The 51,297-nt window shown below is 39.4% G+C and carries 46 protein-coding genes; 38 read left to right on the top strand and 8 right to left on the bottom strand.

Annotation, left to right across the window (positions count from 1 at the left end):
- A partial coding sequence (locus BMY21_RS15090; RefSeq protein WP_143064247.1) for an IS3 family transposase occupies positions 1–301 on the top strand: 301 nt, incomplete at its 5' end.
- 54 nt (positions 302–355) lie between these two features.
- On the opposite strand, the gene BMY21_RS15085 is transcribed toward BMY21_RS15090, so the two are convergent.
- On the bottom strand, positions 356–784 hold the full coding sequence (locus BMY21_RS15085) for a hypothetical protein (protein ID WP_074645641.1): 429 nt from the start codon (positions 782–784) through the stop codon (positions 356–358).
- A 141-nt stretch (positions 785–925) separates the two neighbouring features.
- Between BMY21_RS15085 and tpiA the strand changes: the two genes are divergently transcribed.
- From tpiA to BMY21_RS14990, 19 genes are all read left to right on the top strand, one after another.
- Positions 926–1,675 carry a triose-phosphate isomerase gene (gene tpiA / locus BMY21_RS15080; RefSeq protein ID WP_022931260.1) on the top strand — a complete coding sequence of 250 codons (750 nt, stop codon included), beginning with the start codon at positions 926–928 and terminating at the stop codon, positions 1,673–1,675.
- Between the two features lie 230 nt (positions 1,676–1,905).
- Positions 1,906–3,456: a WD40 repeat domain-containing protein gene (locus BMY21_RS15075; RefSeq protein WP_074645638.1), complete on the top strand. Its 1,551-nt coding sequence runs from the start codon at positions 1,906–1,908 to the stop codon at positions 3,454–3,456.
- Positions 3,453–3,905, top strand: coding sequence for a hypothetical protein (locus tag BMY21_RS15070; protein WP_074645636.1), 453 nt, complete (start codon positions 3,453–3,455; stop codon positions 3,903–3,905). The genes BMY21_RS15075 and BMY21_RS15070 overlap by 4 nt, the downstream gene beginning before the upstream one ends.
- 17 nt (positions 3,906–3,922) lie before the next feature.
- Positions 3,923–5,914: a hypothetical protein gene (locus BMY21_RS15065; RefSeq protein ID WP_074645634.1), complete on the top strand. Its 1,992-nt coding sequence runs from the start codon at positions 3,923–3,925 to the stop codon at positions 5,912–5,914.
- A gap of 138 nt (positions 5,915–6,052) precedes the next feature.
- Positions 6,053–6,385 (top strand): preprotein translocase subunit SecG, encoded by a 333-nt coding sequence (gene secG / locus BMY21_RS15060; RefSeq protein ID WP_074645631.1) that lies wholly within the window; start codon positions 6,053–6,055, stop codon positions 6,383–6,385.
- A 10-nt stretch (positions 6,386–6,395) separates the two neighbouring features.
- Complete coding sequence (locus BMY21_RS15055; protein ID WP_074645629.1) at positions 6,396–6,866, top strand: PTS sugar transporter subunit IIA; 471 nt, start codon at positions 6,396–6,398, stop codon at positions 6,864–6,866.
- A gap of 39 nt (positions 6,867–6,905) precedes the next feature.
- A complete protein-coding gene (locus tag BMY21_RS15050) occupies positions 6,906–7,220 on the top strand; it encodes a hypothetical protein (RefSeq protein ID WP_074645627.1) in 315 nt (104 codons plus the stop codon).
- 25 nt (positions 7,221–7,245) lie between these two features.
- Positions 7,246–8,289, top strand: coding sequence for a V0D/AC39 family V-type ATPase subunit (locus BMY21_RS15045; RefSeq protein WP_074645625.1), 1,044 nt, complete (start codon positions 7,246–7,248; stop codon positions 8,287–8,289).
- Positions 8,282–10,279, top strand: a complete 1,998-nt coding sequence (locus tag BMY21_RS15040) for a V-type ATP synthase subunit I (protein ID WP_074645623.1) — start codon at positions 8,282–8,284, stop codon at positions 10,277–10,279. Before BMY21_RS15045 ends, BMY21_RS15040 begins: the two co-directional genes overlap by 8 nt.
- A gap of 15 nt (positions 10,280–10,294) precedes the next feature.
- Positions 10,295–10,603, top strand: a complete 309-nt coding sequence (locus BMY21_RS15035; RefSeq protein WP_074645621.1) for an ATP synthase subunit C — start codon at positions 10,295–10,297, stop codon at positions 10,601–10,603.
- A 15-nt stretch (positions 10,604–10,618) separates the two neighbouring features.
- A complete protein-coding gene (locus tag BMY21_RS15030; RefSeq protein WP_074645619.1) occupies positions 10,619–10,951 on the top strand; it encodes a V-type ATP synthase subunit F in 333 nt (110 codons plus the stop codon).
- Between the two features lies 1 nt (position 10,952).
- On the top strand, positions 10,953–11,573 hold the full coding sequence (locus BMY21_RS15025; protein WP_074645618.1) for a hypothetical protein: 621 nt from the start codon (positions 10,953–10,955) through the stop codon (positions 11,571–11,573).
- Entirely contained in the window at positions 11,570–13,330 is a 1,761-nt protein-coding gene (locus tag BMY21_RS15020) for a V-type ATP synthase subunit A (RefSeq protein ID WP_074645616.1), read from the top strand. The genes BMY21_RS15025 and BMY21_RS15020 overlap by 4 nt, the downstream gene beginning before the upstream one ends.
- An 84-nt stretch (positions 13,331–13,414) precedes the next feature.
- A complete protein-coding gene (locus BMY21_RS15015; protein ID WP_074645614.1) occupies positions 13,415–14,794 on the top strand; it encodes a V-type ATP synthase subunit B in 1,380 nt (459 codons plus the stop codon).
- Positions 14,794–15,417, top strand: a complete 624-nt coding sequence (locus BMY21_RS15010; protein WP_074645613.1) for a V-type ATP synthase subunit D — start codon at positions 14,794–14,796, stop codon at positions 15,415–15,417. Before BMY21_RS15015 ends, BMY21_RS15010 begins: the two co-directional genes overlap by 1 nt.
- Positions 15,418–15,440: 23 nt before the next feature.
- A complete protein-coding gene (locus tag BMY21_RS15005; RefSeq protein WP_074645611.1) occupies positions 15,441–15,938 on the top strand; it encodes a universal stress protein in 498 nt (165 codons plus the stop codon).
- A 9-nt stretch (positions 15,939–15,947) separates the two neighbouring features.
- Positions 15,948–16,703 (top strand): J domain-containing protein, encoded by a 756-nt coding sequence (locus tag BMY21_RS15000; protein WP_074645609.1) that lies wholly within the window; start codon positions 15,948–15,950, stop codon positions 16,701–16,703.
- 98 nt (positions 16,704–16,801) lie between these two features.
- Complete coding sequence (map, locus tag BMY21_RS14995; protein ID WP_074645607.1) at positions 16,802–17,560, top strand: type I methionyl aminopeptidase; 759 nt, start codon at positions 16,802–16,804, stop codon at positions 17,558–17,560.
- 110 nt (positions 17,561–17,670) lie between these two features.
- Positions 17,671–19,119, top strand: coding sequence for a Do family serine endopeptidase (locus BMY21_RS14990; RefSeq protein ID WP_074645605.1), 1,449 nt, complete (start codon positions 17,671–17,673; stop codon positions 19,117–19,119).
- A 36-nt stretch (positions 19,120–19,155) separates the two neighbouring features.
- On the opposite strand, the gene creD is transcribed toward BMY21_RS14990, so the two are convergent.
- The 3 genes from creD to BMY21_RS14975 form a co-directional block, all read right to left on the bottom strand.
- On the bottom strand, positions 19,156–20,502 hold the full coding sequence (gene creD / locus BMY21_RS14985; protein ID WP_074645604.1) for a cell envelope integrity protein CreD: 1,347 nt from the start codon (positions 20,500–20,502) through the stop codon (positions 19,156–19,158).
- 87 nt (positions 20,503–20,589) lie between these two features.
- Entirely contained in the window at positions 20,590–22,245 is a 1,656-nt protein-coding gene (locus BMY21_RS14980; RefSeq protein WP_074645602.1) for a sensor histidine kinase, read from the bottom strand.
- Complete coding sequence (locus BMY21_RS14975; RefSeq protein WP_074645601.1) at positions 22,242–22,940, bottom strand: response regulator transcription factor; 699 nt, start codon at positions 22,938–22,940, stop codon at positions 22,242–22,244. The genes BMY21_RS14980 and BMY21_RS14975 overlap by 4 nt, the downstream gene beginning before the upstream one ends.
- Positions 22,941–22,986: 46 nt before the next feature.
- Between BMY21_RS14975 and BMY21_RS14970 the strand changes: the two genes are divergently transcribed.
- The 3 genes from BMY21_RS14970 to BMY21_RS14960 are packed head-to-tail and all read left to right on the top strand — an operon-like array spanning position 22,987 to position 29,522.
- Complete coding sequence (locus BMY21_RS14970; protein ID WP_074645599.1) at positions 22,987–26,973, top strand: phosphoribosylformylglycinamidine synthase; 3,987 nt, start codon at positions 22,987–22,989, stop codon at positions 26,971–26,973.
- A 3-nt stretch (positions 26,974–26,976) separates the two neighbouring features.
- The gene (locus BMY21_RS14965) at positions 26,977–28,260 is read left to right on the top strand and encodes a hemolysin family protein (protein WP_074645597.1); all 1,284 of its coding nucleotides are present in this window, start codon (positions 26,977–26,979) and stop codon (positions 28,258–28,260) included.
- Complete coding sequence (locus tag BMY21_RS14960; protein WP_074645595.1) at positions 28,257–29,522, top strand: hemolysin family protein; 1,266 nt, start codon at positions 28,257–28,259, stop codon at positions 29,520–29,522. The genes BMY21_RS14965 and BMY21_RS14960 overlap by 4 nt, the downstream gene beginning before the upstream one ends.
- Here BMY21_RS14960 and BMY21_RS14955 read toward each other — a convergent pair.
- Together BMY21_RS14955 and BMY21_RS14950 are read right to left on the bottom strand one after the other, a co-directional pair.
- Entirely contained in the window at positions 29,500–30,477 is a 978-nt protein-coding gene (locus BMY21_RS14955) for an omptin family outer membrane protease (RefSeq protein WP_074645593.1), read from the bottom strand. The genes BMY21_RS14960 and BMY21_RS14955 overlap by 23 nt on opposite strands.
- Positions 30,474–31,223: an RluA family pseudouridine synthase gene (locus tag BMY21_RS14950; protein ID WP_074645591.1), complete on the bottom strand. Its 750-nt coding sequence runs from the start codon at positions 31,221–31,223 to the stop codon at positions 30,474–30,476. Before BMY21_RS14950 ends, BMY21_RS14955 begins: the two co-directional genes overlap by 4 nt.
- 228 nt (positions 31,224–31,451) lie before the next feature.
- On the opposite strand from BMY21_RS14950, the gene BMY21_RS14945 reads away from it, so the two are divergent.
- The 3 genes from BMY21_RS14945 (at position 31,452) to pflB (ending at position 36,065) form a co-directional block, all read left to right on the top strand.
- Positions 31,452–32,876: an MBL fold metallo-hydrolase RNA specificity domain-containing protein gene (locus tag BMY21_RS14945; protein ID WP_074645589.1), complete on the top strand. Its 1,425-nt coding sequence runs from the start codon at positions 31,452–31,454 to the stop codon at positions 32,874–32,876.
- Between the two features lie 84 nt (positions 32,877–32,960).
- The gene (locus tag BMY21_RS14940; RefSeq protein WP_074645587.1) at positions 32,961–33,548 is read left to right on the top strand and encodes a hypothetical protein; all 588 of its coding nucleotides are present in this window, start codon (positions 32,961–32,963) and stop codon (positions 33,546–33,548) included.
- A gap of 219 nt (positions 33,549–33,767) precedes the next feature.
- Positions 33,768–36,065: a formate C-acetyltransferase gene (gene pflB / locus BMY21_RS14935; RefSeq protein WP_074645586.1), complete on the top strand. Its 2,298-nt coding sequence runs from the start codon at positions 33,768–33,770 to the stop codon at positions 36,063–36,065.
- Between the two features lie 158 nt (positions 36,066–36,223).
- Here the strand turns inward: pflB and BMY21_RS14930 are convergent, their stop codons facing one another.
- Positions 36,224–37,534, bottom strand: coding sequence for a glycoside hydrolase family 5 protein (locus BMY21_RS14930; RefSeq protein WP_074645584.1), 1,311 nt, complete (start codon positions 37,532–37,534; stop codon positions 36,224–36,226).
- A gap of 255 nt (positions 37,535–37,789) precedes the next feature.
- On the opposite strand from BMY21_RS14930, the gene BMY21_RS14925 reads away from it, so the two are divergent.
- The 8 genes from BMY21_RS14925 (at position 37,790) to gatB (ending at position 44,914) form a co-directional block, all read left to right on the top strand.
- On the top strand, positions 37,790–38,635 hold the full coding sequence (locus BMY21_RS14925; protein ID WP_074645582.1) for a transporter substrate-binding domain-containing protein: 846 nt from the start codon (positions 37,790–37,792) through the stop codon (positions 38,633–38,635).
- A 24-nt stretch (positions 38,636–38,659) separates the two neighbouring features.
- Positions 38,660–39,370 (top strand): amino acid ABC transporter permease, encoded by a 711-nt coding sequence (locus BMY21_RS14920; RefSeq protein WP_074645580.1) that lies wholly within the window; start codon positions 38,660–38,662, stop codon positions 39,368–39,370.
- Positions 39,360–40,094: an amino acid ABC transporter permease gene (locus tag BMY21_RS14915; RefSeq protein ID WP_074645578.1), complete on the top strand. Its 735-nt coding sequence runs from the start codon at positions 39,360–39,362 to the stop codon at positions 40,092–40,094. Before BMY21_RS14920 ends, BMY21_RS14915 begins: the two co-directional genes overlap by 11 nt.
- Entirely contained in the window at positions 40,088–40,825 is a 738-nt protein-coding gene (locus BMY21_RS14910; protein ID WP_074645577.1) for an amino acid ABC transporter ATP-binding protein, read from the top strand. Before BMY21_RS14915 ends, BMY21_RS14910 begins: the two co-directional genes overlap by 7 nt.
- A 41-nt stretch (positions 40,826–40,866) precedes the next feature.
- Positions 40,867–41,769, top strand: coding sequence for an RluA family pseudouridine synthase (locus tag BMY21_RS14905; protein WP_083379901.1), 903 nt, complete (start codon positions 40,867–40,869; stop codon positions 41,767–41,769).
- A gap of 55 nt (positions 41,770–41,824) precedes the next feature.
- Complete coding sequence (gene pflA, locus BMY21_RS14900; RefSeq protein WP_074645574.1) at positions 41,825–42,571, top strand: pyruvate formate-lyase-activating protein; 747 nt, start codon at positions 41,825–41,827, stop codon at positions 42,569–42,571.
- 12 nt (positions 42,572–42,583) lie between these two features.
- A complete protein-coding gene (locus BMY21_RS14895; protein WP_074645572.1) occupies positions 42,584–42,988 on the top strand; it encodes a C-GCAxxG-C-C family protein in 405 nt (134 codons plus the stop codon).
- 390 nt (positions 42,989–43,378) lie between these two features.
- Positions 43,379–44,914, top strand: a complete 1,536-nt coding sequence (gene gatB, locus BMY21_RS14890; protein WP_074645570.1) for an Asp-tRNA(Asn)/Glu-tRNA(Gln) amidotransferase subunit GatB — start codon at positions 43,379–43,381, stop codon at positions 44,912–44,914.
- Positions 44,915–44,950: 36 nt separating this feature from the next.
- Here gatB and BMY21_RS14885 read toward each other — a convergent pair whose 3' ends face one another.
- A complete protein-coding gene (locus BMY21_RS14885; RefSeq protein WP_074645568.1) occupies positions 44,951–47,209 on the bottom strand; it encodes a GGDEF domain-containing protein in 2,259 nt (752 codons plus the stop codon).
- A 332-nt stretch (positions 47,210–47,541) separates the two neighbouring features.
- Between BMY21_RS14885 and BMY21_RS14880 the strand changes: the two genes are divergently transcribed.
- From BMY21_RS14880 to BMY21_RS15620, 4 genes are all read left to right on the top strand, one after another.
- Positions 47,542–48,885 (top strand): ABC transporter substrate-binding protein, encoded by a 1,344-nt coding sequence (locus tag BMY21_RS14880; protein WP_074645566.1) that lies wholly within the window; start codon positions 47,542–47,544, stop codon positions 48,883–48,885.
- A gap of 131 nt (positions 48,886–49,016) precedes the next feature.
- Positions 49,017–50,015, top strand: a complete 999-nt coding sequence (locus tag BMY21_RS14875) for a carbohydrate ABC transporter permease (protein ID WP_074645565.1) — start codon at positions 49,017–49,019, stop codon at positions 50,013–50,015.
- Complete coding sequence (locus BMY21_RS14870) at positions 50,008–50,850, top strand: carbohydrate ABC transporter permease (protein WP_074645563.1); 843 nt, start codon at positions 50,008–50,010, stop codon at positions 50,848–50,850. The genes BMY21_RS14875 and BMY21_RS14870 overlap by 8 nt, the downstream gene beginning before the upstream one ends.
- A 103-nt stretch (positions 50,851–50,953) precedes the next feature.
- On the top strand, positions 50,954–51,297 hold a 344-nt coding region (locus BMY21_RS15620), incomplete at its 3' end, for a helix-turn-helix domain-containing protein (RefSeq protein ID WP_143064254.1).

Here is a 51,297-nt window from a genome sequence, read left to right as displayed (position 1 = left end):
TCATTCTGACCAAGGCTGGCAGTATCAACATATTTATTATAGAACGGCTCTGACTAAACATGGGATTATACAATCTATGTCTCGTAAAGGAAACTGCTATGACAACTGCATTATGGAAACATTTTTTGGTCGAATAAAGAATGAATTATATTATGGTCATGAAAGGGATTTTAAATCTTTTGAAGAGTTTTCTGTAGCAATCGCAGAATATATAGATTATTATAACAACAAGCGAATACAGGTTAAAACAAAATGGATGCCTCCTGTAAAATACAGGGAAGCATCCATTCGTTCCGCCTAGTTCATAATATGTGTCCAGAATTTTGGGTACATATCATTTTGACCGGGGATTCTTTTATGCCAGTGCGGCAAACAGTATATCTACTGAAAACATAAGGGCTGTACCTAGTACAACTCGTAAGGCAGGTCTAAAACGGCCTGCTTTTTTTATTTCACTTTCAGATTTCTGTGATTTTTTCCATGCGAAATAACATATAATTCCCCAGACTGCAGTAACAACAACAGACATTGTTGTTCCTACTGTTGCAATTTCGTGAAGCATAACTGCTGTATCTTCTGGAGTTTTAAGTGCAGTAAGGAATGGCGGATAGAAAGTAACTTCGCCATGATAAATGTGTTCTGCGGCGAGAATTACACTTCCTCCATAAAGCATCTGCTGAAGAACTGAGATACGGTTTTTCCATTCAGGTTTATCTTTTAATGCAGTGTGTTTGATTACACTTGTTACAATTGCTTCTGCTAAAGGCGCGGTAAAACAAGCCATATAAGCCTCCTTATATTTAATATATAACTAATTCATTATATCATATATCTGATAGTAACGCTATCACTTTTTTTTTCACCATTGAAACTCCCTGTCAAATTTACTAAAATGCATTTATATAGAAGTCTATAAGGAGTTTTTATGGCACGTACACATTATATCGCTGGAAACTGGAAAATGAACACAACTAAGGCTGAGGCGGTTGCTCTCGCAAAAGACCTTGTTGAACAGTTGAAGGGTAAAACAAACAAATATATGATTGGTGTTCCTTTTGTATACCTTGATGCAGTAGCTCAGGTTGTAAAGGGATCAAACATCATTCTCGCAGCTCAGGACTGTGCTGCTACAGATAACGGAGCTCACACAGGTGAAGTTTCTTGCGCTATGCTCAAGGATATCGGATGTCAGTGTGTAATCCTCGGACACTCAGAGCGCCGCCACGAAATTGGTGAGTCTGATGAACTTATCAACAAGAAGGTTCGCAAGGCTCTTGCAAGTGGTCTCGAAGTTGACCTTTGTATCGGAGAACTTTTGAGCGAACGCGAAGCTGGTGAAGCAGAGCAGGTTTGTGCATTCCAGCTTTCTGCAGGTCTTGCTGGTGTAACAGAAGAACAGATGAAGAACGTAACAATCGCTTACGAACCAGTTTGGGCTATCGGTACTGGTAAAACAGCTACTCCAGATGACGCTCAGGCTATCCACAAGTTTATCCGCGGTTACATTGCAAAACTCTACAACCAGAAGGTTGCTGATGAAGTAATCATCCAGTACGGTGGATCTATGAAAGCTTCTAACGCTCCAGAGCTCCTCGCACAGCCAGATATCGACGGTGGTCTTATCGGTGGTGCAAGCTTGAAGGCTGAAACTTTTGTACCTATCTGCGTACTCTAATTATATTTCGAAAAATACTAAAGGTCGGCAAGCACAGTTTGCCTCTGATCCTTTTTTTTTCGATAATCCTATAAAGAGCTGCTGGTGCAGCTCTTTTTTTTAACGGATTTACTATTATAGTCTTGTGAAAAATTCATCGTTTTTTATGCGTTGTTACTGACTACAAGCATTTATTTTCGTGATAAATTTCTGACTTAGATTATTCTTTTTAATTTTTGTCGGATTGAGTTATGAAGAAAATATATCTTGCAGTTACATTTATTTTTCTTTCTTTTTTTAAATTTCCGGCTATTTTTGCACAACAGTTTCCAGTTCGTGACGGGCGAATTGTTCAGATTTCTGAGGATTCCTCAGGCTCCCTTCTTTCAGTTAGTGATAACAGCAGTATAATTGTTTATGACTTGTCAGATTATTCACAGATTTGCGAATTATATGATGAAAAAGTTTCAAAAATGTCATTTTATGAAGAAGGTGATAGTAAATACTTTGCCGTAATGACAAAAGACGGCCAGTATATAGTAAGAAAGTTCTATTATTCTGACGGTCAGTGGCATTATGAAGATGGCGAGCCTTATTTTTATGCTGACTGTGCAGATAAAACCGGTAAAAAATCCTTGACAGCAGTTTCTTTCAGTAACAATTCAGATTATGTAGCGGCTTCATTTAATGACAATACAGTTCAGGTTCATTTCCGTCTGCGTGTTACTGCCGGCTCAATTTCTCATTCAATTACAACCCATAAAGCACCTGTTTTCGGACTTGAATTCAGCAGGAACGGTGAATATCTTGCAACTGTCTCAACAGATGGAATCGCTTATATCTGGAACAGTTATACCAGCTCTCTTATTACCAGAATTACTGGTGTTTATGCACGAGCCCGGGTCCCAGTCTGTTTTACAGAAGATTCAGTATACATAGTCAGTCTTGAAGGAAGAAATACCTTCCGTATTTCAGATTTCTCTGGTAATACTCTTTATTCTATTTTAGCAGGCCGCCCAATTACAGCAATTAAGCCTCTAAAAGATCCCGACCTTATAGCTGTCAGAAATGATAAGAATGAAGTAATGGTTTACAGCATTTCTTCCAGAAGACCTGTTTCTGTTACATCTGTTTCTTCTGACTCAGAATTTACAAGTTTTGAATTTTCACTAAGGACTGATGTAATGTATGCAGGTTTTGCAGATGGAAAAGTGACTTTATTAGAACCTCATCCATACATGGATGATACATCTATGCTTGTAACTGATTCAACAATGACTGGGACTGGGAATGTTTATGCAAATCGATTCCAGAGTTTTTCAATTTCTGCTGGTGCAAATTATCTGAATAAACCGTATTTGATTTCTGCGAATTTAAGAGGGGAGTATTTATATTCTGATGCTATTGCACCTTTCTTTATTGGAGGGGGGATGTTTTGCAGTGTTGGTTTTCCCGGAAAAGATTTTCCTGCAAGTTATAAGATTGGTGAGCAGCAGATAAATCCTCCTGAATTATTATCTGCTGGAGCTTATGTTCCTGTCGGATATGTATTTTCTCCATGGGATAATGATGTTTATATCCTTACAAATTTCAAAGCAGGAATGAAAATTGCTGCTCTGGCTATGATTACAAGTAATGGATCTGTATTGGATACTCCATATTATGCATTTTTCATGAGTATTGGGGCAGGAATGCAGATCAAAGGTTTTGTGTTTGATATTAACTGTGAATACGATACAGTCGGAAAAGTAAGTCCTTCAATATATGCAGGCTGTATATTTAAATGGGGAGCAAAAAAATGAAAAAAACTTTGAAAATATTTCTGATAATCTGTTCTCTGTTTTATTTTGCAGCTTGTAATAACTCTTATGACAGTATGATTGATAGTTTTAATCGAAAGTATTTCCTTCCTGAGCAGATGAGTGCTGAAGCTTATTCTGTAAAAGATCCTGATTTTAATCCTGCAGAAATGTTACTGGCTGCATATACGATTCCAGAAGGTATGTATTTAAGTCTTGAAGCTCCTGAAGGGGGCGACTCATATTCATGGGTTTATATAAAAGATGATGGTACTCCGTATAATCCGCCATTAAGTGAAGAAAGATTCTTATATTACGAAACTCCAGGACCTTTTAAGGTTCGGGAAGAGAATGACCTGGTACTTACTGTGACAGTTACAGATGATAAAGGTAATGTTACAGAGTATATAGATAAATCTGTCATAATAATACAAAAGTCAGCTAAGGACTGACATTGGAGGAGAAAAAAATGAAGAAACTGATGAAATGTTTCTTACTGGCTGCTTCAGCTGTAATGTTGTTAGCAGGTTGTTCAGGCCTCAACACAAATAATGCAACTGTTGATGCCGAAGGTTATTCAAATGATGTATGTCGTTTGAGTATTAGTGTAAAAACTGGGAAAGAAGAGGTTCCTTCATTTTCTATTAAGAAAAATGGTTCAAGAACTATTAGTCCAGTGACTTTAGAGGGTGATACAACAACAATTAAAACGTATGTTTTAAAAGGCGTATCTGAGACTACAGGTGCTCAGCTTGGTACAAATGGTTCAGGAATCGAACTTGATGATACTCTTAAAGCAAGTATTCCATATGGTTCATGGGAACTTACTTTGGAAGCAAGAGATGCAGAAAATAAACTGCTTTTGCAGGGAAAAAGTTATGTTGTGTTAAGATCTGCACAGTCTTCTGTAAGTTTTACATTGAAAACAGATGGCGTTGATACAGTTGGTAGTGTATCCCTTGGAGGAACTTATAGTGACGCACAGAAAATTGCAAAGTCATATAAAGCTGGCCTTTATGATCGAACTACTGGAGAATTAAAATATCCAAAGACTGATGATACTGTAGCTGAAACAAAAACTAATACAACTGCTGCTCTTAGTTTTGCATTCACAGCTTCAACTGTAGCGCCTGGCCGCTATTCTTTCCAGATCAGATTCTATGATGATGTAGCAACAAAGCAGGCAGATGCTAAACAGGTTGGTTACTGGGAAGATACAGTAGTAGTTGCACCTGGGCGATTGACAAGTAAAACTGATATTACCTGTGGTGAAATTATTAACCAGAAACCTGCATCACCAGATAAACTTCGTGCATATTTGAAAACAGGTTCTGAAGATGAAGATGGATATACAGTAATTCTTACCTGGTCTGATAATTCAAGCAATGAAGAAAACTTTGTGCTTACAGTAACTGAATATGATGATGAAACTGATACAACAGGTCATACATATAAAGTTCTTGGCGTAGAAGCTGCTGATCCTGCTGTTGCAACAGATAAACGCGAAGTTTTCTATGAAAGTGATATGTATGCCGGTGGATCTCTGCGTGCTTCTTCTAAGACTGCAAGTGTTAAGCTTCCATTCGGAAAGATTTTTGATTTTGCAATCCAGACTCAAAACTTTGTAGGATTGTCTGACTTTGATACAGATGAAGAGGGTGTAAATCCTTGTCCTCGTAATGGAGCAGAAACTGTAGCAACTGGTGAAACTGCTGCTCCTACTGGTGCAACATTTATTACAAATGAAGATTCAAAGAAGATAAACCGTTTTGTAATTGATTATTTCCTTAACGGCGGTTTATTGTCACTTAAAAAGAATACAACTTTTGTACCTTATGATGGAGAAGATTATATTGTATATGATGATATTTATTCATATGCAAATGATGCTGCAAAGAAATTGGATACAGTTCTTAAAGCAAAGCTTCCTATCTCATCTGAGACAAATAAACTTGTAAAAAATGATTATCCGTTTAGTGCATGGAAGAAAGCTAACGGTAGTGCAATTGCAGATGATGATGTAATCACTTTTGCCGGAATTGATGTTATTGCTGATTTTGATGTATCAACAACAATTATAAAGACAATTGATGATAAATACTTTGAAATTACAGCTTCTGCTTATTATGGAACAGGAACAGAAGATGTTAAGAATACAAAAGTTAATGTTTCATCAAATGAGAAATTTAAGATTACAGCAGCTATTGATAATACAGTAAGTCAGCATCCAGATGATACTGCAAGAATCGACTGGATAAAGGTAATTATCAAATCTCCAAAGGGTAATACTGAAGTAAGTTCAGGAAAATGCAAATTTGCAGCTGGTGAAGAAGTTAAGTATGAATGGAATGTTTCAAATTCTGATTCAGGAATCTATCCGGTAATGGTTGAAGCACATCTTGCCGGAGAGAAAGAAAATAAGACTTATAATCTTACATTCACCCTTAATCTTGAAAGATAATCCTTATAAAGGCTAAAAAAAGAGGTTGTCTTACGGCGACCTCTTTTTTTAATGGGGATTTAACAATTGACGAACACCCCGGTTTTCACTAAAATATAATACACTTTATTTGATTAAAAATTTTTGGAGAAATAAATTATGGGTACAATTGGTGTTGTTCTTCTGGTATTTTTTGTAATCGTTTGTCTTTTGCTGGTTTTGCTTGTTTCAATTCAGGACGACGGTGAAAACGGAATGGGACTTCTTGGCGGTCGTGGAACTGCTGCATTCGGTTCTCATTCTGGAAGTGTTCTTACCAAAACAACTTTCGTATTGGTTTTCTTGTTCTTTGCTCTTTCTTTGGGCCTTGCTCTTGTAAACAAAAAGCCAAAGCTTGATAAGGAGCTCGTTCCTACATCAGTTGAAGCTACTGATACTGCTTCTGAATCTGCAGCAAGCGATTGGTGGACTGAATCAGAAGCTGCTGAATAAGAGGCGTTGAATGCTCAGCAGTTTCATCACTCCTTCTTCAATTAAGGTTGCTCTGGAAAGTTCAGAAAAAGAAGAATCTTTTGCAGAGCTTCTGGAAGTTCTGGTTGCTAAGCATCCTGAATTAAACAGAAAGGAAGCAATGAATGCCCTTATTACAAGGGAAGAGAAGATGAGTACTGCTGTATTTCCTTACGTTGCGGTTCCCCATGCATTATGCAGTTCTGCGGGGGACACTCTGGTTGCGATAGGAATCAGCCGTCAGGGAATCGAATTTGAATCTCCTGAACCAGAGACTAATCCTGAACATCCTGTAGTAAATGTTATTTTTGAAATTCTTTTTGAAGAAAAAGATACACAAACACATCTGGATGTGCTTCGTGATATACTTCAATTAGTTAGTAATCCAGATTTTGTAAAAAATGTTTTACAGGCAAAAACTTCGCAGGAAGTTTATGAACTTATAGAGTCTATGGAAATGTAGTTTCAATAAGTCCAACTACCGTTTTAGGAGGCGTGTAATATGGCTGAAAACAATACTGAAATTGATGCCATCAATCATCTGCTTGAAGTAGAAAAAAATGCGTCGATGCTTATAAATGACGCAGCAATGGAAGCAGAGAGACGCCTCTCACAAGCCCGCGCAAAATATAATTCAGAATACAAAGCCCGTTATGATGAAGTGGCTTCAAAACTTGAATCTGAATATCAGAATAATCATAAACAAATCGAAGATAAATATAATAAAGATATAGAGACTTATAAGGAGTCTTTCGCTGCAAAACCTCAAAATTCCGAGGCTTTTTCATCGCTGCTGGACAAGCTTATTTTTTCATAAGCAGGTCTGATTCGGGAGTACCGTTATGGATAAGAGTGGTGCAGATGCCTTTGTTTTTGCTAAAGCCAACGGAATCTTAGGAAAATCTTTTACTGCAAAACGTGCATATCAGCTTTTCAATGCTAAAAGCCTTGGAGAGTTGTGGACACTTCTTTTTAAAACACAGCCTCCGCTTGTTCCAGAAGTTTTGCTTTCTCAGCAGATTGAAGAGAAAGCTTTTTCTGATTTTATTACAAGTTATATTAAATTTATTGATGCCTACGATAAGCCTGAACCAGTCCTTATAAATCAGCTTTTGCTTTTTGAAGGTGAAAATCTTAAGGAAATAGGTGCTTCTCTTTGTAAAGGTGAGCAGAATTGTCCAAAGCTCATAGATTTAGGAAAATATTCTTCTTTGAATAGTAAAGCATGGCCTGATATAAAAAAAATCACAAAAGGAACAGTTTTTTCATGGTATAATAAAATACCAGCAATTCATGAACAGCAGAAACTTGAATTCAAAATTGATATTCAGGTATGCCGGCATTTGTGGGATTCTGCTCAGAGTGAAAAAGGAGAGGCAAGCGAGGCACTGCTGGATATTTATCGTCAGGAATTCATCATTAAGAATATTGTCTGGGTATTACGCTTAAGACTTTTCTACAATATGAAGAATAAAGATATTATCAGCAATCTGATTTATGTTACAGATAAGCCAGGTCATTCAGACCCGGTCGCAGCTCCTGCCCTTAAAATCTTGGACTGGCCGCTTGATGAATATGAACCTTGGAGTAACTGGAAATATGCGTCACTTGTAAATCCTCATGTGGATGGACAGGTATGGCAGATAGATCCAATCTGGATTGAACGCCGTAACCGCATGGAAATCAACAGAAAAGCAAGTAAGCTTTTTTACCAGTTCCCTAATGATCCATGCTCGATTATCGGCTGGTATAAAATGAAGAATTTTGAATTAAGCTGTATACGTACAGCTGTTGAAAGTATAAGATTAAATGTGAATCCCGAAGAGGCTATGGATGCAGTCGGTCTTTACGATGCAGGTCAGCCGCAAGGAGGAGTGAATGGCTAGAACAGCAGAGATGAAGCTTCTTGAGCTTATGGTTCTTAAGAATGATATTTCATCTGTAATCGAATACATAGGTAAAAAAGAAAATTTCCAGTTTCAGACAAAGTTGAAAGATTCTTCTTCAGGTGAATCTGCTAACGAAGAAACTTTGAATATTGATTCTCAGTTTTATGAGAGCCTTACTAAGGCATATACAGAGCTTGGTTATGAAGGAGAATTTAAGGGAATAAAAGATTGCAGCGCTCCTCGTGATGAAGACCGTAAAAAGGCTGCAGATTTAATTGCTGCTTTTACAGACCTTAAAACAAGAATCGCAGAAGCTACAGATGAAGCTCATAAAGTAAACGATGCTTATAAAGAGGCTCAGGCTTTTTCAAATCTTAAGGTTTCTTATTCTGAACTTGAACACCTTTCATTCTTGTCTTTGAGAATTGGTCGTATTCCGGAAAATCAGTATGAAGATTTGAAGGATCGTCTTGAAGGTTCTGCTGTTGTTATTAAACTTGGAAATGATTCTTCTCATGTTCTCGTTGCTTCTTCTAAGAAGGGCCGTTTTGCTCTGGATGCAGAGCTTAAGAATCATAACTTTGTAGAGCTGGAAGTTCCTTCTGATTTTAAGGGAGTGCCCGAGTCTGCTCTTAAAGGTCTTGAAGAAAAGAAGGCTGAAGCAGATAAGGCTCTTGAAGAACTGATTACTGAAAAAGCAAATTTCGCAGAAACTCATAAAGCTCAGTTAGAGCATCTTCTCGGCTGTTTTACAATTGCAGTTCAGATTGAAGCAATTACATCACGCCTTGAATCTACCGAGCTCGTATACCGAATCACCGGCTGGATTCCATCTGCCGAGACTGAAAATTATATGAAAGGCCTCGACGAACTCACCGAGGGCCGTATAGCAATCCGAGCCTATGAACCTTTTGAAGTACCTAGCGTAATGTCGGGTAAGGAGCAGGTTCCTGTAAAGCTCCAGCACGGAAAGTTTGTAAAGAGTTTTGAGAGAATGATTTTCTCTTATGGTTCTCCAATTTATGGAGCAATAGACCCGACTCCATTTGTTGCAGTGTTCTTTACAATCCTCTTTGGAATTATGTTCGGTGACTGTGGTCAGGGCCTTGTTTTCCTTATTGCCGGAATCCTGATGGCTTTGAATGTTATTAAAGTGGGAGGCTGGAATAAGTTTGCTCCGATTTTTATGGCCATCGGTATTTCAAGTTCGATTATGGGACTTTTGACAGGCGAGTTCTTCGGAACTGAAACTGTTCTTGAACCTTTTGCAGAGTGGGTAACAGGTCTGTTTGGTACTCCTCGTGCTCCAATTTTAAAGCTCATGCCTTCAGCAGATCCTAAATCAATTTATGTAATGTTTGGTGTGTTTGGTGTTGCTGTTGCAATTGGTTTTGTAATCAATACCTGTGGACTTTTACTGAATATCATCAATAATATTTCCCGCAAGTGTTTTGCAGAGGCCTTCCTTGGTAAAAACGGACTTGCTGGTGCAGTATTCTTCTGGTATGTAATTGCACTTGTTCTTCGCATTGTTCTTGCAAAGCATGCAGTTGCTGCCTACGATATCATCATAATTTTAGTTTCGCTTTTCTTTGCTGCCTTTGCAGAACCTTTTGAGCGTGCAGCTAATCATGAAAAGCCTCTGTTTGAAAACGGTTTTGGAACTTACATCATTTCAGGTGCAGTTGAGCTGATTGAAGTAATTTCAGGCTATCTTTCAAACACAGTAAGTTTTGTACGTGTCGGCGCATTTGCTCTTTCTCACGCGGTTCTGAACTTTACAATTCTGACTCTCACCGAAATGGTAGGTGGTCAGGGAACTATAGGCGGAATCATTGTTTTGATTGCAGGTAATGCACTGATTATAGTTCTTGAAGGAATGATTGTTGCAATTCAGGTAATACGTCTTCAGTATTACGAATTCTTCAGCAAGTTCTTCCATGAGACTGGTAGAGAATTTAAACCTTTCAAATTTGAAATCGAATAATATAGGAGTTTTTTTATGAAAAAGAGATTCGTTTCTTTCCTTACAATTCTTGGAATGGGCGCTGCAATGTTCGCTCAGGAAGCTGAAGCTGCTGCTGCAAGTGGTGCTGCTGCCGCTGGTGCTATCAAATATCTCGCAGCTGCAATTGCCGTTGGTCTTGCTTGTCTTGCTGGTGGTATGGCTGTAGGTAAAATTGGTGCTGCTGCAATGGGGGCAATGAGCGAGAATCCAGAGCTTTCAGGAAAGGCTCTTCCATTCGTTGGTCTTGCAGAAGGTATTTGTCTTTGGGGAATGCTCGTAGGTGTTCTTATTCTGTTCAAATAACCAGAAAAAGCGCAAGTGAAATTTTATATTATTGGCGAGCGAGAAATTGTCCTTGCCTTTAAACTGACTGGAATTGATGGAATTGCTGCCGAAACCCGTGCCGAAGTTTTAGATGCGTTTAATCGTGTTACAGGAAAGGGTGGAATTGTAAATGTTCCGTCTGGAGAAATTCCGCGTGTTCTAATATTAACAGAACAGGCCGCAAGTCAGATTGAGGACGAAGAAATCGCCTGGCAGAAAACAGGAAAATTTCCTCTGATAGTAGAAGTGCCCGGCTTAAACGGACATCTAAAGGGTAAAAAGACCCTTTCTGATGCAATTAAAGAAGCCGTGGGTGTTGAGGTTTAGAATGCAGGAATTACGATCTACAGATATTTTGGATAAAGAGATTCAGGCGGATGCGCGCAAGAAAGCAGAGCGTATGCTCCAGAAGGCCGACCGCGACTGTGAAACTCTTATAGCATCTGTTGAAGCTGATATTCAGAAAGCAGCAGACGAGAAAAAAGCTTTCTTCAATAATAAGCTTAATTCTTTTGAGACAGACAGAAAAGCTGTTGTTCCACTTGAAAAAGAACGTTTTAAGGTTTCTTTTATTCAGAATGCAATTATTCAGAATATCAATAAATATCTGGAAGGACTTTCAGAAGAAAAAAGACTTGAACTGGCTTCACGCAATTTTGATTTTAAAACAGAACATAAGGTTAATGCTTATGTTTATGGATTTTCGCCTGATGCCGCAAAGAAGTTCCTTTCAAAAAAACTTGGAGATAAACTGCTTTCCTGCTCTGAAACTAAGTTCGGAGCTTTTGTACTTGAGGAAGATTTAGGCCTTTCAAAACCAGAAGGAATGATTCTTGAATCAGAAGATAAAAAGTTCCGCCGCCGGCTTACAATAAATGAAGTAATTGAAAAGCTTCTTGATACTAACAGAGCAGAGCTTTCAACCACCTTGTTTGGAGGTGATTTATGATAGAAGGAAAAATTACCCGCATTTCAGGTCCTATCGTTTATGCAGAAGGACTCGACGGCTGCGGTCTTTACGACGTAGTTGATGTAGGTGAAAAAAAACTGATTGGTGAAATCATCCGTCAGAATAAAGGAAATGCCACAATTCAGGTTTACGAGGAAGATACTGGTATGCACATCGGTGAAAAGGTTGTGTGTACACAGCGTCCTCTTTCTTTGCGCCTCGGACCTGGTGTTGTTGGAAATATTTATGATGGTATTCAGCGTCCTCTTCAGGCAATGTATGAACATTCCGGCGGATTCTTACTGCCAGGTGAACGCACTCAGCCTCTGGACGAAACTAAGGTATGGCATTTTGATGCCTGTGATGCTGTAGGTGAGGGATCACCTATAAAACCTGGTATGGTGCTTGGAACTGTAAAAGAAACTCAGTCCATCACAGAAAAAATTATGGTACCTCCAACTGTACGTGGCCGCTCACTTAAGATTTTTAAGGGAACAGGCGACTACACAGTAAACGACGTAATTGCCGTAACTGAACTTGATGAAGAGATTCAGCTTGCTCAGTACTGGCCTGTTCGTAAGCCTCGTCCTTACAGCCAGAAGCTTGGTGTTACAGAACCACTTATTACAGGTCAGCGTGTAATCGATGTTTTCTTCCCACTTTCGAAGGGTGGTACAGCTGCTATTCCTGGCGGCTTTGGAACTGGAAAAACAATGACTCAGCATGCCGTTGCAAAATGGTGTGATGCAGACTTAATCGTATATATCGGATGTGGTGAACGCGGTAACGAAATGACAGAGGTACTCACAGAGTTCCCTGAACTTATTGACCCACGCACTGGTCGTTCTATCATGGAACGAACAATCCTCATCGCAAATACTTCTAATATGCCGGTAGCTGCCCGTGAAGTTTCCCTTTATTCGGGAATCACACTTGCAGAATACTTCCGCGATATGGGTATGCATGTTGCAATCATGGCAGACTCAACTTCCCGCTGGGCTGAAGCTCTCCGTGAACTTTCTGGCCGTATGGAAGAGATGCCTGCCGAAGAAGGATTCCCTGCATACCTTCCAACCCGTCTTGCTTCGTTCTATGAACGTGCCGGCCGTGTAATCAGTCTTGAAGGACAGGAAGGATCAGTATCAGTTATTGGTGCGGTTTCGCCTCCGGGTGGTGACTTCTCTGAGCCTGTTACTCAGCATACAAAACGCTTTATCCGCTGTTTCTGGGCTTTGGACCGCGAACTTGCAAACTCACGTCACTATCCTGCTATCGGCTGGATTGATTCATACTCAGAATATGCTTCAGAAGTTCAGGACTGGTGGGAAGTTCATAATCCTCTCTGGGGAACTTTGCGTCAGGAAGCTCTTGAGCTTTTGAAAAATGAAAACAGACTTCAGCAGATTGTCCGCCTTATCGGACCAGATGCACTGCCGGATGCAGAACGCCTTGTTTTGCGCGTAGCAGAAATGATAAAGAACGGCTTCCTTCAGCAGAATGCTTTTGATGATATTGATAAATACTGTTCAACAGATAAGCAGATTGCGATTCTTGAACTGATGATGGAATATTATAAGAGAGCTGCTGCCTGCATAAAGGCTGGTGCTCCTCTTACACAGGTTGTAGCTCTTCCAGTTTGTGATGAAATTGTCCGCATCAAAATGGTTTACAAAAACGAAGAAATGGACAAAATCAACGAAATCAAAACTCGTCTTGATTCGCAGATGAGTGAAGTTGAGCGAATGTATCTGAGATAGGCCGCTGGCGGCCGGTGATAAATAGCAAAGCGTTAAAAAAATTGCGGAAGCAATTTTTAGCTTTACCGCCTTGGAGTTAGTAGTATGAAGGGAATAGAATATCGTGGTGTTACTTCTGTAGACGGACCAATCGTTGTCCTCAAACGCACCGAAAATGTTTTTTATAATGAGACCGTTTGTGTACGCGACCGCCTCGGTGAAAAGCGAACAGGAAAGGTTGTCGATATTTCTGAAGAAGCAGTTGTAGTTCAGATCTTCGGAAGTACAACTGGTCTCGACCTCGATGAAGCAACTTTTGAGTTCCTTGACGAGCCACTTGAACTTCGTGTAGGTGAGGGACTTCTTGGCCGCGTTTTCAACGGACTTGGAAAACCGATCGACGGCTACCCGGAAATCATAAGCAGCGAAAAGCGCAATGTCAACGGAAACCCAATGAATCCATATGCGCGTATTTATCCAAGAGACTTTATTCAGACAGGTATTTCTTCAATTGATGGAATGAACTCTCTGGTACGCGGACAGAAGCTGCCGATTTTCTCTGGAAACGGTCTTCCTCATAACAAGCTTGCCGCTCAGATTATCCGCCAGGCAAAACTTCGTAACTCAGACGAAAAGTTCGTAATGGTTTTTGCCGGCATGGGTATTAAATACGACGTTGCAAAATTCTTCGTAGACACTTTTGAAGAGTCTGGTGTACTTGCAAACGTAGTTATGTTCCAGAGCCTTGCCGACGCTCCTTCTATTGAACGTATTATTACTCCACGCTGTGCACTTACTGCTGCAGAATATCTTGCATTTGAAAAAGGAATGCACGTACTTGTTGTACTTACAGATATGACAAACTACTGTGAGGCTCTTCGTGAAATCTCTACAACCCGTGGAGAAGTTCCTGGTCGTAAGGGTTACCCTGGATATCTTTATTCAGACCTTGCCGAACTCTACGAGCGCGCCGGCCGTGTAAAGGGTAGTGAAGGTTCAATCACACAGATTCCAATCCTCACAATGCCAAATGATGATATTTCTCATCCTATTCCAGACCTTACAGGATACATTACCGAAGGTCAGATTGTACTTGGTCGTGAACTTTTCCAGGAAGGAATCTATCCTCCGGTTAGCGGTCTTCCAAGCCTCAGCCGTCTTATGAAAGACGGTATTGGCCCAGATATGACACGCGAAGACCACGCTAATGTTTCAAGTCAGCTCTTTGCTTCGTACTCGAAGGTAAAGTCTATCCGTAACCTTGCTGCCATTATTGGTGAAGAAGAATTGAGCGAACTCGACCGTGCATACCTTCATTTTGGAAAACGCCTTGAAGAAGAGTTCTTTGCACAGGGTGAATACGAAGACCGCACAATTGAACAGACTCTCGATATCGGCTGGAAAATTCTTGCCGAACTTCCAAAAGAAGAACTCACAAGAATTAGACCTGAATTCATCGAAAAGTATCTGCCGGAGACTGAGTAGTGGCACGGTTAAATATTGCACCGACAAAATCAAACCTTCTCGCTATGAAAGAGCAGCTTGCAGTTTCAACAAACGGCTACGAGCTCCTCGAAGAAAAACGTGAAATCCTTGTCCGCGAGCTTATGCATCTTGTTGAACGCGTAAAGCTTCTGGAAAAGGATATTGATGAAGCTGTTGCAAAGGCTTATCCGGCTTTTAAGCGCATGCTTATGATTGACGGTGCAGATCAGATTGAACGTATTTCTCATGCAGTTCATTATGATTTTGATTTTACGGAAAAGCGTGTAAATATCGGTGGTATGTCATTTCCGACTATCGATGTTATTATGCCGGAAAAGGAATTGTTCTATTCTTTTGTCGGTACTGATGCAAATATGGATGCCACAATCAACAGTTTTTTTGAACTGCTGCTTCTGCTTACGCAAATGGCGTCGATAAGAACGATAGTCTGGCGACTTGCTGAAGAGGTCCGTAAAACTCAGCGCCGTGTAAATGCGCTTGATAAGATGATTATTCCGCAGGCGCGGGAGACTAAGGCTTATATTGAAAGTGCTCTTGAAGAGCGCGATCGCGAGAATGTCTTTGTTCTTAAGGCATTGAAGAAAAAAAATAGTAAGAATTAAAAAGGTGTGGTAAAATAAAGCCAATGGGAAAGTCTTTTTTCAAAAAAATGATTGTCGCTGTAAACGGCCACCGTTCATCGGTTCACTCATCGATGTACGCAATTATGATGGCCCGTACTTACAATATTTCCATAAAATTTATTTACGTAGTAGACACTGCTACTGTTAAGTATCTTTCCATGAATAAGTTCCTGGTTTCAGATGAGCGCTATGATTACGAAGAGCGTCTTAAGGAAGATGGCGAACGTTATCTTGCTTATGCGCAGATGCTTGCCGGCTCTAAGGGATTAAAGTGTGAGACGGAGCTGCGGAGTGGTGGAGTTTTTACGGAAATTTTGCGCGCGGCAGATGAATATGAAGCTGACCTCATCATTCTTGGTGGAAACGAAAAAGACGAAAATCAGCATAATTTAAAAAGAAATGTACTTTCAACTGATCAGAATGAAGTTCTTGCTCATTCAAAAGTTCCTGTAATGATTATTCAGAAGCCTGATATTGAAAAAATCTTCAAAATATTCTAAAAAATTGTAATGAAAGATTTTTACAAGATTCTAGGTGTACGCCACAACGCAACCCTTGCCGAAATTAAACGCTCTTATCGTGAAAAAGTAAAACTCCTGCATCCAGACCTTTCTGGTGATCCTACACATCGTGATGAATTCAACGAAGTAGTGCAGGCTTACCGTGTTCTTTCAGATGTACGCCAGCGTTCAATTTTTGATGAATCTTTCTTTATTAAAATCAAACGTTCATATAAAAACGCAGATACATTTAATTACTATGACTGGCTCAAAGCCCGCGAAGATGAAGAAAGCCGTGCTAAATTGATTTTTTACACTCTCATGCATCAGAAGGAAGATGAAGCTGTAGCAGAGTTCAAACGTATGCAGATGAATCATGCTGATTTTTCCCTTAAGAAATGGTTTACACGTGAAGACTTTATGGATTACGGCTACATTCTTGCAGAAGAACTTGTAATCCGTGGTGAATACTACGATGCCATTATCCTTCTGGAACAGATTATTCAGATGGAATATTCCTACCAGTATTTCTATATATTCTTCCCGGAAGTAATTGAGTTTACACTCAACATCCTCAAACGAAACATTGATTGTGTAATTTCAGATGAGCTTGCACTGGATGTTTACGAACGCGCCTTAGACTTGAACTTAGGACCAAAGAATGACGCTTTCTTCCTGCGAAAAATGAGCGAAGAATACCGCCGTCTCGGAGATTTTAGTACTGCGGAGATTTGTTTAAGAGAAGCTGAAAAATACGGTGGTTGAGTCTTTTGAAACTACTAAAATAATTGATAGTTTATCCTAACAAATCTCTAGCCATAATATATCAAAAGTGTTATATTCATCACAAAGGACACGTTATTATGATTATTTTGAAGACAGAAGAACAAATCGCCGGCATCCGTAAGGTATGTCACATTACAGCAGACATGTTCAATGAACTCATTCCAATGGTAAAAGCTGGAATGTCTACAAAACAGGTTGATGACCTGTTCAAAGATTATATGCTTTCACACGGTGGAAAGCCTGCCTGGTGGCGTGAAGATTTTCCTGGCGCTACCTGTATCAGTATAAATAATGAGGTTATCCACGGAGTTCCTTCAAAGAAGCACATCATTAAAGACGGTGACCTTGTAAGTATTGATGTTGGAATTGATATGGACGGATACATCAGCGATACAACTCACTCACTTCTGATTGGAAACGTAAATCCTAAAGTTAAAAAGCTTCAGCAAGTTACAGAAGAATGCCTTCGCGCAGGAATTGCAGCATGTGTAGTTGGTAACCGCATCAGCGACATTGCAAATGCAGTTTACGAAATTGCAGACCGCAACGGCTATGGCGTAGTTTATGATTTCTGTGGTCATGGAGTAGGGCTTGATGTTCATGAAGATCCAAGTGTTCCTAACTGTCCTTTCCATGGTGCTAATCCAAGAATTAAACCGGGAATGGTACTTGCAATTGAACCAATGATTAACCTTGGAGTTCCTGATGTTGAACAGGGTGATGATGGCTGGACAATTTATACAGCAGACGGAAAGGTAAGCTGTCACGAAGAACATACAGTTGCAGTATTCGAAGACCACACTGAAGTTCTCACTGCACTGGATTACAAGAACTAACACCATCCGTCAAAAATAAGAAAACATTTATGTTACCTTTTCTCAAAATTTTCGTTATATTTAACGTAAGCGCTTTTAAAGATAATTGAAACTTTGAGGAGATAAAATAAATGAAAAAAATTACAAAGGTATTGGCAGCTGCCTCAATGCTGCTTCTTCTTACCACATCACTTTTTGCAGATCCTCCAAAAAGACCAGGAGATCCGTCTATAAGTGTTATTGAAGCTTTACAAAATTCTTTCCGTTCAATAAGTAACGCAATGCTTCCGGCAGTTGTAGAAGTTGATGTTACTGAAACAAAGACTTATACAGATCCGTTTGGCGGAATGTCAAATCCATTTGAATTCTTCTTTGGAAATCCAAGAGAAAAAAATGGCGATGATAATGAAAAGAAAAATCAGCGTGAGTATGAATCAAAAGGTCTCGGTTCCGGTGTAATCGTAAGAAAAACCGGAAATACTTTCTATGTACTTACAAATAATCACGTAGCTGGTTCTGCTACAAAAATCAGTATTAAACTTAATGATGGCCGTGAGTTCGAAGGAAAGCTCGTAGGTGCAGACAGTCGTATCGATGTTGCACTTGTTTCTTTTGAATCAAAGGACAGTTCAATTCCTGTTGCAAAGCTTGGTGATTCAGATAAGGTTCAGCCAGGTGATATCTGTATGGCATTTGGTGCACCTCTTGGATACAGCCAGTCTGTTACACAGGGTATTGTAAGTGCTGTTGGTCGTTCAGAAAGCCATATGTCTGCAATCAGTGATTATATTCAGACAGATGCAGCAATTAACCAGGGTAACTCTGGTGGTCCACTTGTAAACATTTATGGTGAAGTAATTGGTATCAATACATGGATTGCTTCTTCTTCTGGTGGTTCAGTAGGTCTTGGTTTTGCTATTCCAATCAACAATCTTAAGAGTGCAATTGATTCTTTCATCAAGAAGGGTAAGGTTGTTTATGGCTGGGTAGGTGTTTCACTTCTTGATATACCTGTTGAATACAAAGATGAACTTGGTGTAAATGGAATCGAAGGTGCTTTTGCTGCCGAAGTATTCACTAATTCTCCAGCCTTCAAGGGTGGAATTAAACCAGGTGATTTCATTACAGAAGTAAATGGTAAGAAAGTAAAGACAACTAATCAGCTTGTTCGCGATATTGGAAGCCTTGAAGCAGGTGCAACTGCAAACTTTACTGTTATCCGTGGTGGTAAAAAGGTTTCAGATATCATCGTGAAGATTGAAGAGCGTGCAAACGAGAACGATATCAATAACAGTAAGATGTGGCCAGGTTTTGTTGCTAGTCCTCTTACAGATAAAGCCCGTGATCAGCTCAAGATTGACGATAAGAAAGTTAAGGGTGTAATTGCAACTAATGTAGAAGAAAAATCTCCTGCAGCAAGCCTCCGTATCCAGAACGGTGATGTAATTACAGCTGTAAACGGCAAAAAGGTTACGAACCTTGCCGAATTCTACGAAGAACTCGCTGCTGCCCAGAAGTCTGTAAACTTCGATATTTATTCAAACGGCGGCACAATTACCACTGGAACTTACAGATTCTAAAATCTGAAAAAGGCGTTGCTTTGCAACGCCTTTTTTTTAATTTTCAGTCTTTTTATTTTTCAAATTATACCAGTCAATTTTTCTTGTAAGGAACATAAGTGCAGCTACAACTGCGAATGCAAAGAATGCTCCAAACAGCAGTGCGTAATCTTCCGAACGAAGTGAAAAGAAAAGGTATGAATACAGCACTGTAAACATAGCCATCATAATTCCGCCAAGTCCAAAACGTTTTGTTACAGAAGATATATAAAGCGAAACTGTAAGACCTGCAGTAACAGCACCAATTAAATATCCCGCACCAAAAGGGATATGTTCAGAAAGGGCCAGCAAAATCAGGAAGAATAAAACACATGCTGCACCTGAAAGCAGATAATGTACAGGATGTAATGTAATCTTTGCAAAAATTTCAAAAAGAAAGAGTACAAGGAAAGGAACAATAATGAACAGGAAGCCGTATTTTGTTGCTCGGTGCAGCTTCTGATAAAGATTTACTGGTTCAATAAATGAGAAGCCTATTGTCTGAGTGGTTTTATCAGAGCCAAAAGGAATGCTCCACTGTGCAGTAAAGCCAGTATCTGTAATTTCGTGTTTATCCGGAAGGTAAGAAAATCCTGTAAAGCCCGGAGAAGTCCAGTCACATGCAAGATTCAGTTTTGTCTGCTTAGAAGAAATTCCGTAAGTAAACTGTTCTGCACCCCTTAATCCAATATTGGTCTTTAAGATTAGTTTTTCCGAATCATAATTTATCTTTGTACCAATACCGATTTTTCCATCAATAGTAAATAAATCAGAATTAAAATCTTTTTCATTTATTTTGAATACGGGATTATTTAATACAGAAGAGTTTAATAGCTGCATGTATAAAACTGCTTCATCTTTTTTGTATGAAATGCCGTCATTTTCTATCAGTTCTTTAGGATCAAACACTGCATATATAGAAGCATTACCTGTGTATATTGGAGTTGAATATATTCCAAGATAGCGTGCTTCTGAATCAAGTTTTGCTTCAATATTTACAGAATCTGAAGCGATAATATGCCAGCCTTCTTCTGCAATTTTCTTTTCTTTGAATTGCTTACCATCTCTGTAAACAAATTCTTCTATAGTTCTTGTGAATGGAATAGCAATATAAGGCCCCTTAAAATACAGATTTGAACCGGCGGATTCAGAAATCTGATACTTTGCATTTTTATAAGTGTATTCCCTGTCAGAAAGTTGGCCCTTAATAAAGCCAAGTCCTATTAAAAGGGCAATAATAATCAGAGAAATGAAAATCAGCTTAAAGCCGATTCCTCCAAAGATTTTGCGTTTTTGTTTTTCATCACTTTTAGTCAACGCTGCTATCTGGTGATTCTGATTAAGTTTTTGATTCTGGTTTTCCATAATAATCTCCTTGTAAGACCTCTTAAGGCCTTTGTTTTATGAGAAAATCATAGAAAACAATTGTGTCAGAATTATGGCAAAAATGTGTTATTTTTCTGATTTTTTAGAAACTGTGAATGGCAGTTTGATTTCAAAAAGTGCACCGCCAAGTTCACTGTCGCGGCTTACACTAATTTCACCTTCCATTTCATCACAGATAGCTTTTACAATAGAAAGTCCAAGTCCAGTGTGTGCAATCTTGTTTTTTGAATCTGTTAGTGGCTGGGAACGATTTGAATAAAACCTGTCAAAAATTTTAGAAATGTTTTCTTCTGAAATTCCTGGCCCATTATCAGCTACTTTTATTACAAGAGTCTGATTTGTTTTTGTGGAAGAGCTTGTTTCTATAATAACACGGATGTGTTTTGCAAAACCTGCTGCATTTTCAATCAGGTTTGAAAGAATCCTTTCGTAATAGTCTGGTTCAAGCAGAATAGTATCTGTCTTTGTGTTAATTTGCAGTTCAAATCTTACATCAGGATTATTTTTCAAAATAGAATCAGCAATATTCTGGGTAAAAGTTTTTATAGGAAGATTTTCTTTAGGAAGTTCTGCTCCTTCAATTTTAGAGATGCCACGAACACCGTTTAAAAGATGTTCAAGATGATTTACTTCATCAACAATAGCCTGTGTAAATTCTTCTTTTTCTTTTTCATCCGAAGAATCTTTTAGAATATCAATTGAAGAACGGATTGCTGCCAGAGGATTTTTGAACTCATGATTAACATCAGAGGCAAAAGCCTGTGTATAGTGAATTTTTGAATCCAGTTTTTTTATCAGGGTTTTAAATGAACGGCTCAAATCTCCAATTTCATCTTTGCGTTTTAAGCCTGTAAACTTTTCAACAACTGCTGCATCAATACGGCCTTTTTTATCTGCACATTCTGAGGTCTGGCGGGCAAGTTTCTTCAATGGCACACTGATGCGGAAAGTAAGGAAAACTGCAATAATCAGAATAAAAACTAAAGACCAGAGGAAGACCTTTGCAAGATCTATTCTTAGTTCATAAAGATTCTGCAGAATTCTCCATGTGGAACGTGAAACCAGAACAATTCCAATTACTTCATTATCTTTGAAAACCGGCATTGCAGAGTAGAGTGTGACAGAAACCTGTCCACCTCCAGAGATTCTTGTCTTTGCTCCATATCGGCCCTGCTGTGCGGCTTTTACTTCTTCACCATCATAAATAATTTTGCCGGAATAAAAATCTGCGCTGGTAAAGTTTGCTGCCGGTGGTTTTAGTTTTCTGTAGATGCGAATTGGAATAGAAAAAAGCTTATAGATAAAAGTATCATTTGCTGCAGTTTTTTCGTTATTGATGGACAAGGAATTGAGTCGGGAACTATATGCCTGTTCACTCTGTGAGTTTTCGGTATTTTCAAGTTCAAGTGTACTTGAGTCTGCAAGCAATTCTCCAGCCTTAGAAAGAATCCTAATTCTGGCATCAAATTTACCATTCATATTCTGTAAGAGCTGTTTTGAAGTAGTTCTGTTTATCTGTGTTTCTTCTGAATCTGATATTGTAAGTTCCAGACTTGCAGAAATTATTCTTGCCTGCTGAACATTTGAATTTTCCATCATTGTAAGCATCTGGCTTTCGTAGGTTTTAAGCATCATCATTGCAGCTACAGGAATAAAGGCAACGAGAATAAGAAATATGGAAATCTGAATATTTATAGGAAATCTTAGTCTTAGTTTTTTCATTTTGCTGATTCCGAATTAAAACGGTAACCAAGACCGTAAATTGTTTCTATGCAGTCACTGCCAATCTTTTTTCTAAGTCTTTTTATGTGGCAGTCTACGGCGCGGTCATTGAGATAGGTATCTTCCGGGTAAGCGGCAGAAATAAGCTGGTCGCGGGTAAGGGCTGCATCGGGATTTTCTGCAAAGGTTTTAAGAAGCCGGAATTCTGTTATTGTAAGCTGCAGGGGAGTGCCGTTTTTTTCTGCTGTATAGGATGAAGGAAAAATCGTAATATTTCCAGCTTTCAGGGAAGGAATTTTTTCTTCATGCTGATTTTCTAATTCTGAAGTTGTGGCTGCTCCTGTTCTGCGCAGAATTACTTTTACTCGGGTAATCAACTCACGCATGGAAAAAGGTTTGCAAAGATAATCATCGGCTCCAAGCTCAAGTCCTAAAATCTTATCAAATTCATCATCCTTAGAAGTGAGGAACATAACTGGAGTTTTATTGCCATTCTCGCGAAGGCTGCGAAGCAGTGTTATTCCATCCATTACAGGCATCATGATGTCTAAAATATAAAGTGCAGGTTGTTCATTTTGCGCTTCAAAAGCATCTTTTCCGTTTTCGAATTCAATTACAGAAAAGCCTTCTTTTTTCAAAGCTGTACAAACTGCCATCCTGATATTTTTCTCATCATCAACAACTGCAATCAACATATTAAAAAGTATAGTCTATCCCGTGATTTTTTGCTATAATCGCGTTATGTATCGTTTATATGTTGAACGCAGACCTGGTTTTGAAAACGAGGCTCGCCGTTATCTTTCTGAAATCAATGGATTTTTGGGAATTGCCGGAGTTAAGGCAGTTCGTTATTTCAACCGCTACGACATTGAAAATGTAAGTGATGAAGTTGCAAAAATTGCTGCAACACGCATTTTCTCTGAGCCACAGAGCGACTTTGTTTTTACAGAAAAGTTGCCTGAGCACAGCGGAAAAGAAATCATCTGGGAGTTCCTTCCTGGACAGTATGACCAGCGTGCCGACTCTGCTGAGCAGTGTCTTTCACTTTTGCGCGCAGGTCTTAAGGGTGTAAAAACTCTCACTGAGCCACCAGTTGTTCGTTGTGCAAAAATCGTTGTTCTTGAAGGCGATGTAAGCAACGAAGAAATTAAAAAAATACAGAACTACTTAATCAACCCTGTTGATTCCCGCCTTACTGATGATACAAAACCTGAAACATTAAAAATGCATGTTGAAGAGCCTGCTGATATTCCAGTTGTAGAAGGCTTTATCAAGATGAATGATGAAGAAATTGAAGCATACCGTAACAAGATGGGCCTTGCTATGGATCATGCTGATATCCTCTTCCTTCAGGATTATTTTAAGGGCGAAGGCCGCGACCCTGTTGAGACTGAAATCCGTGTTCTCGACACTTACTGGTCAGACCACTGCCGCCACACAACATTCCTTACAGAACTTAAAGATATCAAAATTGAAGACGGTCCTTATGCACCTCTCTTCAAAAAATCTCTTGAAAACTATCAGGCTATGCGTACAGAAATGTATGCCGGCCGTACCGACAAGCCAGTCTGCCTTATGGATATGGCAGTAATCGGAATGAAGTATCTTAAAAAGCACGGAAAGCTTGAAGATATGGAAGTTTCTGAAGAAAACAATGCATGTTCGGTTTATATAGACGTACATTACACAGCTGATGAAAATGGTAAGCCATTGGCAGCTGATGATCCTAAAGCCACAGAACGCTGGCTTATGATGTTCAAAAATGAAACTCATAACCATCCTACAGAAATTGAACCATTTGGTGGCGCTGCAACTTGTCTTGGTGGTGCTATCCGTGACCCGCTTTCTGGACGTTCCTGGGTTTACCAGTCAATGCGTATTACTGGTGCTGCAGATCCTACAGTTCCTTTGTCTGCAACTATGAAGGGTAAGCTTCCACAGATTAAGCTCTGCCGTGAAGCTGCTCAGGGATTCTCAAGCTACGGTAACCAGATTGGTCTTACAACCGGTCAGGTAGAAGAAATCTATCACCCGGGCTATGCCGCAAAACGTATGGAGCTTGGTGCTGTAATTGCTGCAGCTCCTGTAGATACAGTTATCCGTGAACGTCCAGAGCCGGGCGACATCATCATTCTTCTTGGTGGTGGAACCGGTCGTGATGGTATTGGTGGTGCAACAGGTTCTTCAAAAGTTCATACTGTAAAATCTGTTACAACTGCTGCTGCCGAAGTTCAGAAGGGTAATGCTGTAGAAGAGAGAAAGATTCAGCGTCTCTTCCGCAACAAAGAAGTAAGCCTTATGATTCGCCGCTGTAACGACTTTGGTGCAGGTGGTGTTTCAGTTGCTGTTGGTGAGCTTGCACCTGGACTTGATATCAACCTCGACGCTGTTCCAAAGAAGTACGAAGGTTTGAATGGTACTGAACTTGCAATTTCAGAAAGCCAGGAACGTATGGCTGTAGTTGTTCGTAAAGCAGATGTAGAACGCTTTATTGAAGAAGCTAAGAAAGAAAACTTAAACGCTGTTGTTGTTGCAACAGTTACAGATACAAACCGCCTCGTTATGAAGTGGCGCGGAAAGACAATCGTAGACATTGGCCGCGAGTTCCTCGATGCCGCTGGTGCTCACCACGAAGCAACTGCTCTTATTGAACAGCCAGCTGCTCCAGAGAAGTCTCCACTTTTGAACCCTCTCGAGTCTGTTGCTGCAGAACTCGATAAGCCTGTTAAGTGCGAAGGTTGTGTAAAGAATCACCTCCATGATGCTTGGCTTGCTAATATGAACGACCTTGCCTGCTGTTCACAGCGTGGACTTGGTGAACGTTTCGACGGTTCTATCGGTTCAAGCACAGTTCTCTTCCCATACGGAGGAAAATATCAAAATACACCGGAAGCTGGTATGTCTGCTAAGATTCCGGTAATGACACCGCGTGAAACTTCAACAGCCAGCCTTATGACTTACGGTTTTGACCCACGTGTTGGAAACTGGTCTCCATGGCACGGAGCAAAAACTGCAGTTTTGAGCTCACTTGCAAAAATCACTTGTATTGGTGGTAAGGCACGCACATCACGCCTCAGCTTCCAGGAATTCTTTGGCCGTGCAGTAAACGAAAAGCGCTGGGGATATCCAGCTGCAGCATTGCTTGGTTCTGTTGATGCACAGGTTGAATCTGGTTGTGCTTCAATTGGTGGTAAGGACTCAATGTCTGGTACTTTTGAAGATATCAACGTTCCTCATACACTTGTAAGCTTTGCCGTAACTCATGACGAAGCAAAGAATGTTGTAAGCGGCTCATTCAAAGCTGCCGGAAACAATATTTATATGGTAAGCGTTCCATATTCTGACCTTCTTGAGCCGGATTATGAAACCTTCCTTGCAAACTCAGATGTACTTTATGATTTGAATAAGGCTGGAAAAATCAGCGCAATGTACCCTGTAGGACCTGGTGGAATTGCAGAAGCAGTTACAAAGATGGCAATGGGTAACATGATTGGTGCAGAACTCCTTGCTCCAGAAGTAGCCGGAAGTTCAGATAACCTCGCTGGTCTCTTTGTTCCAATTTACGGAAATATCATCGTAGAAACTTCAGAAGATTTGATTAAGACAGAGCTTAAGGCTGGAACTGTAACTCTTATCGGAAATACAGTTGCAGACAAAAAGATTACTGTTAAGAATGCAACTCTTGGTGGAGTAACAAATCCTGCTGTAGAAATCAGCCTGGATGACTGTGTTGCTTCTTGGGAAGATAAACTTAAGGAAGTATTCCCACGTGTAAGTGGTGCAGCTCTTCAGCCGGAACTCCCAACATGGGCAACTGATGTTCATAAATCTCTCAGTGAAATCCGTAAGGCACCGGCATTTGTTCAGCCGACAAGCCGTCCAAAAGTATTGCTCCCGGTATTCCCTGGAACAAACTGTGAAATTGATATGGCTCGTGCATTCAACCTTGCAGGTGCAGATACAAAGATTGTAGTTCTTCAGAACCGCACACAGGCTCAGCTTACTGAGTCTCTCGACAATCTTGCTAAGGAACTCCGTGATGCACAGATTCTCGCCCTCAGTGGCGGATTCTCATCAGGTGATGAACCGGATGGTTCTGCAAAGTTTATTGCAAACGTACTCAAAGCTGGAAACATCAGCGAAGAAGTTATGAATCTTCTTAAAAAGCGTGATGGTCTTGTACTTGGTATCTGTAACGGATTCCAGGCACTTGTTAAGACTGGTCTTGCTGTATACGGTGAAATCCGCGATATGACTCCTGATATGCCAACTTTGACATACAACAGAATCAACCGCCATATCAGTCGCATCGTTCGTACTCGCATCGTAAGTGCTACATCTCCTTGGGCAATGCATCCAAGTGTAATCGATAGCCGCAATCACCTTATCGCAATCAGCCACGGTGAAGGCCGCTTTGTTTGTGATGAAGCTACAGCAAAACGCTTGTTCGAAAATGGTCAGGTATTTACACAGTATGTAGACGAGTTTGGACGTCCTGCAATTACAGAACCTGACAATCCAAACGGATCTGCATTCGCTATCGAAGGTATTACATCTCCAGACGGACACGTACTTGGTAAGATGGGACACTCAGAACGTGGAGTAGGTTTGGAAAGCAACGGCGCAAGCTTCGACCTTTTCAAGAACGTTGGTGGAAATCCACTTTCAAACGAAAGCGAAACTACCTGCGAAAACCTCTTTGCTGCCGGAGTTTCTTACTTCAAATAAAATATGGATGATGCACCCTCGGTCTACATATTCATAATTCTCGCGGCGCTGATTGTTCTTTCAATGCTGTTTTCTATCTCAGAAAGCTCATTTCTTGGAATGAACAAACTGCGCCTGAGAATCCTCAGAAAAAATAAAGATAAGCGCGCTCTTATTGCCGGCCGGCTTTTAGACCGCAAAGAGCGCCTTATCAATTCTCTTTTAGTTTCCAATGACATTGTAAATATATTTCTTTCTTCTATTATTACATCAATTGCCCTGGAAGTATTCGGGCCAAAAGGTGTAGGAATAGCTACTCTAATTGCAACACTGTTACTTTTGATTTTTGGTGAAATCACTCCAAAGACAATTTCTACCCGTTGTCCGGATCGAATTGCGTATGCGCTTGCTCCATTTGTACAGGTGGTAGTTGCGGTAATGCACCCGGTTGTTATTGTAGTTACTTTTATTGCACGCTGCGTTTTACGAATTTTCGGTATCAAAACTAACGCAAAAAAGCAGTCTTACACAGAAGAAGAAATCAAAACCTTTTTTGATATGAGTTCTGAAAGCGGAATTATTGAAGAAAATGAAAACCGCATGATGACTCAGGTATTTAAATTTTCAGATTTAGAGGCTCAGGATATCATGGTGCCGCGTACTAAAATTCGTGCAGTACCTCATGATGCAACTTATCGCGATATTCTTGAGCTTTCACAAAGATTAGGTTTTACACGTTTTCCTGTGTACAGAAAATCCATTGATGATATAGTCGGAATAATTTATCTGAAGGATATGCTTGCTTATAAGGAAAGTCAGAGTACTTTTAATCTTCTTAATGTAATGCGTCCTCCGCTTTTTATTTTAGGTACAAAAAAAATAACTTCGGTACAGGAATTGCTTTTTGAAAGTCATGATTCAATGGCAATTATTGTAGACGAGTATTCGGGTACAGACGGTGTAATTACAGAAAAAGATATTTCCCGTGAAATATTTGCATTGCCAGGCGATGATTCCCTTCGCGGTAAAGTTTTTGATTTTGATAATGTTGAAGATAAAACTGATTTTGAAATTAACGGCTCGGTGCTTTTGCGAGACCTCAAGGAAGATCTTCATATTGCACTTGAATCAAATATAAATGAAACAATCGGTGGCTGGTTCTCAGAACAGATTGACCGAATGCCTTCTGCCGGAGATACAGTAGAATTTGAAGGCTGGTTATTTACAATCAAAAAGATTCAGTCACACCGAGTTGAACGTATTCAGATATCCCGTATTGCTGCAGAAAATGAGGAGACAGAAAAATGACGCATTATATAATTACTGGTGCAGAACTTTTACTCCTCATTTTATGTGTCGGCTTTTTTACTTCTTCTGAAACAGCTTATCTTTCATTACCACGTCTAAAACTCAGAAGCATGGTGGAGCAGGGGCGCAGAAATGCAAAAAAGGTTGCAGCTTTAAAAGATAATATGGACCGCCTTCTTACAACTGTTCTCATTGGTACTAACTTCTTGAATGCGCTTGCCTCTGCTATTGCAACTGCACTTGCTATAGACTTGCTTGGTCCAAAAGGAACGGCAATAGCTCCATTTGTAACAGCCTTTTTTATTACAACCTTTGCTCAGATTGTTCCGAAAACTGCTGCAGGACTTCATCCAGATAAGTTTACCTGTTTTTCTTCTATACCTCTGCTTATTCTTGAAAAACTTTTTTTCCCTGTTATCTGGCTGTTTGAAAAATTATCTCATCTTGTTGTAATTGTTGTAGAAAAAATCATGAAGCCTGCAGGCGCAATTGTTACTGAAGAAGAATTAAAAACTCTCATAGATGTTGGTTCTAATGAAGGAACAATAGAAAAGGATGAAAGTCGTCTTCTTAATAAAATCATCAAGTTTAATGACCTGCTTGTAAATGATGTTATGAAACATCGTTCTCAGGTAAGTATGATTAAGAAAGAAGCTGATTATAATGAAGTTATAAATCAGTTTTTGACTTCTGGTTTTTCAACCCTTACTGTTTACAGTGATAACCGTGAGAATGTAGTTGGTGTATTGAACTACAAAAAGGTTCTGTTTTGTTCAGAAAACATAGACCTCAGTGAAGGCTTTGCCGGCCGACAGATGTCTGATGTTTTATTTATTCCTGGAACCATGAGCGTTCTCGATATTCTTCAGCAGTTCCGTACCAGTGAACATAAGTTTGCTGTTGTTCTTGATGAACAGGGCCAGACAGACGGTATCATCACTATGGAAGATATTCTGAAAGTAGTGTTTGGACATATGTCAGATGAAAACACTTATGATAATACAGCTCCGGAAGATAAGGTAGAACTTGTTTCATTGAATACATTTATTGTTCCTGGTGATATGAAGATTGATGATGCTAACGAAATCCTTGGACTTCATCTTGAATCAGAAGACATGAATACAGTTGGCGGATGGCTTCTCGAACAGATCGGCTATTTACCTTCAGCTGGAATGGTATTTATAAAGGATAAAAATCTCTTTACAGCTGAAGATGTAAGCGGCCGCAGAATAGTTAGCGTCAGAGTGAAAAAGAGTAATTAAGTCCTAAAGACCAGATAAATCTTTTTGTCCCACCTTTTGAAGATTGTGCGTACCATTTTTCAGATATTATATTACCATCTGAATCAAGGTATTTTGAGTATGTTGGTCCATACCCTAACGGAATATATTGAATCCTTCCTGATATTCCTAGCGCATGATTGTTATTGATTTTATATTGTATTACCGCATTTGAATTAATTTGCCATAGGTTTGCCATTTTATCCCAGAATAATGTGCCACCAGAACCTTGATTAAGATAATGATAATCCAATGCATTTAAAAATGTCATTTTTGGACTCAAAGAAAAATCTAAATTAATATATGTGTGTGGAATTGTGTTTATATTAAGTTTTAATCCAAATAGTAGAGCCATCATTTCCTGTTTATATGAAATGACTTTTCCAGAGAATGATTTTTTTACCCAATTTTCAGCTTTATAGGTTTTATACCCATCTTTTGAAGCAAATGAAATATATTCATATTGATATGTAATGTATGGAGTTAGTTTAATTTCAGCGGGAAGATAGATATTTCCACCTGCAGAAATAAAAAATGAAATATATTTTTCAAGAAAATTATCATGTATGGAATAATTTGTAAGTTCTGTTGGATCATCATCTTTCCATGAATTGGAAATAGAATTTAACCAGTCATAATCCTGCATGTTTCCGGATCTTTTAGGTATTCCAATTAAAGTTTTCATTTCTATATTGAAATATCTTAAGAAATCAATATTTTCATCAACAATAATGACTGGTATATTTTTTATGTCCCAATCCAGCTGACTCTCAATATGATCAGTATTGGAATTTTTTGCGTCAAAAACAAATTCGCTGATATTACCATTCAGGAGACTTAATTCTGTTGAGAAATTTATGCTAGAATTGACATCAATAGAAAATAATGCGAAAGATAGAAAAATAGTAGCAAAGCAAAGGAAGAAAAATCGTTTCACGCCAGTGGATCCACTCCAAAAATCTTTGCGAGCTGTTTTCTTGTAGCGTCCATATCCTTAGGGTAGGGAGCTGTAAAGCTTACTGCTTCACCGGTTTTTGGATGTTTAATTTCAATTTTATATGCATGAAGAGCAAGTCTGCTTAAAAGAGGTCGTTCTTCATATTCATCACCATTCCACTTCTTTTTGATTTCGCTGAGACGGACTGGCTTTTGATTTCCACTGTAGAGAGGGTCGCAGACAATAGAAAGTCCTTTTTCTGCAAGATGTACACGAATCTGATGGGTACGTCCGGTTTTTGGTTTTGCTTCAATCCAGGAATAAGGACCGCAGGTTCCAATTAAGCGGAAACTTGTAAAAGATGGTTTTCCGAATTTTTTATTTACTACAGTACGATGGCGTGAATCTCCATCCGGCTGTAAAGGAAGATCAACATCAAGAGTTTCCCAAAGAGGATGTCCGTAAACCAGAGCGTGATAAGTTTTCTGAACTTCACGTTTTTCAAACTGCATTGAAAGTTCTCTTTGAGCTTCAAGTGTTCGGGCATAAATAATAAGCCCGGAAGTATCTTTATCAATTCTGTGAACTGCGTAAAGTTTTCCGAATTCTTCCTGTGCCATAAGGTCCAGTCTCGGCGCATCTTCATTGTAGCGGTCTGCAGCAATAAGAATACCGCTTTTTTTATTGAGTACTATAAAATCATCATCCGAATAAATAACGCTATAATTTGTGTTCTTAACAGGCATAAATAAAAGTATACCATTTTTCAGAACGTTTTTCTATTTTAATTTGTGTTTAATGGAAATACGTTTTATAATTTAATGTGTGATAATAAGGACATCGAAACATATGCCGTAGGCGAAAACTATCCCCAAAAAAATTCTGCACAAGTGAGCGAAGCGAACGCGGAAGCCTTTTTTGGGGGAGTTTTCGCCGAGAGGCATATGTTTTTTTGTTTATTCTCGGAGGTGTATATGTCTATAAAATGTATTTCCTTAGGTGCTGCAGAGGAAGTAACCGGCTCAAAGCACATTTTTAGAATTGATGACAGAATGTTTATGATAGATTGCGGTTCATTTCAGGGAAAACGAAAGGAATCAGATGAAAAAAATAGAAATTTTGATATAGATCATGATAGTCTTGAGGCAGTAATTCTTACACATGGTCATCTGGATCACTGTGGTCTTTTACCTGTACTTACAAGAAAGGGATGGAGAGGAAATATTTATGCAACTCCAGCAACCCGCGATATTGCAAATCTTGTTATGATGGATAGTGCCCGTATTCAGGCTCATGATGCAGAGTTCTTAGGTAAGCAGGCTAGAAAAAAAGGTGAAAAGTTTTCATGGAAGCCGCTTTATGATGAAAATGACTGTGTAGCCGCTGCAAATCAGATTATTTCTCTTTCATATAATAGAAAGATGTTTATTGCACCAGATGTTCAGCTTGAGTTCTTTGATGCAGGTCATATTTTAGGTTCTGCTTTTGCAAATGTTACAGTCAATCCAAATCCTAAAGAGCCTGAGAAAGAGACAAGGCTTCTGTTCACCGGTGATATCGGCCGTAAGTGTAAACCTATCATCAGAAATCCGGCAATCGATATGCCAGCTCCAGATTATATCTATCTGGAATCAACATACGGTAATAAACTTCACGATAACCACGACCTTGCAATGAAAGAACTTATCCGCATAGTCCGTGATACCTGTGCAAAAAAAGGAAAAATCATTATTCCATCTTTTGCAATTGAACGCGCTCAGGAACTTGTATTCTATTTACATCTTCTTACAGATCAGAAAAAAATACCTGTTGTTCCTATTTATGTTGACTCTCCAATGGCAAGTAATGCGACTTCGGTTTTCCGTGTACATCCTGAATGTTATGATGACAGCGTAAACGAAGCTTTCCTTAAACATCATAAAAATCCTTTCGGATTCAATTCACTCATTTATACAACCAGCGTAGAAGATTCAAAGGCCCTCAATAAAAAAGAAGGTCCTATGATTATTATTTCCGCTGATGGAATGTGTGAAGCCGGTCGTGTTCTTTATCATCTTGCAAACGAAATTTCTAATCCTAAAAATACAATTATGATTGTAGGATATATGGCAGAAAATACACTTGGCCGCCGAATCTTTGAAGGTCAGAAAGAAGTTACAATTCTTGGTGATAAGTATGAGGTAAAGGCTAAAGTAGAGAAGTGTAACGGATTTTCTGCACATGCCGATTACAGTGAGATGATTGAATGGCTTAAAGAAATTGATACAAGCCGTCTTAAGAAGATTTTCCTTATTCATGGCGAACTCGATCAGCAGGAAGGTTTTAAGCAGCATCTTGCAGAAGCTGGTTTTAATAATGTAGAAATTGTTCCTCCAGATACAGAATATGAACTCGAATAATTTATCAGTTCTTCGATTGCAGGTTATTTACATACCACCCTTGAATTCGTTATTCTGTATACACTAAAAAAGAGGAGAAATTTTATGAAAAAATTTACCTTAGTCGCAGCTCTTATGGTTCTCCTTTGTGGAACATCTATTGCTGCAAAAGAATTTGACTGGTCTCAGTGCTGGTGTAATTACGGTGGTGGAATAAAGCAGGGCGATTTCATTGTAAATGCTGATGTCGGTTTATTCTACGATGATTTATCTTTAAGTAGTTATGATGGATTCTGGTTCTTTCCTCCTGTAATGGTAGAAGTTCAGTATGCACAGCCAATCTGGAAACTTCCTTTTACATTTGGTGGATATGCTGGTTTACATGGATGGGGGTATAGTTATTCATATCCAGTAGGTGGAGAAACCTATCGTAGTAAAAAAACTTTTATGGCTTTTTTCTTTGGAGGAGAAGCTGCATACCATATTCAGATGCCACCAAAAGGTCTTGATTTATATGCAGTTACAAGACTTGGCTTTAATATTCCTGTAAAGAATACTTATTATGATTATTATTCAAGTTTTGTAGATTTTGGTGAAGCAATTGGTGCTAACTGGTTCTTTTCAGACTTTTTTGGTTTGAATTTCGAAATTGGTTATCCATTTACTAAATTTGGTGCTACTTTTAAATTTTAGCACTAAAAAACACTAGATATAGTGGTTTTTAACTGAAATTCTAGTGTTTTTTGCATGAATTTACTTGATAAATTGTGCACAATGTTTTATTATTGAAACAAACCGATACGGAAAGTTTTTCCATTCCGCGCAAGAATCATAAAGGAGTCCTGTTCGGAAATCGGTAAATAATATCGCTGAGGGAATCATAAAGGAGTCCCAAGGCAAAAGAGGTTTTATATGACTTTAAGACCAGAATGGGAAGGATTCAATCCTAATGGTTTATGGACAAGCGAAATCAACGTTCGCGACTTCATTCAGGCTAACTACACACAGTATGATGGAGATTCATCATTCTTAGCTGGCCCAACAAAGGCAACAGAAAAGCTTTTTGATGAACTTCAGAAATTGCAGAAAGCAGAATACACAAAAAAATCTGTTGGATTAGACGGAAAAGAACGCAACGGTGTTCTTGATATGGATACTGACGTTGTAACAGGCCTTACTTCTCATCCGGCTGGATATATTTGTCCGGAAGGAAAAGACCTTGAACAGGTTGTAGGTCTCCAGACAGACAAACCATTGAAGAGAGCATTTATGCCTTTCGGTGGAATCAAAATGGCAGAGCAGTCTTGCGAAATGTATGGTTACAAGCCAAACGCTGAACTTCACAAGATTTTCACAGAGTACCACAAGACTCACTCAGACGCTGTATTTGATGTATACACTCCAGAGATCCGCAAAGCTCGTAAGGCACATATCCTTACTGGTTTGCCAGATACATACGGACGTGGACGTATCGTAGGTGACTACCGCCGTGTTGCTCTTTATGGTATCGACTACCTCATCGAGCAGAAGGAAGCTGACAAGGCTAACTGCGGAAACGGTACAATGACAGAAACTGTAATCCGCCAGCGCGAAGAGCTCGCTGAGCAGATTAAGGCTTTGAAGGGTATGAAGGCTATGGCTGCCCTTTACGGTTATGATATTTCTAAGCCAGCTACAACAGCAAAAGAAGCATTCCAGTGGCTCTACTTCGGATACCTTGCTGCTATCAAGACACAGAACGGTGCTGCAATGTCTGTAGGACGTATTTCTACATTCTTGGATTGTTACATCGAACGCGATCTTAAGAAAGGAATCCTTACTGAAGAGAAAGCACAGGAACTCGTTGACCATATCGTTATGAAGTTCCGCATGGTACGCTTCGCTCGTATCGAATCTTACAACCAGCTCTTCTCTGGTGACCCAATCTGGGCTACTCTTGAAGTTGGTGGACTTGGACAGGACGGACGTTCACAGGTAACAAAGAATGACTTCCGTTTCCTCCACACACTCGAAAACATGGGACCTTCTCCAGAGCCAAACATGACTGTTCTTTACTCTAAGAGACTCCCAGAAAACTTCCGCAAGTACGCTGCAAAGATTTCTATTGATACATCTTCTATCCAGTATGAGAACGACGACATCATGCGCCCAATCTGGGGTGATGACTACTCAATCTGCTGCTGTGTATCTGCTACACAGACTGGTAAGGAAATGCAGTTCTTCGGTGCCCGCGCTAACCTTGCTAAGGCTCTTCTTTACGCTATCAACGGTGGTAAAGACGAAGGTGCAGGTCTTACACCATATGCTCAGGTTGGTCCTGAATTGCAGCCAATCACTTCTGAGTACCTCGACTACGATGAAGTTATGCGCAAGTATGATGTAATGCTTGACTGGCTCTGCGACCTCTATGTAAACACATTGAACGCAATCCACTATATGCACGATAAATACTACTACGAAGCTGCTGAACTGGCTCTCATCGATACAGATGTTCGCCGTACATTCGCAACTGGTATTGCAGGTTTCTCTCACGTAGTAGATTCTCTCTCTGCTATCAAGTATGCAAAGGTTAAGGTTATCCGTGATGACCATGGTCTTGCATGTGACTTCAAGCCAGAAGGAGACTTCCCACGCTACGGTCAGGATGATGACAGAGCAGACGAAATCGCAGTATGGCTCCTTAAGACATTCATTGGAAAGATTAAGAAGCACCCAACATACCGCAACGCTGAGCCTACAACATCTATCCTTACTATTACTTCTAACGTTGTATACGGTAAGGCTACTGGTGCTCTTCCTAACGGACGTCCAGCTCACGCTCCATTCTCACCAGGAGCTTCTCCATCTTACGGTGCAGAAACAAAGGGACTTATCAAGTCTTTGAACTCTGTTGCTAAGGTTCCATACAAGTACTCACTTGATGGTATCTCTAACACACAGACAATCAACCCTTCAGCTCTCGGACACAACGAAGCTGAACAGGTTGAAAACCTTGTAAACATCCTCGACGGATACTTCTCTAAGGGTGCTCACCACCTCAATGTAAACGTATTCGGCGTTGAAAAACTTAAGGACTGCCAGGCTCACCCTGAAAAGCCAGAGTATGCTAACTTCACAGTTCGCGTATCAGGTTATGCAATTCGCTTCATCAACCTTACAAAGGAACAGCAGGACGACGTTATCGCTCGTACTTGCCACGCTTCCCTCTAGTAAGTACTGTCACCCCGAACTGGTTTCGGGGTCTCAATGAGAAAAGCCGCTTCATTATGAAGCGGCTTTTTTTGTCTGATAATTGCGAAATACTACCCTCGTCATTGCGAGGTACCGCCTTCGTCATTGCGAGCCGAAGGCGAAGCAATCCATTTTATTTACTGAGCCGTATAATTATCCCCATAAACAGCTTTCATCATTGCCTGAATCATAGTAGGGAAGTACCAGGTGTTTGAATTACGGTCGTAGTAGCCGTGGCGTTCGCCGATATTAATATTATTTTTGTCCTCATTTGCTTCTGTCACCATATTATCCCAAAGTACAACCGGAATTCCTGCTTCTTTTGCCTTTGTAAAATAGTAGGTAGCCCAGGCAATTCGGTCTGAAAGATTTTCTTTGTCTGTTGCGCTGGCTTCTCCCATTACAACACCGATTCCCTTGTCTGTATAGTTGCTTTTGAGATAAGAGAAGATATAATCAAGAGAAGCTTTGTCATCATCTCCAAAAACTGTATCTGTCATATCTTTCATTGCGAAATCATAAGGAGAGTAGGCGTGAGTAGAAAGAAGAAGACGATCTGTCGCTGAATCAGTTGGCATGGTATAAAGTGCAAGCATTCCCGAGTCAGAACCGCTTGCTGCATAACCTGGAACCATAATAAAGCGGTTTTCATTTCCTGCTACAGAACGAATTGCGTTAATTCCAACCTGTTCGTAAGAGGTAATTATATCCATTACAGTTTTTTGATTACTCCACCATTCACTATTGTTTGTATAACTCTTTTGTTCAGCAAATTTACCATCAATATCTCTAGGTTCATTCAAAACTTCAAAAACAAGGCGGTTGTCATAAATAGAAAAAGTTGTTGCAATCTGAGTCCAAATCTTTTCAATATATGTTTTTGACTGTGCCTGTATTTCAGCATTATCAGAAAGAGCAAAGCCAATATGGCCATTTATATTTGAAATAGAAAGATTATCATGGTGAATATTGATGATAACACACATATTTTTGTTATATGCCCAGTCTACAATCTGCTTTACACGGGTCATCCATTCCGAATCAATTGTATAATTTGTTGTTTCTGTAATGTGATTATGCCAGCTTACCGGAATTCGTATAGTCTTAAAACCTGCATTTTTGACGGCAGTAATCATAGATTCTGTAGTGGCAGGCATTCCCCAGCATTCTTCTGTTTCTAAGCCCTTTAATTCAGAATGAAAAACACCATTGCTGTCTGTCCAGTCTGAGGTTGCATCCAGTGTGTTTCCAAGATTCCAGCCAATTGCCATGTTTTGGGCCATTAATACAGAAGTTTCTGCAACTGTAAAATCACCGACTTCTGCATCTGGTACATTTGTTCCTTGGTTTCCTGTTGAAGGGGTACAACTGATTAAACTTCCTGCAATAATTGCAAGTGTTAATAAAATGGAGAGATACTTTTTTAATGAGATTGATGTGATCTTCATAATTTCCTCCGGAAAATGTTTTTCATATAAACTATAACATAGAAATGTAAAATTGATAGTGCTTTTTTCTAAAGTTTGGGATTTTCTCCGAATAGTTGAAATATTGAAGAATTTCCATATATAACGCAAAGTTATCACTCTTATAGAATAATTGTATAGATAACCCATTGACTTAGTAGGTTTTTAAGAGTACTCTAAGCCAACTTAATTAAAGACCGCATGCGCTAAAACAGCGGACTTACTCAGGAGGCATTTATGAAAAGAGAATTAAAAATCACACTGGCAGCAGCACTTATGATGCTTGCTGTAACCCCATGTTTTGCTGCGTCAAAATCTAAAAAATCAAAGACAAAGGTACGTACAATTAATGTTGCTCACACTGTAACAAATGTGCCATACGACTTCCTCGATGAAAAGGGAAATGCAGACGGCTTTGAAATTGCTGTTCTCAAAGCTGTAGATGAGATTCTTCCTGAATATGAATTTAAGTTCCACGGCGTAAGCGATGAAGAGCTTTTGATTGGTACAGAATCTGGAAAATATCAGGTTGGAACAAAAGGTGCCTGGATTACAGAAGAACGCAAAAAGAAGTTTTTGATTCCTCAGAATCCTCTTGCTGCAAGTGTAATCGGTATTGCCTTCCGTAAAGAAAATGCCAGTCAGATTAAAGATCTTGAAAGCTTTGCTAAGTTCTCTGGTAAACTCATCCCTATTTCTCCACAGAGTGCACAGTTCTCTGTAATTCAGGAGTTCAACGATAAACATCCATCAAATCAGATTAAGCTTGTTCCTTCTGATGTTTTTGATATTGCAGATTCTTACCTTTGGGTACTCGAAGGCCGCTACGATGCTTACTTTGTACTTAAGCTTTCTTTCGAAAAGAATGTTTTGAAAGAGACTGGTCCATATCATCAGTTTGCAGACAAGCTTGCTTACGTGCCATACAAAGGTATTCCAACCTGGCCGCTTTTCAACAAAAAAGAAACAGAGCTTGCTGCTGCCTACGACAAGGCCGTGCAAACTTTGAAAGAAAATGGTACAATATCAGCATTGTCACTCAAATACTTCGGTGAGGATGTGTTTAATTTTGTGAGTGACTAATTTCAAATATCACAGGAGTACGGAATGTCCCGACCATTTTCCCCGGTCCAGATTTACAATAGTTTTCTGAAAATCATTCCGTACGCCGGTACAACATTCGGTGTCGTGCTTGGAACCATCATTCTGGGCATGGCACTTGCAATCCTTCTTTTTGCGCAGAAGCAGAGTAAAAAACGCTGGGTGCGCGCTATTGCAGACGGCTATATAAATATCATCCGATGTACGCCGAGCATTGTTCTTCTTTTTATCGTTTATTACGGAATTCCAAAAATCGCACTTGCTGCTTTTGACGTAAACTTAAACTTTTCTTCTAAAATCATATATGTAATTATTTCGTTGTCGCTGATTTATGCAGCTTCGTTAGCTGAGGTTATACGATCTGCGTATCTGGCGCTCGGACGGGCTCAGTATGAGGCGGCTTTGGCTATTGGCCTAACTCCACTGCAGGCTGTCAGGCGTGTAATGCTTCCGCAGGGGATAGTTGTAGCACTTCCTAATTTAGGAAACTCTCTTATTTCTCTTTTCAAAGAGGGAAGCCTTGCTTTTACAATCGGCCTTATTGATATGATGGGGGCGGGGAATCTTATAATTTCACGAAATTATGGTGCCTATTCTCTGGAAACTTATCTGGCTCTGGCTGTAATTTACTGGAGCCTCACTCTAATAATAGAACAGATTTTCTTAAAACTTGAAAAGCATTATTCAAAGGGCAGGAGGAGTCTTGATGCAGCTTGATTTTTCCTACCTTATAAAAACTTTCTGGCTTTGCGTAAAAGCAATTCCAGTAACTCTTGAAATCACAATTGTGTCTCTGCTGCTTGCAGTAATTCCGGCCCTTTTGATTGCGCTTGCCCGCATTCATCATGTAAAAGTGCTGGATGTTATTTGCCGCATCTTTGTTTCGTTTATACGCGGTACGCCAATCGTTCTTCAGATTCTGATTGTCTACAGCATAATGCCAAGCCTTTTGAACTCACTGGTAAAATCTGCCGGCTGGTCAATAAATGTTTTTGAGATAAATCCTGTAATTTACGCCTTTGCAGTTTTTGGAATTAACTCAAGTGCAACACTGAGCGAAGTTTTTCGTTCGGCAATTTCTTCTGTTGACCGTGGTCAGCTTGAAGCGGCTCTCAGCATTGGTGAAACTCGATTTCAGGCTTTCCGCCGCGTAGTATTCCCTCAGGCTGTTGTTTCTGCTCTTCCTAATCTCTGCAGTACAACCGTCATCTTAATCAAAAATACTTCGCTTGCTTTTATGATGACCGTACGCGAGATTACAGCAGTTGCAAAAATTGAAGCAGCTTATGGATATAATTATGTTGAATCCTATATCGATATTTTTGTAATTTATATTGTTGTATGCCTTGCAGTAGAATTCATTTTCCGTAAAATAGAAAAAAGAGTTGTATATAAAGGTATAAAGAACTATAGAAGCTTTGGAAGGATAAGAGGATGCTGAAACTTACAGATGTACATAAATCATTTGACAAAACAGAAGTTCTCAAAGGCATTTCGCTGAATGTAGAAAAGGGAAGTGTGACAGCAATTATTGGTCCTTCCGGTGCCGGTAAAACAACCTTACTTCGCTGTATTAACTTCCTCGAAAAAGCAGATTCCGGCACCCTTTATTTTGATGATATTCATGTTGATTTAGAAAAAGTTTCTAAAAAGACAATGCTTGAAATCCGAAGAAAAACCGCCTTTGTTTTTCAGAACTATAATCTTTTTGGAAATATGACTGCTCTGGAAAATGTAATGGAAGGTCTTGTAACAGCCAGAAAAGTTCCAAAATCAGAAGCAAAAGATCGTGCCTTAAAAGCCCTTGAAAAAGTTGGCCTCATAGATAAGGCAGATTTTTATCCTTCAAGCCTTTCCGGCGGTCAGCAGCAACGCGTTGGTATAGCCCGTGCAATTGCCGTAAATCCAGATGTAATTCTTTTTGATGAGCCAACTTCAGCGCTCGATCCGGAACTAACCGGCGAAGTTCTCAATGTAATCAAACAGCTTGCTGCCGAAGGCACCACAATGGTAATCGTAACTCACGAAATGACTTTTGCCCGTGATACAGCCAGCCACATCATCTTCATGGATAAAGGTCTGATTGTTGAAGAAGGTTCTTCTTCTGAAATATTTACAGCGCCAAAAGAACCTCGTACCCGTCAGTTCCTCCAGCGTCTTGAAAACATATAATCTTCCATATATTAGTACAAAGTGCTACAATGACGCCCACTATGGTAAAGGCATCAACACAATATAAGAGAGAGCATAAGGCAGATTATGGTCGTGAGAAAATTGAACTTTTGTATCACGATCAGTGGATTGCAGTAATCAATAAACCAACAGGTCTTCTTTCTGTTCCGTATCCTGGAAGTAAGGTTCGTACTGCGCAGTCTGTTCTTGAAGAACTTCTCCGTAAACAGGGAATTGCAAATGCAAAACACAAGCCGTATGTAGTTCACCGCCTGGACCGCGATACAAGCGGCGTTATGATGTTTGCCCTCACAGAACAGGCTCAGGAAAAAATCATGAATACCTGGCATCAGATGGTAACTGAGCGCCTCTATCATGCAGTTGCTGAAATTGGCCGCAATGCAGAGCAGCTTCCAGAAGTTGGTCTTATTGATGATCCGCTTGCACAGAATGCACATAATGTAGGCTTTGTTCCAAAAAAAGGTGATAAAGATCACAAAGGTCATGACTTTAAGACCGTTGCAGCCCGTACTCATTACAAGATGATTTTGCAGGGACCAACTCATATTCTTTTTGAACTCTCCCTTGATACAGGAAAGAAAAATCAGATTCGTGCACACCTGGCTTCTCACGGATATCCTCTTGCGGGGGACGAAGAACATCGCGCACACACAGATCCTTTTAACCGCCTTTGCCTTCATGCAAGAACCCTTGAGTTTGATCATCCCTTTACAGGCGAACATTTGAAGTTTGAAGTGCCAGAACCTCAAGAGTGGAGCACTTATGTTGAAAAAGGTGATAAGCATCCGAAAAAGCCGGTCTGGGATTTACCTCAGAGTAAGCCTCATCATAATGATGAATTAAAACTCGGGCAGCGCCGTCTTTCTGCAAAAGATAAAGCCCACATGGACTTCATAAAAAGTGGAAAATCTTACAGAAAATAGTTATATTTATATATAGAAGAATATCGGCCGTCCGCGGCCTTTTATAGGAGCAAATATGCAAGGTTATATTCATCAGCTCGAAAGTTTCGGCTGTGCAGACGGACCAGGAAGCCGTTTTATTATTTTCTTTTCAGGCTGCCCTCTGCGCTGCCTTTACTGTCACAATCCTGATACCTGGAAAATGACAGACGGTAAGCTCTACACTGTAGAAGAGCTTGTAAATGAAGCTATGTCCTGCAAAGAATACTGGGGCAAAAAGGGTGGTGTAACCGTTAGTGGAGGAGAGCCTCTTTTTCAGATAGATTTTCTGATTGAACTTTTTACTGCTTTCAAAAAGCTTGGTGTAAATACATGTATCGATACTTCTGGAGCTCCTTTTACAATGGAAGGTGAATGGTTCGAAAAGTTCCAGCGCCTTATGGAAGTAACTGATATTCTTTTGATGGATATCAAGCATATCAACGAAGAAGAACATATTAAACTTACCGGTAAAACTGGAAAGAATATCCGCGAGATGTTTGCTTACCTCGATAAAATCAATAAGCCAATCTGGATCCGTCACGTATTGGTTCCTGGAATTACAGATAATGATGAATATCTTACTCAGACTCGTGATTTTATCCGCACCCTTCACAATGTTGAGCGTGTAGAGATTCTTCCATACCATGGACTTGGTGCAATGAAGTACAAGGATCTTGGAATTGATTACGTTCTTAAAGACCTCGAAAGTCCAACCTTAGAGAGAGTTGCTAACGCAAGAAAAATTCTTGAGTGTGATAAATATACTAAATGGCAAGCCTAAAAGGAGTCAAACATGTCAAAATACTTAGAAAGAGCAAAAGAAATCCGCGCAATCGTTGAACCTCATCACAACTGTACCCAGTCTGTTTTGATGTCTTTTACACAGAGTCTGAATCTTGACGATGAAACTGCATACAAACTTGCAGTTGCCTTTGGTGCCGGAATGAAAAGCGGCCTTGTCTGTGGTGTAATCACAGGCGGTCTCATGGTTCTCGGCCTTTTTGGAGTAGATGATCAGGATACAACACAGAAACTTATCAAAGATTTCAAGGCAAAGCATTCTGATATGGTAGACTGTGCCGATCTTCTTCGTGCCTGCACTGCAGCCGGCGGCCAGCGTAAGCCACACTGCGACGGTCTCGTTTATGAGATGGTTGAGTATGTTGAGAATATCCTCAAAGAAAGAGGAAAAATCTAAGCAATCTAATAATATAGATTGCTTCGCTTCGCTCGCAATGACGGGTAATTATTAAGATTTCGTCTAATTGAAAAACAGAAAATACGAATCTCCATATTATAAAGACTTATAGAAAATTTGGCGCGAGAGAGCGGAGTTGCGGGTCAAAATGACTTTGTGTGTGGCTGCCGCGTGAGCGGCAGGTAATATAGTTACTTTACCACACACAACGTCAAGCGCATTATTGCGCGTTTTTGACCTGCAAATACGCGACCGGAAGCCAAGTTTACGATTATTTAGTTTATAATCCGTAATCCATTTCCTATTTTTCATATACTCGTCTATATTGAGGTTACTCGATATTTTCTATATAATATATCAATATATTTTTGCTATTTCTTTGAGGATAATATGATAGATAAGTGGGAAATTGTAATTGGTTGTGAAATCCATACTCAGCTTTTAACTAAAACTAAGGCTTTCTGTGCCTGCGAAAACCGCTATGGTGGAATGCCAGACACCCGCGTATGCCCTGTATGTCTTGGACTTCCAGGCGCTATGCCACGTATTTCAAAAGGTTATGTTGAGCTTGGAGCAGTAGCCGGACAAGCCCTCAACTGCAATATTGCACGCTTTACAAAGTTCGACCGCAAGCATTATTTTTATCCTGACCTGGCAAAGGGCTATCAGATTACACAGTATGATATTCCGCTTTGTACAGACGGTTATGTAGATCTTCCTTTCAGAAGCTATCCAAAAGATGAACAGCCTGGTGGAGCAAAGTGTCGCGAGAAGAACTTCAAGGGTGATGACTGTATCGTAGGCGAGGGTAAATACCGCCGCGTTCGTGTAGAGCGTATTCACCTTGAGGAAGACGTAGGTAAGTCTCTTCACCTTCAGGGCGCTCACTCATACATCGACTACAACCGCTGTGGTACACCACTTATCGAAATTGTAACAAAACCAGATATGACATCTCCTGAAGAAGCAGCTCTTTTTATGCAGACTGTTCAGGAAATCCTCCGCTACGTAAAGGTAACAAACGGTAACCTCGAAGAAGGTAACATGCGCTGCGACGCTAACATCAACCTCAACGTTTGGGAAGATGGAAAGCTCTGGCACACACCAATTTCAGAAATTAAGAACTTGAACAGCTTCAAAGCAATTCGCGAAGCTTGTACATACGAAGCTCAGCGCCAGCTTAAAGAGTTCCAGGAAGACCGTCAGGAATTTAACCCTGGTTTCAAAGTAACAATGGGTTGGGATGAAGAAAAAGGACAGACTGTAGTTCAGCGTACAAAGAACTCTTTCGTAGATTACCGTTTTACTACCGAGCCGGACATCAAGCCTTTCACCGTAAGCGAAGAACTCATTGCAAACGCAAAAGAAAAGGTAGGCGAGCTTCCTGAAGCAAAACGCCAGCGCTATAAGGCTCAGTACGGCATGACAGACTTCGATGTAGAAACAATTACTTCTACCCGCGACCTGGCTCTCTTCTTTGAAGACGCCGCAACAAAATCAAAGAATCCAAAACGCGCAGTAAACCTTATTCTTGCAGAGCTCCTTGCAGTTCTCAACGAAAAGAAAATTGCCATTACTGATATTAGCCTTACACCGGCTCACATTGCAGAACTTGCCGACGCCCTCGAAGATGGAAAGATTACATCAAAGCAGGGTAAGGAAGTATTTGCCGAAATGCTGGAAACAAACAAAATGCCTTCAGTTATCATCAAAGAGAAGGACATGGAAGTTGTAAGCGACGCCGGCGAAATCGACAAGATTGTTCAGGACGTAATTGCCGCTAACCCTAAGGCTATTGAAGACTGGAAGGGTGGAAAGACTAATGTTGTCGGCTGGCTCATGGGACAAGTCATGAAGCAGTCTCACGGCAAGGCAAATCCAAAGCAGGCAACCGAGCTTCTCAATAAGCACCTCGCCACACTGTAAATACAGTGCTTTCGTCAGGTCTAAACGCCGGTGCGTCTAAGAGTGTATCCGTATAAACTGTACGAAGTCCTGTTCACTCAACGGTTTTGAATAGAAGAATCCCTGTGCCTGATCACAATTGATTGAGCGCAGGAAATCTCTCTGTGCCTGAGTTTCTACACCTTCAAAAACTGTCTGTTTATCAAGATTCTTACTCAAATCAATCAGAATATGAATAAATTTTTCTGATTTTTTATCAATACGTCCTTCTTTATCTGTTGATGCATTCAAGAATTCTCTGTCGAATTTAAGAACATCTACAGGAATCTTTGTAAGCATATTCAGAGAAGATTCTCCGCTTCCAAAATCATCCATGGCAACAGAGAATCCTTCTTTATGAAGTTTGTCTGTAATGTCACTAAGGGTTGAGTTATCCATAACAGAGCGTTCAAGAATTTCAATTTGTATCAGCTTTGGTGGAATAGAGTACTTTGTAAAAATCTCCATGAAGTCATGCATAAATTTTTCAGGCTTATTATGATTACGCGACATGTTTACAGAAATCGGGACAATAGGTAAATCCTTCATAAGCCGCTTTTGTATAAACTTGAAAACTTCTTCATAAACGTAATAGTCGAGTTTTGTAATAAAACCGTTTTGTTCAAAAAGAGGAATAAACTTATCCGGTGTCATAAGCCCCAGTTTTGGACTGTTCCAGCGTACGAGTGCTTCGGCTCCAACAATCTTATCATTTGCCAGTGAGATTTTTGGCTGATACATGACAAAAAATTCATGATCTTCAAGTGCCTGCTGCATGTGGCTTTCAATAAAGCGTTCTTCGTTAATTTTTTCCAGAAGTTTTGAATTATAAACTGAATATTGAGTAAGAAGATTGTCTTTAATCGTACTCTTTGCAAAAGATGCCTGACCTATTAAGCTTTGAATCGTATTTCCTTTTGCTCTGTCGCCTGGCATAAGGAATGAGATTCCGAATTTTGGGAAGAATGGAATTTCATAAGATTTTATTTCTTCAGTAATGATATTCATCTTATCTCTGAAAGTATTCATTGCTTTATGAACAGAATTGATTTTTATAAGGATATAAAAATGATCTGCAAAGCCTCTTCCAATTATTCCATGGTATTCAGTTACATATCTGCTCAGGGCTTTTGAATAATAGAGAATCAGCTGATCGGCTGCTTCTTCTCCATAATTCTGATTTATAAATTTAAATCCTCTTATATCTGCTTCAATAAGTATGAATTTTGAACGGGGGTTTCTGATCATTCTTAAAGCTTCTTTTTCAAATCTTACTCTTGTCCAGAGATTTGTAAGAGGATCGTAAACTGTTTCAATCAACTGCTTTTTCTGGAAAAAATCAAGCATTTTTGCTTCAACAAAAACCAGCGCACATATAGTTATTATTGAGAAAAGAATTATCATTATTTTTGAACGCTTTTGTATAGCATAGATAGCATTGATTTCATTCATTGAAACTTTTAATGAAAGTGTCCAGCCTGATTCAGGAATTTTTGAAGTAATAAGATATATATAACTTCCGTCATCTGCCTGTGAAATTATTGTCTGAGCAGGACTCTTTGCAAGATTTTCTGTTGAAGTATGCGCAAGACTTTTATCTTTTGGAGTATATTTGAGACCGATAACATCTGGTCGTGAATGTACCAGAAAGTAACCGTCTTTATCGAGCAGCATAAAACTTTCTCTGGATCCAATTTTTAAGCCTGTTGTTCTGTTTTTTAATTTTTCCAGGTTAATTGAAGCTCCAAGGACTCCAATTATTTTATGAGTTTCATAAACAGGTTTTTCAATACAAAATATATATTGATCTCTGATGCTTGGTTTACAGATTCCGCTTATAAAAATATCATAATCGCCGGAAAGGCTTTTGTGAAGTTCAGGATTCATAAAAATTGAAGTTCCATCTGAAAGATATGCTTTGCCATTTGGAGTAAGATAATATAAATCAAGAAAATCGGGATGTTTTGTGTAATTATATCTTGTAAGTAATTGAGTAATCTTTTGTGTAGGATCTTCAGGATTATTCCTGAGCTGAATATTGATATCCATATAATAAGCATTCAGGTAATTAGTATAAGCATTCAGCTGCAGGCTTATGATTCTTTCAAAGCCATCCATCATAATCTGGATATTTTCAAAATATTCGTCTTTTGCGTTATTTAGCAGCCGCTTAGTATATAGATTAGAGATTGAAAGTACTATCGCCATGAAAATGATGGAGACGAGGAGGGTGGAGATAAGCTTTGCCTTTTCAGGCGAAATATTATGCTTTTTCATTAAACATCTTTCCGAGTAAAATTTCCTTCCACCTTCTAAAATGATACCATAGTTTTGCTGAATGTCAAAATAATATAATAAATATATGGAAAAAAAACGTTTTTTTATAAAAAAACGCAGATTTTAACCCACATTTAACTTTAAGAAAACGTTGTAGTTCGTAAAGAAAACGTTTTCGAAACAAAAAATTATTAAGTTAAACGTTTAATATGTCTGAATTTCAAGGAAATTCGCTATTTTTTTTTTGCAAAAAAAATGGATATGAGTTACAATTGATTTAGTTAGGGGTTATTCCCTAATATAAAAAAAACTTTTTACAAGAGGAAAGGAAAATGAAAAAAATCCTATCAGTATTGTGTGTTCTTACAGTTGCTGCTGCTTTGTTCACAGGATGTTCAAAGAAAGCTGCAAAGGGTCCTGTAACAGTTAATCTCTGGTCATTCACTGACGAGATTCCAGGAATGGTTGAAAAGTATATCGCTGATCATCCAGACTGCGGTTTCACTGTAAACAAGACAATTATCGCTACAACAGAGGGTGCTTATCAGCCAGCTCTCGACCAGGCTCTTATGAGTGGTGGTGCAGATGCTCCTGATATGTATGCAGCTGAAGCAGCATTCATCCTTAAATATTCACAGGGTGATATGCAGCAGTATGCTATGCCTTATAAAGATCTCGGAATCGATATCGATGCTAAGATCAAGGCTGCAGAAATCGCTCCTTATACTGTAGATATCGGATCTAACACAAGTGGTCAGGTTGACGCTCTTGGTTATCAGACAACAGGTGGATGTTTCATCTATCGTCGTTCTATTGCTAAGAAAGTATTCGGATCAGATGATCCAAAAACTATTCAGTCAATTATTGGTGGTGGTTCAGGAAACTGGACAGCTTTCGAAGCTGCTGCTGAAAAGCTTGCTGCTGCTGGTGTAGCTATCGTTTCTGGCGACGGTGATCCATGGCACGCTTTCGAGAACTCTTCAGACAAGGGTTGGATTGTAAACGGAAAACTTTACATCGATCCAAAACGTGAAGCATTCATCGACTTCTCTAAGAAACTTACAGACAAAGGTTGGTCTAACCAGACACAGGACTGGACAGACGCTTGGTTTGCTGACATGAAAGACACTGGTGCTAAACCATGTTTCGGATTCTTCGGACCAGCTTGGCTCATCAACTACACACTCGCTCCAAACTGTGGTGGATCAAAAGTTGGTGAAGGTACATATGGTGACTGGGCAGTTTGTAACTCACCTATCGGATTCTTCTGGGGTGGTACATGGGTACTTGCTAACAAGAATATGCCAGCTGCTAAGAAGAACGCTGTAAAGACACTCATCGAATGGATCACACTTGATGCTTCTAACGATGGTCTCCTTTACAAGTGGGCTAACGGTACACTCAATGGCGAAGGTGGAACAAAAGATACAGTATCTTCAGGTGTTGTAATGGCTAAGTCTAACGGTGAACTTTCATTCCTCGGTGGACAGAACATGTTCGAATACTTCGTACCAGCTAACAAGTACGCTAACGGTAAGAACCTTACACAGTATGATGAGACAATCAACTCTCTCTGGCGTGAACAGGTTCGTGCTTATGCTAACGGACAGAAGAGCCGCGACGCTGCTATCAAAGACTTCAAGCAGAACGTAGCTGATAAGCTTGGTGTTGAGTAATAGACTGACATTCGCTTAATGTTCAGGGCTGTCGTAAGACAGCCCTGATTTGTGCTATTTTAGAGTTTATTTCATATAAAAAAGTTTTGAATTTCTTAAAAAAAGATTAAATCATTTTGAGGTGTCCTACAATGAAAAAAAAAGGAAGTATCAGTTATGCTAAATATGGCTATATATTTAGTATTCCTTTTGTACTTGCGTACTTAATTTTCAGTTTATATCCAACTTTATATACTGCAATTATCGGTTTTACAGACTTAAGAGGTGTAGGTAAAACAACTTGGAGTTTCTTAAAAGGTTCTCACTTCTTTGACAATTATAAAACAATTCTTACATTGCCGACCTTCCATACAGCTTTAAAGAATACAATTAAACTTTGGGTTTGCAACTTTATTCCACAGATGATTCTTGCACTTTTGCTTTCTGCATGGTTTACTAACCGCCGTGTTAAAGTACCTGGAGAGGGAGCATTTAAAGTACTTTTCTATATGCCAAATATTATTACAGCTGCAACAGTTGCTATTTTGTTCGGTGCTCTTTTTGGTTATCCAATGGGACCTGTAAACGATGTTCTTACTCGTTTCCACATCATTGAAAAACCATATTTCTTCCTTCAGAATAAAGCAGTTGCACAGGGAATCGTTATGTTTATCCAGACCTGGATGTGGTACGGATATACAATGATTATCATTATTTCTGGTGTTCTTGGTATTAACCCTGAAATCTTCGAAGCCGCAGATATCGACGGTGCTAACGGATGGCAGGTATTCTGGAAGATTACTATTCCAAGTATCCAGACAATTCTTCTGTTCACTCTCGTAACATCACTTATTGGTGGTTTGAATATGTTCGATATTCCAAACCTCTTTGTTCGCGATAGTGGTCCAGATAACGCAACTTTGACTACAAGCGTTCTTATTTATACTATGGCCTTCAAGGGCGGATATATGTATAACAGAGCTTCTGCACTTTCTATGATTATGTTTATCATTATCGTAATCTGTTCTGCAGCTCTCTTCTTCTCTATGAGAGATAAGGAAGAAGTTAAAGTTAAGAAGCTTAAGAAGCAGGCATTGAAAGCTCGCAAGCAGGCTATGAAACTTGAAGCAAAAGGAGTTAAAAATGAGTAACAAATCTAATGTTCAGATTTATAAGATATTGATAATGATAGTATGTATTATACTTTCTATTTTGAGCATCATGCCATTCATTATCATGTTCGTAAACTCTACACGTTCTACTTACGAGATTCAGCAGCATGCGGTTTCATTTATTCCTTCAAAATTCCTTTTGAATAACTGGAAAGTTCTTACATCTAAGAGCTTTAACCCTGCAAAAGGTTTCTTGAACTCATTGATCGTTTCTTGTGGTATTACAGGTATTACATTGTACTTCTCAACACTTACAGCTTATGCACTTGTAATGTATGACTGGAAGCTTAAGAATGCATTCTTCAGTTTTATCATGGCTATCATGATGATTCCTGCAACAATCACAATTATTGGTTTCTATCAGATGGTTTATAAGATTCATATGACAAACAGATTCCTTATGCTGATTCTTCCTGCAATGGCTGCTCCATCGCTGGTATTCTTTATGCGTCAGTATATGAAACCTTCTGTTTCTCCATCACTGGTAGAATCTGCTCGTATTGACGGTGCAAAAGAATTCTTTACATTTAATGTAATCGTTCTCCCAATTATGAAACCAGCTATTGCTACACAGGCAATCTTCAGTTTCGTAACAAGCTGGAACGATTTGTTCAAGCCACTTATTCTTCTTACAAAGCAGGATAAATATACACTTCCTATCATGGTATCTCTCCTTCGTGGTGATATTTACCGTACAGAATATGGTAGTGTTTATCTTGGACTTACTCTTACAGCACTCCCACTTATCATTGTTTACTTGATTCTTTCTAAGTACATTGTTGCGGGTGTTGCAATGGGTTCTGTAAAAGGTTAATTTTTTTTACTGGAAATTCAAAAAAGACCGTGTTGGAAAGACCATCTGAAGTGCACCCCTAAAGTTGGACAAATAAAGTTCAAGTTAAGGAGGTGCATTTTTTATGTCTAAATACTCAAAAGAGTTAAAATTAAAGATTGTCTTAGACTATATTGAAAAACATATAAGTCCAGAACAACAGGAAAAAGCATATGGAGTAAATTCAAGTCAAATTAGACAGTGGATTGCCCAGTACAAATTAAACGGAAAATTTACAGAACCAACGCGAAATTTTAGCGGAGAATTTAAACTAAAAGTGCTAAACTATCAGCAAGAGCATCGTCTTTCTGATTCACAGACTTCATTGATTTTTGGTATTACAAATATTGGAACTATCTGTGCATGGCGAAAGAAATATATTACCGGTGGTACAGAAGCTCTGTTCCAGAAACAAGGCAGGCGATCAAA

Origin of the sequence: Treponema bryantii, from assembly GCF_900111035.1 — a bacterium.
GTDB classification, from domain to species: domain Bacteria; phylum Spirochaetota; class Spirochaetia; order Treponematales; family Treponemataceae; genus Treponema_D; species Treponema_D bryantii_C.
This window is presented reverse-complemented; position numbering and strand designations above follow the sequence as displayed.

Coding starts and splice junctions, on each gene's coding strand:
- BMY21_RS14940 (WP_074645587.1), top strand. CDS start 32,961: ATGAAAAAATTTACCTTAGTCGCAGCTCTTATGGTTCTCCTTTGTGGA.
- BMY21_RS14910 (WP_074645577.1), top strand. CDS start 40,088: ATGCTGAAACTTACAGATGTACATAAATCATTTGACAAAACAGAAGTT.
- BMY21_RS14930 (WP_074645584.1), bottom strand. CDS start 37,534: ATGAAGATCACATCAATCTCATTAAAAAAGTATCTCTCCATTTTATTA.
- BMY21_RS15005 (WP_074645611.1), top strand. CDS start 15,441: ATGGGAAAGTCTTTTTTCAAAAAAATGATTGTCGCTGTAAACGGCCAC.
- BMY21_RS15035 (WP_074645621.1), top strand. CDS start 10,295: ATGAAAAAGAGATTCGTTTCTTTCCTTACAATTCTTGGAATGGGCGCT.
- BMY21_RS14925 (WP_074645582.1), top strand. CDS start 37,790: ATGAAAAGAGAATTAAAAATCACACTGGCAGCAGCACTTATGATGCTT.
- pflB (WP_074645586.1), top strand. CDS start 33,768: ATGACTTTAAGACCAGAATGGGAAGGATTCAATCCTAATGGTTTATGG.
- gatB (WP_074645570.1), top strand. CDS start 43,379: ATGATAGATAAGTGGGAAATTGTAATTGGTTGTGAAATCCATACTCAG.
- BMY21_RS15045 (WP_074645625.1), top strand. CDS start 7,246: ATGGATAAGAGTGGTGCAGATGCCTTTGTTTTTGCTAAAGCCAACGGA.
- BMY21_RS15025 (WP_074645618.1), top strand. CDS start 10,953: ATGCAGGAATTACGATCTACAGATATTTTGGATAAAGAGATTCAGGCG.
- BMY21_RS14945 (WP_074645589.1), top strand. CDS start 31,452: ATGTCTATAAAATGTATTTCCTTAGGTGCTGCAGAGGAAGTAACCGGC.
- BMY21_RS15000 (WP_074645609.1), top strand. CDS start 15,948: ATGAAAGATTTTTACAAGATTCTAGGTGTACGCCACAACGCAACCCTT.
- BMY21_RS14885 (WP_074645568.1), bottom strand. CDS start 47,209: ATGAAAAAGCATAATATTTCGCCTGAAAAGGCAAAGCTTATCTCCACC.
- BMY21_RS14980 (WP_074645602.1), bottom strand. CDS start 22,245: ATGAAAAAACTAAGACTAAGATTTCCTATAAATATTCAGATTTCCATA.
- BMY21_RS15085 (WP_074645641.1), bottom strand. CDS start 784: ATGGCTTGTTTTACCGCGCCTTTAGCAGAAGCAATTGTAACAAGTGTA.
- BMY21_RS14880 (WP_074645566.1), top strand. CDS start 47,542: ATGAAAAAAATCCTATCAGTATTGTGTGTTCTTACAGTTGCTGCTGCT.
- BMY21_RS15055 (WP_074645629.1), top strand. CDS start 6,396: ATGCTCAGCAGTTTCATCACTCCTTCTTCAATTAAGGTTGCTCTGGAA.
- BMY21_RS14975 (WP_074645601.1), bottom strand. CDS start 22,940: ATGTTGATTGCAGTTGTTGATGATGAGAAAAATATCAGGATGGCAGTT.
- BMY21_RS14970 (WP_074645599.1), top strand. CDS start 22,987: ATGTATCGTTTATATGTTGAACGCAGACCTGGTTTTGAAAACGAGGCT.
- BMY21_RS15040 (WP_074645623.1), top strand. CDS start 8,282: ATGGCTAGAACAGCAGAGATGAAGCTTCTTGAGCTTATGGTTCTTAAG.
- BMY21_RS14950 (WP_074645591.1), bottom strand. CDS start 31,223: ATGCCTGTTAAGAACACAAATTATAGCGTTATTTATTCGGATGATGAT.
- BMY21_RS15050 (WP_074645627.1), top strand. CDS start 6,906: ATGGCTGAAAACAATACTGAAATTGATGCCATCAATCATCTGCTTGAA.
- BMY21_RS14875 (WP_074645565.1), top strand. CDS start 49,017: ATGAAAAAAAAAGGAAGTATCAGTTATGCTAAATATGGCTATATATTT.
- tpiA (WP_022931260.1), top strand. CDS start 926: ATGGCACGTACACATTATATCGCTGGAAACTGGAAAATGAACACAACT.
- creD (WP_074645604.1), bottom strand. CDS start 20,502: ATGGAAAACCAGAATCAAAAACTTAATCAGAATCACCAGATAGCAGCG.
- BMY21_RS15075 (WP_074645638.1), top strand. CDS start 1,906: ATGAAGAAAATATATCTTGCAGTTACATTTATTTTTCTTTCTTTTTTT.
- BMY21_RS15015 (WP_074645614.1), top strand. CDS start 13,415: ATGAAGGGAATAGAATATCGTGGTGTTACTTCTGTAGACGGACCAATC.
- BMY21_RS15020 (WP_074645616.1), top strand. CDS start 11,570: ATGATAGAAGGAAAAATTACCCGCATTTCAGGTCCTATCGTTTATGCA.
- BMY21_RS14905 (WP_083379901.1), top strand. CDS start 40,867: ATGGTAAAGGCATCAACACAATATAAGAGAGAGCATAAGGCAGATTAT.
- BMY21_RS14965 (WP_074645597.1), top strand. CDS start 26,977: ATGGATGATGCACCCTCGGTCTACATATTCATAATTCTCGCGGCGCTG.
- BMY21_RS14895 (WP_074645572.1), top strand. CDS start 42,584: ATGTCAAAATACTTAGAAAGAGCAAAAGAAATCCGCGCAATCGTTGAA.
- BMY21_RS15065 (WP_074645634.1), top strand. CDS start 3,923: ATGAAGAAACTGATGAAATGTTTCTTACTGGCTGCTTCAGCTGTAATG.
- BMY21_RS14960 (WP_074645595.1), top strand. CDS start 28,257: ATGACGCATTATATAATTACTGGTGCAGAACTTTTACTCCTCATTTTA.
- map (WP_074645607.1), top strand. CDS start 16,802: ATGATTATTTTGAAGACAGAAGAACAAATCGCCGGCATCCGTAAGGTA.
- BMY21_RS14915 (WP_074645578.1), top strand. CDS start 39,360: ATGCAGCTTGATTTTTCCTACCTTATAAAAACTTTCTGGCTTTGCGTA.
- BMY21_RS14920 (WP_074645580.1), top strand. CDS start 38,660: ATGTCCCGACCATTTTCCCCGGTCCAGATTTACAATAGTTTTCTGAAA.
- pflA (WP_074645574.1), top strand. CDS start 41,825: ATGCAAGGTTATATTCATCAGCTCGAAAGTTTCGGCTGTGCAGACGGA.
- BMY21_RS15070 (WP_074645636.1), top strand. CDS start 3,453: ATGAAAAAAACTTTGAAAATATTTCTGATAATCTGTTCTCTGTTTTAT.
- BMY21_RS14990 (WP_074645605.1), top strand. CDS start 17,671: ATGAAAAAAATTACAAAGGTATTGGCAGCTGCCTCAATGCTGCTTCTT.
- BMY21_RS14870 (WP_074645563.1), top strand. CDS start 50,008: ATGAGTAACAAATCTAATGTTCAGATTTATAAGATATTGATAATGATA.
- secG (WP_074645631.1), top strand. CDS start 6,053: ATGGGTACAATTGGTGTTGTTCTTCTGGTATTTTTTGTAATCGTTTGT.